Source organism: Pseudomonas sp. DD1, assembly GCF_044510355.1.
Classification (GTDB): Bacteria; Pseudomonadota; Gammaproteobacteria; order Pseudomonadales; family Pseudomonadaceae; genus Aquipseudomonas; species Aquipseudomonas shahriarae.
This window is the reverse complement of record NZ_MSAJ01000022.1, coordinates 565,655-620,631: the sequence shown is the minus strand read 5'-3', so window position 1 is coordinate 620,631 and position 54,977 is coordinate 565,655. Positions and strand designations below refer to the sequence as shown.

58 protein-coding genes (2 of these 58 running past the window's edge) are annotated in these 54,977 nt (G+C 61.9%); 24 read left to right on the top strand and 34 right to left on the bottom strand.

All coding sequences use genetic code 11. The features are described 5' to 3' along the window. Together znuB and PSFL_RS16200 are read left to right on the top strand one after the other, a co-directional pair. Positions 1-680: the 3' portion of a zinc ABC transporter permease subunit ZnuB gene (gene znuB, locus PSFL_RS16205; protein ID WP_029290341.1), read on the top strand. It extends 109 nt beyond the left edge of the window; only the last 680 of its 789 coding nucleotides appear in the window; the start codon falls outside the window, past its left edge; the stop codon is at positions 678-680. Positions 681-717: 37 nt separating this feature from the next. Beyond that, entirely contained in the window at positions 718-1,437 is a 720-nt protein-coding gene (locus tag PSFL_RS16200) for a PA5502 family lipoprotein (protein WP_057439252.1), read from the top strand. A gap of 66 nt (positions 1,438-1,503) precedes the next feature. Here PSFL_RS16200 and katE read toward each other — a convergent pair whose 3' ends face one another. Beyond that, the gene (katE, locus tag PSFL_RS16195) at positions 1,504-3,675 is read right to left on the bottom strand and encodes a catalase HPII (protein ID WP_267910538.1); all 2,172 of its coding nucleotides are present in this window, start codon (positions 3,673-3,675) and stop codon (positions 1,504-1,506) included. Positions 3,676-3,910: 235 nt separating this feature from the next. On the opposite strand from katE, the gene PSFL_RS16190 reads away from it, so the two are divergent. From PSFL_RS16190 to PSFL_RS16180, 3 genes are read left to right on the top strand one after another with little or no spacing between them, the layout of a single operon-like run. Continuing rightward, entirely contained in the window at positions 3,911-4,918 is a 1,008-nt protein-coding gene (locus PSFL_RS16190) for a methionine ABC transporter ATP-binding protein (protein ID WP_057439253.1), read from the top strand. Further along, positions 4,918-5,592 carry a methionine ABC transporter permease gene (locus PSFL_RS16185; RefSeq protein ID WP_029290333.1) on the top strand — a complete coding sequence of 225 codons (675 nt, stop codon included), beginning with the start codon at positions 4,918-4,920 and terminating at the stop codon, positions 5,590-5,592. The genes PSFL_RS16190 and PSFL_RS16185 overlap by 1 nt, the downstream gene beginning before the upstream one ends. 50 nt (positions 5,593-5,642) lie before the next feature. Further along, on the top strand, positions 5,643-6,416 hold the full coding sequence (locus PSFL_RS16180; RefSeq protein ID WP_057444837.1) for a MetQ/NlpA family ABC transporter substrate-binding protein: 774 nt from the start codon (positions 5,643-5,645) through the stop codon (positions 6,414-6,416). Between the two features lie 166 nt (positions 6,417-6,582). On the opposite strand, the gene PSFL_RS16175 is transcribed toward PSFL_RS16180, so the two are convergent. Genes PSFL_RS16175 through PSFL_RS16155 form a run of 5 tightly spaced genes read right to left on the bottom strand, consistent with a single transcriptional unit; the run spans position 6,583 to position 10,491 of the window. Beyond that, positions 6,583-7,218 carry an SCO family protein gene (locus PSFL_RS16175; protein WP_057439255.1) on the bottom strand — a complete coding sequence of 212 codons (636 nt, stop codon included), beginning with the start codon at positions 7,216-7,218 and terminating at the stop codon, positions 6,583-6,585. Beyond that, positions 7,215-8,114: a heme o synthase gene (cyoE, locus tag PSFL_RS16170; protein WP_057444836.1), complete on the bottom strand. Its 900-nt coding sequence runs from the start codon at positions 8,112-8,114 to the stop codon at positions 7,215-7,217. Before cyoE ends, PSFL_RS16175 begins: the two co-directional genes overlap by 4 nt. Beyond that, positions 8,102-9,181: a heme A synthase gene (locus tag PSFL_RS16165; protein ID WP_397470269.1), complete on the bottom strand. Its 1,080-nt coding sequence runs from the start codon at positions 9,179-9,181 to the stop codon at positions 8,102-8,104. Before PSFL_RS16165 ends, cyoE begins: the two co-directional genes overlap by 13 nt. Positions 9,182-9,191: 10 nt before the next feature. Beyond that, a complete protein-coding gene (locus PSFL_RS16160) occupies positions 9,192-9,785 on the bottom strand; it encodes a hypothetical protein (protein ID WP_057444848.1) in 594 nt (197 codons plus the stop codon). Then, positions 9,751-10,491 (bottom strand): SURF1 family protein, encoded by a 741-nt coding sequence (locus PSFL_RS16155; protein ID WP_397470268.1) that lies wholly within the window; start codon positions 10,489-10,491, stop codon positions 9,751-9,753. The genes PSFL_RS16160 and PSFL_RS16155 overlap by 35 nt, the downstream gene beginning before the upstream one ends. Positions 10,492-10,576: 85 nt before the next feature. Between PSFL_RS16155 and PSFL_RS16150 the strand changes: the two genes are divergently transcribed. Then, positions 10,577-10,780, top strand: a complete 204-nt coding sequence (locus PSFL_RS16150; protein ID WP_017528731.1) for a twin transmembrane helix small protein — start codon at positions 10,577-10,579, stop codon at positions 10,778-10,780. A gap of 4 nt (positions 10,781-10,784) precedes the next feature. Here PSFL_RS16150 and PSFL_RS16145 read toward each other — a convergent pair whose 3' ends face one another. From PSFL_RS16145 to coxB, 4 genes are all read right to left on the bottom strand, one after another. Then, positions 10,785-11,672 carry a cytochrome c oxidase subunit 3 gene (locus PSFL_RS16145; RefSeq protein ID WP_252117573.1) on the bottom strand — a complete coding sequence of 296 codons (888 nt, stop codon included), beginning with the start codon at positions 11,670-11,672 and terminating at the stop codon, positions 10,785-10,787. A gap of 34 nt (positions 11,673-11,706) precedes the next feature. Further along, entirely contained in the window at positions 11,707-12,258 is a 552-nt protein-coding gene (locus PSFL_RS16140) for a cytochrome c oxidase assembly protein (RefSeq protein ID WP_057439257.1), read from the bottom strand. A gap of 120 nt (positions 12,259-12,378) precedes the next feature. After that, positions 12,379-13,968, bottom strand: coding sequence for a cytochrome c oxidase subunit I (ctaD, locus tag PSFL_RS16135; RefSeq protein WP_057439258.1), 1,590 nt, complete (start codon positions 13,966-13,968; stop codon positions 12,379-12,381). 58 nt (positions 13,969-14,026) lie between these two features. Beyond that, positions 14,027-15,154 (bottom strand): cytochrome c oxidase subunit II, encoded by a 1,128-nt coding sequence (coxB, locus tag PSFL_RS16130; protein WP_115127091.1) that lies wholly within the window; start codon positions 15,152-15,154, stop codon positions 14,027-14,029. A 367-nt stretch (positions 15,155-15,521) separates the two neighbouring features. On the opposite strand from coxB, the gene PSFL_RS16125 reads away from it, so the two are divergent. Further along, entirely contained in the window at positions 15,522-16,169 is a 648-nt protein-coding gene (locus PSFL_RS16125; protein WP_057957897.1) for a hypothetical protein, read from the top strand. Between the two features lie 85 nt (positions 16,170-16,254). Here the strand turns inward: PSFL_RS16125 and PSFL_RS16120 are convergent, their stop codons facing one another. From PSFL_RS16120 to prlC, 8 genes are all read right to left on the bottom strand, one after another. Beyond that, positions 16,255-17,802, bottom strand: a complete 1,548-nt coding sequence (locus PSFL_RS16120) for a SulP family inorganic anion transporter (protein ID WP_397470267.1) — start codon at positions 17,800-17,802, stop codon at positions 16,255-16,257. An 85-nt stretch (positions 17,803-17,887) separates the two neighbouring features. Next, positions 17,888-18,619 (bottom strand): carbonic anhydrase, encoded by a 732-nt coding sequence (locus PSFL_RS16115; RefSeq protein WP_057439260.1) that lies wholly within the window; start codon positions 18,617-18,619, stop codon positions 17,888-17,890. Between the two features lie 231 nt (positions 18,620-18,850). Then, the gene (locus tag PSFL_RS16110; RefSeq protein WP_397470266.1) at positions 18,851-19,909 is read right to left on the bottom strand and encodes a PA0069 family radical SAM protein; all 1,059 of its coding nucleotides are present in this window, start codon (positions 19,907-19,909) and stop codon (positions 18,851-18,853) included. A gap of 81 nt (positions 19,910-19,990) precedes the next feature. Continuing rightward, positions 19,991-21,286 carry a cytochrome c gene (locus PSFL_RS16105; protein ID WP_200656042.1) on the bottom strand — a complete coding sequence of 432 codons (1,296 nt, stop codon included), beginning with the start codon at positions 21,284-21,286 and terminating at the stop codon, positions 19,991-19,993. A 12-nt stretch (positions 21,287-21,298) separates the two neighbouring features. Next, positions 21,299-23,083: a GMC family oxidoreductase gene (locus PSFL_RS16100; protein ID WP_057957892.1), complete on the bottom strand. Its 1,785-nt coding sequence runs from the start codon at positions 23,081-23,083 to the stop codon at positions 21,299-21,301. Between the two features lie 2 nt (positions 23,084-23,085). After that, positions 23,086-23,838, bottom strand: a complete 753-nt coding sequence (locus PSFL_RS16095; RefSeq protein ID WP_057439262.1) for a gluconate 2-dehydrogenase subunit 3 family protein — start codon at positions 23,836-23,838, stop codon at positions 23,086-23,088. A 291-nt stretch (positions 23,839-24,129) separates the two neighbouring features. Continuing rightward, the gene (locus PSFL_RS16090) at positions 24,130-24,405 is read right to left on the bottom strand and encodes a YheV family putative zinc ribbon protein (RefSeq protein WP_057439263.1); all 276 of its coding nucleotides are present in this window, start codon (positions 24,403-24,405) and stop codon (positions 24,130-24,132) included. Continuing rightward, entirely contained in the window at positions 24,402-26,453 is a 2,052-nt protein-coding gene (prlC, locus tag PSFL_RS16085) for an oligopeptidase A (protein ID WP_057439264.1), read from the bottom strand. Before prlC ends, PSFL_RS16090 begins: the two co-directional genes overlap by 4 nt. 101 nt (positions 26,454-26,554) lie before the next feature. Here prlC and PSFL_RS16080 point away from each other — a divergent pair, with 101 nt between their 5' ends. Together PSFL_RS16080 and PSFL_RS16075 are read left to right on the top strand one after the other, a co-directional pair. After that, positions 26,555-27,097 carry a gamma carbonic anhydrase family protein gene (locus PSFL_RS16080; protein ID WP_057439265.1) on the top strand — a complete coding sequence of 181 codons (543 nt, stop codon included), beginning with the start codon at positions 26,555-26,557 and terminating at the stop codon, positions 27,095-27,097. Beyond that, on the top strand, positions 27,094-27,753 hold the full coding sequence (locus tag PSFL_RS16075) for an HAD family hydrolase (protein WP_397470265.1): 660 nt from the start codon (positions 27,094-27,096) through the stop codon (positions 27,751-27,753). Before PSFL_RS16080 ends, PSFL_RS16075 begins: the two co-directional genes overlap by 4 nt. Before the next feature lie 84 nt (positions 27,754-27,837). Here the strand turns inward: PSFL_RS16075 and PSFL_RS16070 are convergent, their stop codons facing one another. Continuing rightward, complete coding sequence (locus PSFL_RS16070; protein WP_397470264.1) at positions 27,838-28,881, bottom strand: aminopeptidase; 1,044 nt, start codon at positions 28,879-28,881, stop codon at positions 27,838-27,840. 87 nt (positions 28,882-28,968) lie between these two features. Between PSFL_RS16070 and PSFL_RS16065 the strand changes: the two genes are divergently transcribed. Further along, the gene (locus PSFL_RS16065; protein WP_397470263.1) at positions 28,969-29,397 is read left to right on the top strand and encodes a hypothetical protein; all 429 of its coding nucleotides are present in this window, start codon (positions 28,969-28,971) and stop codon (positions 29,395-29,397) included. On the opposite strand, the gene PSFL_RS16060 is transcribed toward PSFL_RS16065, so the two are convergent. Both PSFL_RS16060 and PSFL_RS16055 read right to left on the bottom strand, forming a co-directional pair. Then, the gene (locus PSFL_RS16060) at positions 29,398-29,637 is read right to left on the bottom strand and encodes a DUF1161 domain-containing protein (protein ID WP_057439267.1); all 240 of its coding nucleotides are present in this window, start codon (positions 29,635-29,637) and stop codon (positions 29,398-29,400) included. Between the two features lie 149 nt (positions 29,638-29,786). After that, positions 29,787-30,218, bottom strand: a complete 432-nt coding sequence (locus PSFL_RS16055) for an OsmC family protein (protein WP_010168580.1) — start codon at positions 30,216-30,218, stop codon at positions 29,787-29,789. Between the two features lie 212 nt (positions 30,219-30,430). Between PSFL_RS16055 and PSFL_RS16050 the strand changes: the two genes are divergently transcribed. After that, positions 30,431-31,432, top strand: a complete 1,002-nt coding sequence (locus PSFL_RS16050) for an LLM class flavin-dependent oxidoreductase (protein ID WP_170060077.1) — start codon at positions 30,431-30,433, stop codon at positions 31,430-31,432. Between the two features lie 67 nt (positions 31,433-31,499). Here PSFL_RS16050 and PSFL_RS16045 read toward each other — a convergent pair whose 3' ends face one another. Together PSFL_RS16045 and PSFL_RS16040 are read right to left on the bottom strand one after the other, a co-directional pair. Next, positions 31,500-31,724: a DUF1161 domain-containing protein gene (locus tag PSFL_RS16045; RefSeq protein WP_057439269.1), complete on the bottom strand. Its 225-nt coding sequence runs from the start codon at positions 31,722-31,724 to the stop codon at positions 31,500-31,502. 115 nt (positions 31,725-31,839) lie between these two features. Continuing rightward, positions 31,840-32,055 carry a dodecin gene (locus PSFL_RS16040; RefSeq protein WP_057439270.1) on the bottom strand — a complete coding sequence of 72 codons (216 nt, stop codon included), beginning with the start codon at positions 32,053-32,055 and terminating at the stop codon, positions 31,840-31,842. A gap of 155 nt (positions 32,056-32,210) precedes the next feature. On the opposite strand from PSFL_RS16040, the gene PSFL_RS16035 reads away from it, so the two are divergent. Next, a complete protein-coding gene (locus tag PSFL_RS16035; protein WP_003170746.1) occupies positions 32,211-32,537 on the top strand; it encodes a YqjD family protein in 327 nt (108 codons plus the stop codon). Here the strand turns inward: PSFL_RS16035 and PSFL_RS16030 are convergent. Further along, positions 32,534-33,430 (bottom strand): LysR family transcriptional regulator, encoded by an 897-nt coding sequence (locus PSFL_RS16030; RefSeq protein ID WP_397470262.1) that lies wholly within the window; start codon positions 33,428-33,430, stop codon positions 32,534-32,536. The genes PSFL_RS16035 and PSFL_RS16030 overlap by 4 nt on opposite strands. Positions 33,431-33,539: 109 nt before the next feature. Between PSFL_RS16030 and trpB the strand changes: the two genes are divergently transcribed. Together trpB and trpA are read left to right on the top strand one after the other, a co-directional pair. Then, positions 33,540-34,766, top strand: a complete 1,227-nt coding sequence (gene trpB / locus PSFL_RS16025) for a tryptophan synthase subunit beta (RefSeq protein WP_057439272.1) — start codon at positions 33,540-33,542, stop codon at positions 34,764-34,766. Then, a complete protein-coding gene (gene trpA / locus PSFL_RS16020) occupies positions 34,766-35,575 on the top strand; it encodes a tryptophan synthase subunit alpha (protein ID WP_057439273.1) in 810 nt (269 codons plus the stop codon). Before trpB ends, trpA begins: the two co-directional genes overlap by 1 nt. A gap of 138 nt (positions 35,576-35,713) precedes the next feature. Here the strand turns inward: trpA and PSFL_RS16015 are convergent, their stop codons facing one another. The 6 genes from PSFL_RS16015 to PSFL_RS15990 all read right to left on the bottom strand — a co-directional run bounded on the left by PSFL_RS16015 (position 35,714) and on the right by PSFL_RS15990 (position 41,435). Beyond that, the gene (locus tag PSFL_RS16015; protein WP_057957887.1) at positions 35,714-37,030 is read right to left on the bottom strand and encodes an MFS transporter; all 1,317 of its coding nucleotides are present in this window, start codon (positions 37,028-37,030) and stop codon (positions 35,714-35,716) included. Between the two features lie 150 nt (positions 37,031-37,180). Beyond that, positions 37,181-38,329, bottom strand: a complete 1,149-nt coding sequence (dgoD, locus tag PSFL_RS16010) for a galactonate dehydratase (RefSeq protein ID WP_216312004.1) — start codon at positions 38,327-38,329, stop codon at positions 37,181-37,183. A 46-nt stretch (positions 38,330-38,375) separates the two neighbouring features. Then, positions 38,376-38,996, bottom strand: coding sequence for a 2-dehydro-3-deoxy-6-phosphogalactonate aldolase (locus PSFL_RS16005; protein WP_057957886.1), 621 nt, complete (start codon positions 38,994-38,996; stop codon positions 38,376-38,378). Position 38,997: 1 nt separating this feature from the next. Continuing rightward, positions 38,998-39,963: a 2-dehydro-3-deoxygalactonokinase gene (locus PSFL_RS16000; protein WP_397470261.1), complete on the bottom strand. Its 966-nt coding sequence runs from the start codon at positions 39,961-39,963 to the stop codon at positions 38,998-39,000. A gap of 163 nt (positions 39,964-40,126) precedes the next feature. Further along, entirely contained in the window at positions 40,127-40,453 is a 327-nt protein-coding gene (locus tag PSFL_RS15995) for a DOPA 4,5-dioxygenase family protein (RefSeq protein WP_057444830.1), read from the bottom strand. Between the two features lie 31 nt (positions 40,454-40,484). Next, entirely contained in the window at positions 40,485-41,435 is a 951-nt protein-coding gene (locus tag PSFL_RS15990; protein ID WP_397470260.1) for a choline sulfate utilization transcriptional regulator, read from the bottom strand. Positions 41,436-41,538: 103 nt separating this feature from the next. Between PSFL_RS15990 and betC the strand changes: the two genes are divergently transcribed. The 3 genes from betC to PSFL_RS15975 all read left to right on the top strand — a co-directional run bounded on the left by betC (position 41,539) and on the right by PSFL_RS15975 (position 45,634). Continuing rightward, positions 41,539-43,053 carry a choline-sulfatase gene (betC, locus tag PSFL_RS15985; protein ID WP_397470259.1) on the top strand — a complete coding sequence of 505 codons (1,515 nt, stop codon included), beginning with the start codon at positions 41,539-41,541 and terminating at the stop codon, positions 43,051-43,053. A gap of 19 nt (positions 43,054-43,072) precedes the next feature. Beyond that, a complete protein-coding gene (gene choX / locus PSFL_RS15980; protein WP_397470258.1) occupies positions 43,073-43,990 on the top strand; it encodes a choline ABC transporter substrate-binding protein in 918 nt (305 codons plus the stop codon). Positions 43,991-44,071: 81 nt separating this feature from the next. After that, positions 44,072-45,634, top strand: coding sequence for a SulP family inorganic anion transporter (locus tag PSFL_RS15975; RefSeq protein WP_170045464.1), 1,563 nt, complete (start codon positions 44,072-44,074; stop codon positions 45,632-45,634). 47 nt (positions 45,635-45,681) lie between these two features. Here PSFL_RS15975 and aroE read toward each other — a convergent pair whose 3' ends face one another. Further along, complete coding sequence (gene aroE, locus PSFL_RS15970; protein ID WP_397470257.1) at positions 45,682-46,506, bottom strand: shikimate dehydrogenase; 825 nt, start codon at positions 46,504-46,506, stop codon at positions 45,682-45,684. After that, the gene (gene hemF / locus PSFL_RS15965) at positions 46,506-47,438 is read right to left on the bottom strand and encodes an oxygen-dependent coproporphyrinogen oxidase (protein WP_057957881.1); all 933 of its coding nucleotides are present in this window, start codon (positions 47,436-47,438) and stop codon (positions 46,506-46,508) included. Before hemF ends, aroE begins: the two co-directional genes overlap by 1 nt. Positions 47,439-47,597: 159 nt before the next feature. Here hemF and PSFL_RS15960 point away from each other — a divergent pair, with 159 nt between their 5' ends. Beyond that, on the top strand, positions 47,598-48,575 hold the full coding sequence (locus tag PSFL_RS15960; protein WP_057439281.1) for an NADPH:quinone reductase: 978 nt from the start codon (positions 47,598-47,600) through the stop codon (positions 48,573-48,575). A gap of 122 nt (positions 48,576-48,697) precedes the next feature. Here the strand turns inward: PSFL_RS15960 and PSFL_RS15955 are convergent, their stop codons facing one another. After that, positions 48,698-49,255: an L-threonylcarbamoyladenylate synthase gene (locus PSFL_RS15955; protein ID WP_057957880.1), complete on the bottom strand. Its 558-nt coding sequence runs from the start codon at positions 49,253-49,255 to the stop codon at positions 48,698-48,700. 54 nt (positions 49,256-49,309) lie between these two features. Continuing rightward, positions 49,310-50,404, bottom strand: coding sequence for a DNA-processing protein DprA (gene dprA / locus PSFL_RS15950; RefSeq protein ID WP_170045461.1), 1,095 nt, complete (start codon positions 50,402-50,404; stop codon positions 49,310-49,312). On the opposite strand from dprA, the gene PSFL_RS15945 reads away from it, so the two are divergent. The 6 genes in view from PSFL_RS15945 to PSFL_RS15920 are tightly spaced (at most 57 nt apart) and all read left to right on the top strand, a layout consistent with a single transcriptional unit that may run on beyond the window. Further along, positions 50,405-50,680 (top strand): hypothetical protein, encoded by a 276-nt coding sequence (locus PSFL_RS15945; protein ID WP_128593095.1) that lies wholly within the window; start codon positions 50,405-50,407, stop codon positions 50,678-50,680. Further along, positions 50,668-51,174, top strand: coding sequence for a peptide deformylase (def, locus tag PSFL_RS15940; protein ID WP_005783383.1), 507 nt, complete (start codon positions 50,668-50,670; stop codon positions 51,172-51,174). The genes PSFL_RS15945 and def overlap by 13 nt, the downstream gene beginning before the upstream one ends. Before the next feature lie 57 nt (positions 51,175-51,231). After that, positions 51,232-52,182: a methionyl-tRNA formyltransferase gene (gene fmt, locus PSFL_RS15935; RefSeq protein ID WP_273872002.1), complete on the top strand. Its 951-nt coding sequence runs from the start codon at positions 51,232-51,234 to the stop codon at positions 52,180-52,182. After that, positions 52,182-53,492, top strand: coding sequence for a 16S rRNA (cytosine(967)-C(5))-methyltransferase RsmB (rsmB, locus tag PSFL_RS15930; protein WP_115127074.1), 1,311 nt, complete (start codon positions 52,182-52,184; stop codon positions 53,490-53,492). Before fmt ends, rsmB begins: the two co-directional genes overlap by 1 nt. Before the next feature lie 23 nt (positions 53,493-53,515). Continuing rightward, the gene (trkA, locus tag PSFL_RS15925; RefSeq protein WP_057957876.1) at positions 53,516-54,889 is read left to right on the top strand and encodes a Trk system potassium transporter TrkA; all 1,374 of its coding nucleotides are present in this window, start codon (positions 53,516-53,518) and stop codon (positions 54,887-54,889) included. A gap of 18 nt (positions 54,890-54,907) precedes the next feature. Then, a protein-coding gene (locus PSFL_RS15920) for a tetratricopeptide repeat protein (RefSeq protein ID WP_198799695.1) crosses the window boundary here: on the top strand, positions 54,908-54,977 show its 5' portion. The gene runs 242 nt beyond the window's last position; 70 of the gene's 312 nt are visible here — the first part of the coding sequence; its start codon is at positions 54,908-54,910; its stop codon lies off the right edge, out of view.

Sequence of the window (54,977 nt, the reverse complement as noted above, 5' to 3'; positions counted from 1 at the left end):
CCTTGTCCCACGCTGCCTTGCTCGGCGTGGCCCTGGGCTTTTTGCTGGACGTCAGCCCGACCATTGCCGTGACCGTCGGCTGCCTGCTGCTGGCGGTGCTGCTGGTGACCCTGCAACAGCGCCAGCCACTGGCCTCGGACACGCTGCTGGGGATCCTCGCGCCGAGCACCTTGTCCCTGGGCCTGGTGGTGCTGAGCTTTATGCATGAAGTGCGGATCGACCTGATGGCCTATCTGTTCGGCGACCTGCTGGCCATCAGCCCCACGGACCTCGCCTGGATTCTCGGCGGCAGCGCTGCGGTACTGATTTTGCTGGTAGCCCTGTGGCGGCCGCTGCTGGCAATTACCGTCCACGAACAACTGGCCACTGTCGAAGGCCTACCCGTACCAGCGCTGCGCATGACCCTGATGTTGCTGATCGCGGTGGTGATTGCTGTCGCAATGAAGATAGTCGGCGTATTGTTGATCACGTCGCTATTGATCATCCCCGCCGCCGCCGCCCAGCGTCATGCACGCTCGCCGGAACAGATGGCGGTTGGCGCCAGTTTGCTGGGGATGCTTGCCGTGTGTGGTGGCCTGGCACTGTCCTGGTTCAAGGACACCCCGGCCGGGCCGTCGATTGTGGTCACGGCCGCCGCACTGTTTCTGCTGAGTTTTGTCCTGCCCCGTCGAGGGGTGTAGACTTGCTCGCTTTTTGCGCAATTAGAGAGTCGCAGGAATGAAGCCGTTCACCTCCCGTTATCTGCTCCTTGCCGCATTTTCCCTGCTGCTGGGCGCCTGCCAAAGCACCCCGCCCGTCGCCCCCGAGGTGCCGGATGCGCGCGCTGTGGCCATTGCACAGCTGGAACAAAACCTGGCCAGCAGTGAGCTGGCCACCGCCGAGGACCAACTCGCCGCGTTGCAGGCCCAATCGCCCGACGACCCGGCACTCGAGCCGTATCAGCGCCAACTGGCCGAGGCCTATTTGCAGCGCAGCCAGATCGTCCTGCAAAAAGGCGATGTCAACGCCGCCGCTACGGCCTTGAGCCGCGCCCGGGCGTTGATGCCCAAGGCTCCCGCGCTGACCGGTGGGGTCAACAACGCCATCGCCCACGCGCGCAAAGCCGAGCTGGATAAAGCCGAAGCCGCCCTGAAAGCTGCCGAAGCCAAGCCGCCAGCCAAGGTCATCGACCCCACCGCCGAAAGCACCACGGTGGCGCTGAACCTCACGGATATCCAGGAATTGCGCCATCAACTGGATGCCATCGCCACCGATGTGGTGAATTACCAGTGTGACGTGAGCATCCAGGTGCCGCGCACCGAGGATTACCCGTGGCTGAACACGCTGCTGACTAAACGGGTGAAGCGGATTGATTCAGGGTACGACCTGAAGATTCATCGGCAGATCCTCAGGCATATTCCGGCGCAGGTTGTGTTGATTCCGCGTAAAGCCGACTGAAGCCAATCGCGGGCAGTGCGACGATTCGACTTGCCCGCGATGGCGCCCTATCAAACTACCAATGACTTAAGCCGGAACCGCCTTGGCCCTAGGCTCGCGTTCCCAGACCCGATGCTGGGCAATCGCCGCAATAAACGCCTTCAACGCCTTGGCATCCCCGCCGACAATCAACCCCGCATCCGCCTCCAGCTTGAGCACCTGCAGCAACTGCTTCGCCTCACCCGCCAAGGCAATCGCCTTCAAATGCTTGTACGCCTCCAGCAGGTAATGCAACGCCACGCCGTCGCCGCTCAACGCCTGGATCGACTTCGCCCCACCCGGCACAAACACCGCATCAAACGCGACTGACGGCAGGCCTTCCATCGAGGCATCCACCGCCAGGCTCTTGCCATCGGCGGTGGTCACCGGCGCCGAGGTCGGCCCAAGCAACTTGGCATGGGCGCCTTCTGCGGCCAGCGCCTTTTTCAGCGCGGCAATCGCGGCACCATCCACACCATTGGCCGCCAGGATCGCCACCTTGCGCGTCTTGATATCCCCCGACAGCAGGTTGGCCTGGCTCAAGGCCGGCGAACGCTCCGGCGCAGTCTTGCGCACCGGCACGGTGCCTTTTTTCGGCGCCGGCAGGCCCAGGTTCTCGGCCACGCGCTTGGCCAGGCCCAGGTCGATATTGGCCAGGATCTCATTGACCTGACGCGCGCGGATAAACTCACGCTCGACCTTGCCCAGCTCAAAGCTGTAGGCCGCGATGATGTGCTCCTGCTCGTGCTTGCTCATGCTGTTGAAGAACAGGCGTGCCTGGGAAAAATGGTCGCTGAACGATTCACTGCGCTCACGGATCTTGTGCGCGTCGATGCGCTCCGGGTACGACTCGAAACCGCCGTCCTGTGCTGCCGGCGGGGTTTCTTTCGGCCAGCCGCCATCAATAGAGTTCGGCTCATAGGACGCGCGGCCTTTATCGACGGTGCTGCGGTGCATGGCATCGCGCTGGTTGTTATGCAGGGGCGTCAGCGGCTGGTTGATCGGCAACTGGTGAAAGTTCGGGCCACCTAGACGGCTGATCTGTGTGTCGGTGTAGGAAAACAACCGACCTTGCAGCAGCGGATCATTGGAGAAGTCGATACCCGGCACGATGTGGCCTGGGCAGAACGCGACCTGTTCAACTTCAGCGAAGAAGTTGTCCGGGTTGCGATTGAGCACCATCTTGCCCAGCGGGGTGATGGGCACCAACTCTTCCGGAATCAACTTGGTCGGGTCGAGGATATCGAAATCGAACGCGTGCTCCTTATCTTCCGGAATCACCTGTACGCCCAGTTCCCACTCCGGGTAATCGCCCATCTCGATCGCATCCCACAGATCGCGACGGTGGTAGTCGGTATCTTTACCGGCCAATTTTTGCGCTTCGTCCCACACCAGGGAGCAGGTACCCGCTGTCGGGCGCCAGTGGAATTTGACGAAGTTGGATTGACCCTCGGCATTCACCAGACGGAACGTGTGCACCCCAAAACCCTGCATGCTGCGCAGGCTTTTTGGAATGGCGCGGTCGGACATCGCCCAGATCACCATGTGCGCCGATTCCGGCTGCAGCGAGACAAAATCCCAGAACGTATCGTGAGCCGAGCCGCCGGTAGGAATTTCGTTGTGCGGCTCAGGCTTTACCGCATGCACGAAGTCAGGAAACTTGATCGCGTCCTGAATGAAAAATACCGGCATGTTGTTGCCCACCAGGTCGAAGTTGCCTTCGTCGGTGAAGAACTTCACGGCAAAGCCGCGCACGTCACGCACCGTATCGCCTGAACCACGCGGGCCCTGCACTGTGGAAAAACGCGTGAACACCGGGGTTTTACGGCCTGGGTCACGCAGGAAACCCGCCTTGGTCAGCGCCGAATGGTTTTCATAGGTCTGGAAGTAGCCATGGGCGCCAGTGCCGCGGGCGTGCACGATGCGCTCCGGGATACGTTCATGGTCAAAGTGCGTGATTTTTTCACGCATGATGAAATCTTCCAGCAGCGAAGGCCCCCGGGCGCCAGCTTTCAGGGTGTTCTGGTTATCGGAGATTTTCACCCCCTGATTGGTGCGCAGCGCCTGGCCTGTGGCGTCGGAACGGAATTTTTCCAGGCTTTGCAGCTTGGCATTGGTGTTGCCACGGTCCAGGGTATCGGTGCCTGCAAGCTCGCTCTTGGGCGGCGTAGCGGGTTTTTTGGTACTCATCAGACAAAACTCCTCGTTTGCGTAGGCCAGAGCGGTCCCTGGCTCGTGTGAGCAAAACCCCGGGCACGGCACCCGGGAAATCGAGTTGCTTAAGTAGTGACTGACGGGATTTTTTACCGTTCCTTTTTTATGACCTTTGATCGCGTTATTGCCAAATCGCTGGTTGAATACGAAATAAATGCTAAGAAACGCTATACGGACAGGCTAAAATGCGCGCCCGGCTAACCGCTGATCCCTTTTCAATGCGCCCCACAAGGTTCGCTACGTGATCGAGTTTCATAACGTCCATAAAACCTACCGGGTCGCCGGCAAGGATATTCCCGCACTGCACCCCACCAGCCTGCGCGTCGAGAACGGCCAGGTGTTTGGCCTCATCGGCCATTCCGGCGCGGGAAAAAGTACCCTGCTGCGCCTGATCAATCGTCTGGAAGAGCCTTCGGGCGGCCAGATCAAGGTCGATGACGAAGAAGTCACCGCCCTGGATGCCAACGGCCTGCGCCGTTTCCGGCAGCAGGTCGGGATGATCTTCCAGCACTTCAACCTGCTGGCCTCCAAGACCGTCGCCGACAACGTCGCGCTGCCACTGACCCTGGCGGGCGAACTGTCGCGCCGCGAGATTGATGCGCGCGTGGCCGAGCTGCTGGACCGGGTCGGTCTCGCAGACCATGCCAAGAAGTACCCGGCGCAGTTGTCCGGCGGCCAGAAGCAGCGCGTCGGCATCGCCCGCGCCCTGGCCACCAAACCGAAAATCCTGCTGTGCGACGAAGCCACCAGTGCCCTCGACCCGCAGACCACCGCCTCGGTCCTGCAACTGCTGGCCGAGATCAACCGCGAGTTGAAGCTGACCATCGTGTTGATCACCCATGAAATGGACGTGATCCGCCGTGTCTGCGACCAGGTCGCCGTGATGGACGCCGGGGTGATTGTCGAGCAAGGCCCGGTGGCCGACGTGTTCCTGCACCCCAAGCACCCGACCACCAAGCGTTTTGTGCAGGAAGCCGAGCAGGTCGATGAAGGCGAGCAGCGTGATGTGTTCGCCCATGTGCCAGGCCGCATCGTGCGCCTGACGTTCCAGGGCGAAGCGACCTACGCGCCACTGCTGGGTACCGTCGCCCGCGAAACGGGTGTGGACTACAGCATCCTCGCCGGTCGTATCGACCACATCAAAGATACCCCTTACGGGCAACTGACCCTGGCCATCACCGGCGGTGACATGGAAGCGGCGTTCGCGCGCTTTACCGCAGCCGATGTGCATATGGAGGTCCTGCGTTAATGGACGTGCTACTGCATTACTTCGACAACGTCGACTGGGCTGATATCTGGGTTGCCACCAGCGACACCATGCTGATGCTCAGCACCTCGCTGTTTTTCACCGTCCTGGTCGGCCTGCCACTGGGCATCCTGCTGTTTCTTTTCAGCCCACGGCAGTTGCTGGAGCAGAAAACCACTTATGCCGCCCTGGCATTCGTGGTCAACGCCATCCGCTCTCTGCCGTTTATCATTCTGCTGATCGTGATGATCCCCACCACGGTGTTCCTCACCGGCACTTCGCTGGGCGTGGCCGGTGCGATTCCACCGCTGGTGGTAGGCGCTTCGACGTTCTTCGCACGGCTGGTGGAAACCGCCCTGCGCGAGGTCGATCGCGGCATCATCGAGGCGACCCAGGCCATGGGCGCCACCACACGGCAGATCATCACCAAGGCGCTGCTGCCCGAGGCAAAGCCGGGCATCATTGCTGCAATCACCGTGACCGCCATTGCCCTGGTGGGCTACACCGCCATGGCGGGTGTGGTGGGGGCCGGCGGCCTGGGCGACCTGGCGATCCGTTATGGCTACCAGCGCTTCCAGGATGACGTCATGGTCGTGACCGTGGTGATGTTGATTGTGCTGGTGCAGATTCTGCAAACCATCGGCGATAAGCTGGTGACACACTACTCTCGAAAATAAAGGCGATTGCCGGCCCCCGCCGGCAGATGCCCGAACAAGGAGCTTGTTGGATGAAAAAACTACTGGTTGCTTTCGCCGCGGTTGCCGCGTTTTCCGCCCACGCCGCCGAAACCCTGACGGTCGCCGCCACACCGGTGCCGCACGCGGAAATCCTTGAATTCGTGAAGCCGGCCCTGGCCGCGCAAGGCGTGGACCTGAAGGTCAAGGTGTTCACCGACTACGTGCAGCCGAATGTACAAGTGGCCGAGAAGCGCCTGGACGCCAACTTCTTCCAGCACCAGCCGTACCTGGATGAGTTCAACAAGGCCAAGGGCACCCACTTGGTCAGCGTCGCCGGCGTGCACCTGGAGCCACTGGGCGCGTACTCCAGCAAGTACAAGACCCTGGCCGAGCTGCCGAACGGTGCCAATGTAGTGATCCCTAACGACGCCACCAACGGCGGCCGCGCGCTGTTGCTGCTGGCCAACCAGGGCCTGATCACCTTGAAGAACCCGACCGATATCCTGTCGACCATCAAGGACATCACCGGCAACGAAAAAGGCCTGAAATTCCGCGAACTGGAAGCCGCCACCCTGCCGCGCGTGCTGACCCAGGTCGACCTGGCGCTGATCAACACCAACTACGCCCTGGAAGCCAAGCTGGACCCTTCCAAGGATGCCCTGGCGATCGAAGGCAACGACTCGCCTTACGTCAACATCCTGGTGACCCGCGAGGACAACAAGGATTCGGACGCGGTGCAGAAGCTGGTCAAAGCCCTGAAGACCCCGGAAGTGAAGAAATTCATCAACGAGAAGTACAAAGGCGCGATCCTGCCGGCGTTCTGATCGGTCTCCAACACACCGCAGTTCAGAATGTGGGAGCAGCTTTATGTGGGAGCGGGCTTGCTCGCGATGCAGGCGCCGCGGTGTATCAGTTACACCGCGGTGATGCTATCGCGAGCAAGCCCGCTCCCACATTTGTTTTGTATGGTCAGCAAAATATCCGTTCGGCTCAGTTGCGCTGCAACAACCCCGGCAACTGCGCCACCAGCTTCTGGTTGTTCAACGGCGCACGAATAAACCCGCGCTGGGTGCCGTCCGGGCCGATCAACGCCAAGTTACCGCTATGGTCGACGGTGTAGTTCGGCTTGCTGGTATCCGCCGGAATAAACGGAATGCTCACGGCATTCGAGACCTTCTGCACCTCTTCCACATTCGCCCCGGTCAGGCCTGCAAATTGCGGATCGAAGTAGCTCAGGTATTGCTTGAGCTGCGTCGGGGTATCGCGATGCGGGTCAACGCTGACCAGAATCACCTGCAGCTTATCCACCACGTCCTTGGGCAGCTCGCTCTTGATTTGCCGCAGCTGGGCGAGGGTGGTCGGGCAGATGTCCGGGCAGAAGGTGTAGCCAAAGAACAGCACGCTCCACTTGCCCTTCAACTCATTGACCAGTACCGGCTGGCCGTCCTGGTTGGTCATGGTCACAGGCGGCAGCTGGCGGCTTTGCGGCAGCAGGATAATGCCCGCGTCGATCAATGCCGTGGGGTCGCCCTGGCCCTTGCCAGACAGCACTTTGTTGACGGTCAGGCCCATGATCAACGCCACCAGGGCCACCAGGATAAAGACAGTTTTTTGAGTTCGAGTCATAGGTTCAACAATAAGTAGTGGTCTACGAGCAGGGCGATAAATAGCAAAAACAGGTACCAGATAGAGTACTTGAAGGTATTGATCGCCGCGTGCGGCCGACTGCCACGGTACAGCACCCAGGCCCATTGCAGAAAGCGCGCGCCCAGAACCAGCGCACACCCCAGGTACAACAGCCCGCTCATATGGATCACATAAGGCATCAGGCTCACCGCCAGTAGCGCGAAGGTGTAGAGCAGGATATGCACCTTGGTGTAGTGCTCGCCGTGGGTCACCGGCAGCATCGGGATATCGGCCTTGGCGTATTCCTCCTTGCGATGGATAGCCAGGGCCCAGAAGTGCGGCGGGGTCCAGGCGAAGATAATCAGCACCAGCAACAACGGCTCGGCACTCACATGCCCGGTGACCGCCACCCAACCGAGCAACGGCGGCGCCGCGCCGGCCAGGCCGCCGATCACGATGTTCTGCGGCGTCGCCCGCTTGAGAAAACCGGTGTAGATCACCGCATAGCCCAGCAGCGAGGCCAAGGTCAGCCAGGCCGCCAGTGGGTTGGTAAACGCCAGCAACAAGCCCAGCCCGGCCACCGCCAGCGCCAGGGCAAATGTCAGCGCGGCGGCCGGCGACACCCGGCCTTCCGCCAGCGGCCGCTTATGGGTGCGCGCCATCAGCGCGTCGATGCGCCGGTCCACCACATGATTGACCGCCGCCGCGCCACCGGCACACAGGGCAATCCCCAGGTTGCCGAAGATCAGCACCGTCCACGGCACCCCGGCGCGGGTGGCGAGAAACATACCCACCAGCGAGGTGATCAACATCAGCACCACCACCTTGGGCTTGGTCAGCTCCAGGTAGTCGCGCCAGATCGCCTGGCTGTGACGCTCGCCAATCAAGGTCGCCATGGCATCTCTCCTTTAAGGGTAATCAGACCCGACACGTGCTTGCGCGGGCTGAAGCGCCAACCGAACGGCACTTGATGACGGACCCGCACCAGGCTGGTACGGGCGTGGTAATTGACCAGCACCAGGGTCAGCAGCAACGCTGCACCGCCGGCGTTATGGGCGACCGCCACCGGCAGCGGCAAATGAAAGTACACATTGCTCAGGCCCAGGCCGATCTGCACGGCCAGGGCGACCAGCAGCAGGCCCGCCAGGCGGGTCATGCCCACCGCCTTGAGCTGCCAGGCCAGGCCCAGCAGCGCCACAGTCACCACCAGCGCGCCCAGGCGATGGGTCAGGTGAATCGCCGTACGCGCATCACTGTCCAGTTGCCCGCCCAGGTAGTTGGGGCCGATATGCTGGGTCAGGTGAAAGCCATTGGCAAAATCCGCCGCCGGCCACCACTCGCCATGGCAGGTCGGCAAGTCGATACAGGCCACCGCCGCATAGTTGGAACTGACCCAGCCACCGAGGGCGATCTGCCCGATCACCAGCACCAGGCCGGCGGTGGCCCAATACTGCAAACGCCGGGGCACGATCAGCGCCGGCAACACCCCGGACAGACGCAGGGTCAACAGAAACAACAGGCTTAACGTCGCGAAGCCTCCCAGCAAATGCCCAGTGACCACCTGCGGCCAGAGCTTGAGCGTCACCGTCCACATGCCAAAGGCTGCCTGGGCAAACACCACAACCAGCAGGAACAGCGGCAGCTTCAACGGCTGCCCCGTATGCCGGCGATGGGTCCAGGCGCGGGTGGCCAACAGCGCGATCAACAACCCCAGGGTGCCCGCCGCATAGCGATGGACCATCTCGTTCCAGCCTTTGTCGGCCTCCACCGGCGTGTCCGGGAAGTGCAACTCGGCATGGGCCAACTGGGCCTCGCTTTTCGGCACGCTGATAAAGCCATAGCAACCCGGCCAGTCCGGGCAACCGAGGCCGGCATGGGTCAGGCGCGTGTAGGCGCCCAGCAGCACCACAATCAGCGCCAGCAGGGTGGCAAACAGCGCGAGGCGAAATCCAGGTTTGGCCATGACGATGCCCTTATCCGATATTCGACAGTTTCAGCAGATGGCGCAGGTCGTTGAGCAGATCCTTGCCCTTGACCCGCGCGTCATAGCGCAGCACCAGGTTGCCGTGGGGGTCAACGATCCACAGTTGCGCATCGCCCGGCGCGGCGGCGTTTTGCTTGAAGGTCGGCAGGTCCAGGGGCAAGCGCCGCAATTGCGGGTATTCGGCTTTGAGCTTGGCCTCGTACGCGGCGCTGACCGGCTGCGCACTGGCCAGGGCATGGCTGGCACGGGACGCATCACGCCCCAGGCCGATCTGCAGTTGGCGCGCGAGGTAGACCAACTGCTGGCATTCGGCGGCGCAGGCCGCGGGTGCGGTCACCAGCAATTGCCAGCGCTCCTCGTCAGCCTGTACGCCGATATCGGCGCGGGTCTGGCCGTTGCCGATCATCTCGCCATGATCACTGCGGTTATCCGGCACCCAGAACTGCCACTTGTACATCAGGGTCGCCAGCACCATCGGGCCGATCACCATCAGCAGGATCAGGATCAGTTGCCAGCGCCCCTTGCTGCGATTGGGCGCCGCTGGCGTGTCAGACATGTTGAGTGGATTCATGGCCGCTCCCATGGTGCTTCTCCCTTGCGTTGTGCCAGCCGAGGTAGAGGTAAAGGCCCAGCAGCGCCAGCGCCATGGCGAACCACTGCACGGCATACCCCACGTGTTTTTCCGGCCCCGTGGCCACCACCGGCCATTGGGTTTCATAGGTCGCCGGGCCCGCTTCGGCCCGTAGTTCAAAGGCAAACCCGCTGCGCTCCAACTCGGCCCACAGCGCCTGCGGGTGCAGCGCCGTCAGCAGGCGCGGCCATTGCGCGGCTGCCGGGTCGGCGTGTAGCTGGAACGTCTCGCCGGGGGCGACATACACCCAGGCGTTGATATTCAAAGGCTGGTCGGGGGTGGTGAAAGCTGGCGGCGTGCGCCGATCCGGCCACGGCAGCCAGCCGCGATTGAGCAACAGCCACTGGCCGCTGGCCTGGTCATGAAAGGGTTGCAGCAACTCGACGCCGGCCTTGCCGTCGCGCATGCGGTTATCCAGCAGCACGCTGTGCCCGGCATCGAACTCCCCGCGCAACTGCACCCGGCGAAAGGCCGGATCAGCCACCGCCGCCAGTTGCGCAACGCTGAGAGGCTGCGCCGCCCGGCGCTCGGCGTAACTCTGGAGCAGCGCCTGTTTTTCCTGGCCACGGGACAACTGCCAAAAGCCCAGGAACACCATCAACGGCAGCAACACCAGCACCACCAGGGTCGGTGCAATCCCGGGGCGAAAGCGTTTCATGGCGTTACCGCGAAGGTCGATGCTGCGCTGGCTATACTGAATCTCATTGCCCGCCCCTCAAAATAAAGAGCCCTGGAGCCTGACCATGCTCAAAGCCGCTATTGCCCTGATGCTGATCGCTACCGTTGTGAGCCTGTTCAGTGGCTTGTTCTTTCTGGTCAAGGACGAAGGCCACTCCAATCGCCTCGTCACCGCCTTGACCGTGCGTGTGGTGCTGGCCGTGATCACCCTGGCACTGATCACCTGGGGGTTCTTCAGCGGCCAGCTGGTTTCCCACGCCCCCTGGTAAGTCGCTACAGCACGTAGACGAAGAAAAACAACCCGATCCACACCACGTCGACAAAGTGCCAATACCAACTGGCCGCTTCGAAACCGAACTGGTGCTCGGCATTGAAATGCCCCTTGAGGATGCGCATCAGCATCACGAACAAAATGATCGTGCCGATGGTCACGTGGGCGCCGTGAAAGCCCGTGAGCATGAAGAACGTCGCGCCATACACCCCGGAACCCAGCGTCAGGCCCAGCTCTTTATAGGCGTGGATATATTCCTCGGCCTGGAAGCCGAGGAACGCCACCCCCAACAACACGGTAATCGCCAGCCAGATCTTCAGCGCGCCGCGATGGCCCTTGCGCAGGGCGTGGTGGGCGATGGTGATGGTCACGCTGGAGCTCACCAGCAAGATGGTGTTGAGCAACGGCAAGCCCCACGGGCTGATGGTGCCTTCCGGCGCCGGGAACAGCTTGGGATCCGGGTTGTTGAGCAGCGGCCAGGCGAACTCGAAGTTTGGCCACAGCATATGGGCAATGCCTTTGGAGCCCTCACCGGCGAGCCACGGCGCCGACATATGCCGCACATAGAACAGCGCGCCAAAGAACGCGATGAAAAACATCACCTCGGAGAAGATGAACCAGGTCATGCCCCAGCGGAACGAGCGGTCCATCTGCGCGCTGTACAAGCCGGCGCGGCTTTCTTTGATCACCGCGCCAAACCAGCCAAACATCATGTAGGCCAGCAGCAGGCTGCCAACGAAAAAGATCAGCGGACCGTGGGATTCCGGGCGGGCCGCCTTAAGGTCGTTGAACCACACACCCAGGCCATACACGGTGATCAACAGCCCAAACGTGGCAATTATTGGCCATTTGCTTTGCGCTGGTACGTAGTACGTATCATGAGTCGACATGTATCCGTTCTCCTAATCGAGCCCGCAGGCACGCCTAGCCGCCGGTATGGACAGCCACGGGCGGTTGGCGCGCAGTGATATCGAACAGCGTGTACGCCAGGGTCAAATGCTTCACATCCTTGGGCATGTCGCGATCGACAATGAAGCGCACCGGCATCTCGATGCGCTCTCCCGGCTGCAGCACTTGCTGGGTGAAGCAAAAACACTCGGTCTTGTGGAAGTACATCGCCGCTTCGGCCGGGGAAATACTCGGGATCGCCTGGGCTGTCATCGGCTTGTCGGTGGGGTTGAAGGCCACGAACACCATCTCGTTGACCGCACCAGGATGGACCACGATTTCGTCGGCCCTGGAGTGGAATTCCCAGACCATATCGATGGCATTGGTCGACAGGAACTGCACCCGTATCTGGCGCGAGGGGTCGACCACCTGCGAGCCCTCGTACTGCCCGGCGGTCTTGCCGTTGATGCCAAACGCTTTGCACATCACGTCGTAGATCGGCACCAGAGCAAAGCCGAAGGCGAACATCGCCAGCACCAGGATGAGCAGGCGCGTGACCAGGCGGTTGAGAGGTACGGAGTCAGCCATGACGCCCACCTGGGCGAGCTGGCTTCGCGATGAGGCCCTCAAGCTCTGCAGGGGTCTTGAGGCCGCCATCGCGCGCAAGCCCGCTCCCACAGGGGATCGGGAGTGTTTTCATGACCGGGTTCATTTGACCTCCGGCGGCGTGGTGAAGGTGTGGTAGGGCGCCGGTGAAGGAATGCTCCACTCCAGCCCTTCGGCGCCATCCCACGGCTTGGCCGGTGCCGGCTGGCCGCCACGGATGCACTTGATCACGATAAACAGGAAGAAGATCTGCGTGGCACCGAACATAAAAGCGCCAATCGACGACACCATGTTGAAGTCGGCGAACTGCAGGTTGTAGTCCGGCACCCGCCGCGGCATCCCGGCCAGCCCCACGAAGTGCATGGGGAAGAACGCCATGTTCATCCCCACGAACGACAGCCAGAAGTGCAGCTTGCCCAGGGTTTCGTCGTACATGTGGCCGGTCCATTTCGGCAGCCAGTAGTAGGCCGAGGCGAAGATCCCGAAGATTGCGCCGGGCACCAGTACGTAATGGAAATGCGCCACCACAAAGTAGGTGTCGTGGTACTGGAAGTCCGCCGGGGCGATGGCCAGCATCAGCCCGGAAAAGCCACCGATGGTGAACAGGATCACAAAGGCCACGGCAAACAGCATCGGTGTCTCAAAGGTCAGCGAGCCTTGCCACATGGTGCTGACCCAGTTGAATACCTTGACCCCGGTGGGCACCGCGATCAGCAGGGTGGCGTACATGAAGAACAACTCGCCCACCAACGGAATGCCCACCACGAACATATGGTGCGCCCACACGATAAACGACAGGAACGCGATACTCGCCGTGGCGTAGACCATCGAGGTGTAGCCAAACAGCGGCTTGCGCGAGAAGGTCGGGATGATCGAGCTGACGGCACCGAAGGCCGGCAGGATCATGATGTACACCTCGGGATGGCCGAAGAACCAGAACACATGCTGGAACAGCACCGGGTCACCGCCGCCAGCGGCGCTGAAGAAGCTGGTGCCGAAGTGGATATCCATCAGCATCATGGTCACGCAACCGGCCAGTACCGGCATCACTGCAATCAGCAAGAAGGCGGTGATCAGCCAGGTCCAGACAAACAGCGGCATCTTCATCAGCGTCATGCCGGGTGCGCGCAGGTTGAGGATGGTCGCGACCACGTTGATCGCGCCCATGATCGAGCTGATGCCCATCAGGTGGATGGCAAAGATAAAGAACGTCACGCTTTCCGGGGCGTAAGTGGTAGAGAGCGGGGCGTAGAAGGTCCAGCCAAAGTTCGGCCCACCGCCCGGGCTGAACAACGTCGAGACCAGCAGCAGGAACGCCGCCGGCAGCAGCCAGAAGCTGAAGTTGTTCATGCGCGGCAGGGCCATGTCCGGTGCGCCGATCATCAGCGGGATCATCCAGTTGGCCAGGCCGACAAACGCCGGCATCACCGCGCCAAACACCATGATCAGGCCATGCATGGTGGTCATCTGGTTGAAGAACGCCGGCTCGACGATCTGCAGGCCCGGCTGGAACAGCTCGGCGCGGATCACCATGGCGAACGAACCACCCAGCAGGAACATGGCGAAGCTGAACCACAGGTACATGGTCCCGATATCTTTGTGGTTGGTAGTCAGCACCCAGCGCATCAAGCCCTTGGCGGGACCGTGGGCGTGGTCAGCGGCATGACCGTGGTCATCAATCACAGTGCTCATGACCGTTCTCCTGCAAGCGGATGGGCGGGGCGGTTCAGGGCATACGCAATGAAGAGGTTCATTTGCTTTCCGCCTGTTTGATGGCCAGCACGTCTTTAGGCGTGACCATGTCGCCTTTGTTGTTACCCCAGGCGTTACGCTCGTAAGTCACGACCGCTGCAATATCGACTTCCGACAGTTGCTTGCCGAAGGCCGCCATCGCTGTACCGGGCTTGCCGTGGTAGACGATGCTCAGGTGGTCTGCCGCCGGTCCAGTGGCGATCTTCGAGCCTTTGAGCGCCGGGAACATCGGCGGCAGGCCCTGGCCTTCGGCCTGGTGACAGGCCACGCAGGCGGTGTGGTAGACCTTGTCGCCACGGGCCACCAGCTCTTCGAGCGTCCACTCTTTAGAGGTCAGCTCCTTGAGCTTGGCAGCTTCCTCCTTGCGCTCGCCGAGCCAGGTGGCGTAGTCGGCCTTGGACTTGACCTCGACCACGATGGGCATGAAGCCGTGGTCTTTGCCGCACAGCTCCGCGCACTGGCCACGGTAGATGCCGGGCTTCTCGACCCGGGTCCAGGCCTCGTTGACGAAGCCGGGGATGGCATCGCGCTTGACCGCAAACGCCGGCACCCACCAGGAGTGGATCACGTCGGCGGCAGTCACCAAGAAGCGCACCTTGGCGCCCACCGGCAGCACCAGCGGCTGGTCGACTTCCAGCAGGTAGTGTTCGCCCTTGGTGGCCTGGTTATGGATCTGCTCGGCGGGGGTGGCCAGGTTGCTGAAGAACTCGACGTCCTGGCCCAGGTATTTGTAGTGCCACTTCCACTGATAGCCGGTGACCTGGATATCGATATCCGACTCACTGCTGTCGTAGATGTTGATCAGGGTCTTGGTCGCCGGAATGGCCATGGCGACGAGGATCAGCAAGGGCACCACGGTCCAGAGAATTTCCACCGTCGTACTTTCGTGGAACTTGGCCGCCACCTGGCCCGTGGAACGTCGATGCATAATCATCGACCAGAACATGGCGCCAAACACGATGATGCCGATCACCACACAGATCCAGAAAATGGTCATGTGCAGGTCGAATACGGCGTGACTGACTTCCGTGGCCCCTGGTGCCATATTCACCGTCCAGGCGGCCTGCGCCTGGCTGAATACTGACCACAAGAGTAAGCCCATCCAAACATGTGGATGTCGCGTCATTGCGGGTTCCCCTTATCGTTCTTGTTATCCCGCCGGTTTGCACCTGCGGCCAAGGGGGCGGCTTCCAAACTGCTTACATCCGCCAAGCCTTGCCTGCCTAATGCAGTCGGGCGTCATCAGCTAATTGCGTACATCCCCGAGTATAGACAGCGACTGCGACCCCGCAATGTGAGGGGGCAAATCAGTGAAAAGAGACGAACGGCGCTGGCCAGCCCGCAGATTGAAGGCCTATCCGACGAACGATGGCGATTCGATATAACAGCGATGCATAACCATGAAATAATTATGACAAATGCATCTTAGGGGCTCGTATAAACGAGCTACCTTATGCAATCCCCTTTCCTACGCCCGTATTACTGGAGCTTTCATGAACACCGCCGCATTGCGCGAGCAGATTTCCCGTGCCCATCAACACGAAGCATCCACCGGCCTGTTGGCTAAACAACTGGACGCACAGTTACCGCACCTGCACTCGGCCATTTCCCTGGCCGAGGGTGATCGTAACGCGGTGATGACACGTTTCGTCAGCGCCTACATCGCCCAGGTCCCGGACCTGCTGGATGCCGCCAACGACGTGGCCCGGGAAGCCGGAATTGAAAGCCAGATCAAGCCGGTGCTGAAAATTGCCGAGCACTTCTTTCTGCAGCCACCCGCGATCCTGGCCGCCCATGAAGGCCTGAACGGCCTGCTGGACGAGGCCTACCTGGCCCATCGGCTGGTGGAAGAAGTCAACGATCTGTATATCAAGCATTTCGGCCAGCCCTTGATTCCGGCGGACACCACCGTTGCCAACGTGATTGCCCACCAGTTGATCGGCGAAGATTTCGCCAATCAACTGGACGAAGCCGTGCACCTGGCGGTGGATGAAATGCTCAATGAAGAGAGCTTCGCCCTGGAGTCCGTCGAGGCCTATCGCGAGCAGCTCAAGAGCCCGGCAACGGAAGCCGCTTGGAAACGCTGGCCGTGCCTGTCGCGCCAGTTGGGTGTGGAGTTGGAGCTGGATCAGCCGGCCTGAGTTTTCCTGCCAGGCGTAGAACAAATGTGGGAGCGGGCAAGTCGAATCGTCGCACCGCCGCGCCCACATTTTTTATCCGGTTTCGTCAGCCCACTGACGGGGCCGAACCAATCCGCGTCGTGGTACGTATCCGCCCTTCCAATCGACGCTTCAACCCCCGCGCCTCGATCACCAACTTCGAACCCTTCGCCGCATTGGCCCGCCCCCATTCCTCCAGCAACTCCAGACACGAATGGTCCACGTAGCTCAGGTTATTGAGCGGCACATGCACGGTGGTCCCCGCCGGCACGGTCGCCAGCACCTGGGTCAATGCAGGCACCTTGAGAAAGGTCGCCGCCCCCACCAGTCGCAACTCCATTTCACCGTCCTCGGGCAGGTCGACCAGGCTGAGTTTCAAGCGTGATGCCTTCCACGCCAGTTTCACCAGGGTCAGGCCGAAGCCCACCAGCACGCCCGTCAGCAAGTCGGTAAAGATGATCGCCAGGGCCGTGGCCGCGTAGGTGAACATCGGCATCCGGCCATAGCGCCCCAGGCCACGGAACGCCTTGAGGTCCACCAGCTTGATCCCGGTGTACACCAGCACACCCGCCAGGCTCGCCACCGGAATGCTCTGCAGCACGCTCGACAGCAGCAACACAAAGGCCAGCAGCCAGAGACCGTGGAACATCGCCGACAAACGCGTGGTCGCTCCCGCCTGGACGTTGGCCGAGCTGCGCACAATCACACCGGTCATGGGCAATGCGCCCACCAGGCCGCACAGCATGTTGCCTACACCCTGGGCGGATAATTCCTTGTCGAAGTCCGAGCGTTGGCCGTTATGCATGCGGTCCACTGCTGCCGCCGAGAGCAGAGTTTCGGCACTGGCAATAAAGGCCACCGCGAAGGCCGCGATCAACAGGTTGGGGTCGGCCAGGTTCAACAGGTCGCTGGGGCGCAGCCAATCAATTGCGTCGGCAAGGTTTTCTGGCACCTCAACGCGCTTGACCTGCAAGGCCAGCGCCAGGCTGGTCGCGGTCGCCAGGCCCACGCCGAGCAATGCCCCCGGCACAAAACGCAGTTTTTGCGGGCGAAACCGGTCCCACAACCACATCACCAGCATGGTCGCCAGGCCCAGCAGACCGGCTTGCCAACCGAGCCCGCCACCCAGGCTGGGAATGGCCTGGGCCACTGCGGCGGGAAAGCCGGCGAGGTTATCCAGCCCGGAGGGTTTGGGCGCCCCATCGAGCATCACGTGGACCTGCGACAGGACAATCAACACTCCGATCCCCGCCAGCATGCCGTAGACCACCGCCGGCGCCGTCACCCGGAACCAGCAGCCCAGGCGCAGGCGCCCGGCCACCAGTTGTAGGAAGCCGGCCAACAACAGGATCGGCCCGAGCATCAGCATGCCGTGCTGGCGCACCAGTTCGAACACCAACACCGCCAAGCCGGCCGCCGGCCCGCTGACTTGCAGGGGCGAGCCGGCCAGCCAGCCCACCACCAGGCCACCAATGATCCCGGTAAGCAGGCCCTTGGCCGGGGGCATGCCCGAGGCAATGGCGATCCCCATGCACAAGGGCAAGGCCACCAGAAACACCACCACCGAAGCCAACAGCTCCCGTGGCAGCACTGTTTTTAATTGAGCTGCACGCATGATGACTCTCCCGAGGCATTCGCCGGGCGAGGCAAGGCCTGGCTGCATCCATGGCAGCCATCGCATTACCCGGCAGGGGATTGTTTTAGAAGCGCGCTTTGGGCGTCGCCGAAGGGATCGGTCCGGAACCGCTCAACGGCCGGAATGTGGCCTGATCCGCGTCGTAGGCTTTGATTTCACTGGTCTCGATGTTGTAGATCCAGCCATGGATAAACAAATGACCATTGGCCATGCGCGATGCCACGGAGGGGTGGGTGCGCAAGTGTTGCAACTGGGCGATGACGTTTTCTTCGGTCAGCACCTGCATGCTTTCGCCTTCGTTGGCGCAATCACAGTTGTCCTGGACCATGGTCTTGGCGACCTCGGCGTGGCGCAGCCAGGCTTTGACCGTGGGCATTTTTTCCAGGCTCTGGGGGTTGAGCACTGCCCGCATGGCGCCACAATCGGAGTGGCCGCAGACAATAATGTGCTGCACGCCAAGCGCCAGCACCGCGTACTCGATGGCCGTGGACACACCGCCGTTCATCTGCCCATAAGGCGGCACGACGTTACCTACGTTACGGGTCACGAACAGATCGCCCGGGGAGCTCTGGGTGATCAGTTCCGGAACAATGCGCGAGTCGGCACAGGTGATAAACATCGCCCGTGGGCTCTGGGCCGTGGCGAGCTTCTTGAAGAGCGCTTCCTGCTGGGGGAAGACCTCATTATGGAAATGCAAAAAACCATCAACAATGTGCTGCAGCGCTGCATCGGCGGACTCCGCCTCGTGAGGGGCTGAAGCCGACGCAGCCAACGGCTGTTTATCCTTGTCACTCATGATTCATCCTCGTGGTTGGGGCAGGAGAGTCTTGTAGTTGAGGTCGACGCGCGATCACCGGGAAACAACACATGGAAACCACCCAGCCAGTGCCGCCGACCCACCAGTCACTTGATGAACAAGGTACCTGCCGAAACTTAACTCAAACTGAATCAACCGCTCTATCTCGCGGGTTTCAGTGATGTCAAAACGCGACCACCCTGGCCGGGCAACACGCGCTTTTGTATCAGTCTACAACAAAGCCAGCTGCCTGCCGGGCGGACAGAATGCACTGCAATCAAGATTAAACCCTTCCCGACGATTGAGCCCCAAGCGCTTGATCGCCTTGGCAAATCGTTGCGCCAGCAAATCGGCAAACGGCCCCTCACCGCGCATGCGCATACCGAAGCGGCTGTCATAGACTTCCCCGCCACGTACCTGGCGGACCAGGCTCATCACATGGGCCGCTCGCTGCGGATAATGGGCCGCCAGCCATTCCTCGAACAGCGGCGCTACTTCAAGGGGCAGGCGCAGCATCATATAGGCCGCACTCTGCGCCCCGGCGGCATGGGCTTCGGCCAGCAGGCTTTCCAGTTCACTGTCGTTGATCATCGGAATCATTGGCGAACACAGCACACCCACCGAGATGCCCGCCTCGCGCATTACCCGGATCGCCCGCAGCCGCGCCTTGGGCGCCGCCGCACGGGGCTCGAGGATGCGCTTGAGTTCATCGTCCAGGCTGGTGAGGCTGATCATCACCGCCACCAGCCGCTGGCGGGCCAGCTCCGTGAGCAGGTCAAGGTCACGCAGGATCAACGACCCCTTGGTCACGATAGTCACCGGGTGGCGATAGCGCAGCAGCACTTCCAGGGTTTGCCGGGTGATCTGGTATTCACGTTCGATGGGTTGATACGGGTCCGTATTGGAGCCCAAATTGATCGGCGCGCACACATAGCCGGGCTTGGACAATTGTTGCTCCAGCACCTGGGCGGCGTTGCTCTTGGCGATCAGCTTGGTTTCAAAGTCCAGGCCCGGGGACATGTCCCAATAGGCATGGCTGGGCCGCGCATAACAATAGATACAACCGTGCTCACACCCCCTGTAAGGGTTGATGGAGCGGTCAAACGGCAGGTCCGGCGAGGTGTTGCGGGTGATGATGGTCGTCGCCGTCTCGATGCGCACTTCGGTGCCCTGGGTCGGCGGTACTTCCTGATACCAACCGTCGTCCTCGGCCACACTGACCGTGGGCGCAAAGCGATTGTGCAGGTTGGTGGCGGTGCCTCGCCCGCGCGGCGGCAGAGGAGTGGACATACAAGCGCCTCGATACTGTTTTTATATACAGTATCGAGGCGCAGCGTCTCTGACCAGTGCCGTTGGGCGGCAAAGGCTGAATCAGTGACTCGTCACTTGCCCCAGATCGTCGCCCGAGGTGGTGTGTTTATCGCTTTTGCGCAGGTCGGCCACGTCGCCAGCCTTCACCGGCGCGCCCTGGTTACCCCAGCTGCCACGGATAAAACTCACCACATCCGCTACTTCCTGATCCGACAGGCGCCAGGCAAAGGCCGGCATGGTGAAGGTGGAAGGCGCGGCGTGAGTGGCCGGCAGGGTTCCGCCATTCAAAACAATGTTGATCAACGATGTGGCATCCGCCGTCTGCAACACCGGATTACCCGCCAGCGCCGGGAACACCCGGGTATAGCCATGACCATCGGTACGATGGCAGGCCGCGCAGTTGTCGATGTACACCGCCGCGCCCGGCCGGCTGTCATCGCCCTTCCACAGCGCCTCGGCCACCTGCTTGTCGTATTGGTGCGGCTGATCCTTGGGGTCGACTGCCGGCAGGCTCTTGAGGTAACGGGCGATAGCGGTCAGGTCGTCTTCAGACATGTACTGCATGCTGTGGACTACAACGTCGCTCATGCCCCCAAACACCGCGCTGCGATCACTGCGGCCGGTCTTGAGAAACTGCACCAGCTGCTCTTCGCTCCAACTGCCCAGGCCATCCTTGTGGTCACCGCGCAGGCTTTTGGCGATCCAGCCTTCCAGCGGCGCACTGCCCGACAGGAACGCAGAACCTTCAGACGCGCTCAGGGCCTTTTCCTGCATGGTCAGAGCGCGCGGGGTGTGGCAGGCGCCACAGTGGCCGAGACCTTCCACCAGGTAGGCGCCACGGCTGATTATCGGGTCGGCATCGGCCGGGGCCTGGTAGTCGGCCACCTCGGGTGCGAACATCCAGCGCCATGCGGCCAGGGGCCAGCGCATGCTCAAGGGCCAGGGAATGTCGCTGTCCTGGTTCGGCTGGGCGACCGGCTCCACCCCTTTCATGAAGTACGCATACAGCGCCTGCATATCGGTTTCGCTGACGCGAGCGTAAGACGGGTAGGGCATCGCCGGGTAAAGGGTACTACCGCTTTTGGCGACGCCATGGCGCACGGCCTTGTCGAAGTCTTCAAAGCTGTAGTCCCCCAGGCCGGTTTTGTCCGGGGTGATGTTGGTGGAGTAGATCACGCCGATCGGGGTTTCCATCGGCAGGCCACCGGCAAACGGCTTGCCGCCCTTGGCGGTGTGGCAGGCCACGCAGTCACCGGCGCGGGCCAGGTATTCGCCTTGTTTGATCAGATCAGTTTCAGCCGCGCTCACCGAGCAACTGCTGAACAGGGCCAGGGTCGCGATAACAAATGCTTTCATGGTCGTCGCTCCTTATGCCTGAACCAGCGGGCCGGGGTTTTTCAGGTACTGCTCGCGAATCGCCCGGGCCGACCAATAGGTCAGCGCCGCCACCAGGCCCGTAGGGTTGTAGCCCAGGCCTTGTGGGAAAGCAGATGCACCTGGGACAAACACGTTGTGCACATCCCAGCACTGCAGGTAGCGGTTCAACGCACTGGTCTTCGGGTCGGTCCCCATGATCGCGCCACCGTTGAGGTGGGTGGTCTGGTAGGACGCGGTGTTGAAGTGATCGCCGACCTTCTTGCCGAGCACGGCAATCGCCTTGGGGTTCATCGCTTCGGCGATCTTGCCCATTTTTTCGACCATGAAGCGGTTCATCTTGATGTCGTTTTCCTGCCAGTCGAAGGTCATGCGCAGCAGCGGCAGGCCGTAGGCATCACGGTAAACCGGGTCCAGATCGAGGTAGTTGCCCCGGTAGGATTGATGGGCGCCGTGGGCGTCCATCGACACCTGGTGGGTGTAGTAATCGGCGGTGGCGCGCTTCCACGCACTGCCCCAGGCCGGCGTGCCCGGCGGGTTGGAGGTGCCGGCAATCGGCCGGCTGCCCGCCTGGTTGACCCACATCGGCGAGCCGCCGACGAAGCCATGGGGACCATGGTCGAAGTTATCGGCGTTGAAATCGTCCACCGCCACGCCATTGCCGCCAGCGCCGATGAAGTTGTTGGTATGCACGTCTTTGTCGAAGTAGGCCTTGATGGTGGCCATGTTCTGGTAGGCGAAGTTCTTGCCCACCACCCCTTCGCCCGTGATCGGGTCGTAGGGCTTGCCGATGCCCGAGAGCAGCATCAGGCGCACGTTGTGGAACTGGAAGGCGCCAAGAATCACCAGGTCCGCCGGTTGCTCGATCTCCCGGCCCTGGGCGTCGATATAGGTCACGCCAGTGGCTTTACGCTTGGTGCTGTCGAGATTGACCTTGAGCACGTGGGAATTTGGCCGCAGCTCAAAGTTCGGCACCTGGCGCAGAGCCGGCAGGATGTTCACGTTGGGCGATGCCTTGGAGTACATGTAGCAGACATACCCGCTGCAAAAACCACAGAAGTTGCACGGCCCCATCTGCGCACCATAGGGGTTGGTGTAGGGCCCCGAGGTATTGGCCGAAGGCAGGTTGTAGGGCTTATAGCCCACGGCGTTGGCCGCGTGCTGGAACAACTGCGCCGAGTAGGTGTTTTTCTGCGACTCCAGTGGGAAATGGCTGGAGCGATCCGGCGCATAAGGGTTGCCGCCCTTGCCTTCACCCACCAGTTGGCCTTTGACGGTCCAGGCCTGGCCGGAGGTGCCGAAGACTTTTTCGGCGTAGTCAAAGAACGGCTCCAGCTCTTCGTAGCTGACGCCGAAGTCCTGGATGGTCATGTCCTTGGGAATGAAATTTTTGCCGTAGCGCTCTTCGTAGTGGCTGCGCATGCGCAATTCGATGGGGTCCACCCGGAAATGCACACCCGACCAGTGCAGGCCCGCGCCGCCTACGCCGTTACCCGGCAGGAAGGCGCCCAACTGACGGTTGGGCAGGGCAATGTCATTCACGCTATGGCGAATGGTCACGGTTTCCTTGGAGATGTCCTGGAACAGCTTTTTGCGCACGCTGTAGGTCAGTTCGTCGATCACCTGTGGGTAATTACCGTCCGGGTAGGTGTCCTGCATCGGGCCGCGCTCCAGCGCTACCACGTGCAAGCCGGCTTCGGTCAGTTCCTTGGCCATGATCGCGCCTGTCCAGCCGAAGCCGACGATAACCGCATCCACTTTCTTCATGATGGTCGCCACGTTTATGCCCTCTCGCCGCGGATGGAAACAGCCGGGAAGGGGTATTGCTCGTTGCGTTCAACCCAATCCATGAAATCGGCGCGGGCGCCGGGGAAGCCGATCATGGTCCAGCCGACCATGCCTTTGTTGCCGCCGTGGATCGGGTCGCAGAAGAACCCTTCCTTGGTGTTTTGCAGCAACAAATTGAAGAAAATCTTCGGCGGGACCGCCGCGAAATGCTCGCCGGTTTCGGCACCGCCCGCCTCCAGGCGACGCAGCAAATCATCCTGGGTAGCGCTGTCTTGCCCAGCAAATGTTTTACCGTTGAACGCTTTCGACCAGGAATCCGTGGCGGCAATACCCAGGCGATAGATCTCCTTGGGCACCAGTTTGCTCTGCCAGCCCATCTCGGGCGGGGCGTCGGCATTGAACGGGCCTTGCATAAACCACAGGGCGCCACTGGCGTAGGGGGTGTTCATCTGCCGGTCGATATATTCCGGCGCGCCGGCTTCCAAAGCGCCTGGGCCTTGGGCATCAGCAGGGATCAAACGCGCGACGGCGGCGTTGATAAAGGCCCACTCCTCAGCGGTGAAGTAGCTCGGCTCGTAGGCCTTTTCGCTCGCGGGCGCGCTGGCCGGGCTGGCCTGGGCAGGTTCGGGCGTGGCCATCAGCATCGAGCCGCCAAGGCCAGTGCTGGCAACCGTGACCACCGGGATCAAGGTCAAGGATTTGCGCAAAAAGTCACGCCGGGGGTTGTCTCGATCTTGATCAGACATGGTGGCACCTCATCATGTGGTCACGGGTTTGAGCAGTCGCTTCATGGAGCGGCTTGTCGTTTTGGATGTAATCAATGGTTACAAATGATAGCAGGCTAAGGAATGAGAGAACCGTTTCAGCCAGGAAAATCGAGAAATGCGCGCAAAAAAATGTGGGAGCAGGCTCATGTAGGAGCTGGCTTGCCTGCGATGCAGACGCCTCGGTGTATCAGTGACACCGAGGTGATGCTATCGCAGGCAAGCCTGCTCCTACACAAGCCTGTTCCCACAGGTTGGACGGAGTAAGGCCCGTCAGTCTTTTTTCAGCTTCGGATTAGGGAAGAACTGCACCGCCTGCACCTTGGGGTCCGCCGGCGCTTTCAACGCCGAGGTATTGACCCGCGTGCCCAATTCCTTGGGCACCGACAAACCCTGGTCGTTGAGCGTGTCGGTATAGCCGCAGGCCACGCATTCGCGATGGGGCACATTGTCTTCGGTCCACATCTTCAACTTGTCCGGCTCGCTGCACGCCGGGCACACGGCCCCGGCGATAAATTGCTTTTTGGTGATCACAGGCCCGTCACTCATGCTGCTGCGTCCTCACTCAGGCCGCTGTGGCGCAAGAGTGCGTCAATCGACGGTGCGCGTCCGCGGAAGTCGACGAACAGCACCATCGGCGCCTGGGAACCGCCACGGGCCAGGATCGCCTCGCGGAACGCCCGGCCAGTCTCGGCATTGAGCACGCCGTCTTCTTCGAACTTGGAGAAGGCATCCGCCGACAACACTTCGGCCCACTTGTAGCTGTAGTACCCCGCCGCGTAACCGCCGGCGAAGATATGCGCGAAGCTGTTGGGGAAGCGGTTGTAGGCCGGAGGACGCATCACCGACACTTCGTCGCGCACGCCTTCGAGCACCTGCGCCACGCTGCGGCCATCGCCGTGGGTAGCGTGCAGCTCAAAGTCGAACAGCGAGAATTCCAGTTGGCGCACCATCATCAGGCCGGACTGGAAGTTCTTCGCCGCGAGCATTTTTTGCAGCAGGTCCTGGGGCAATGCTTCGCCACTTTCATAGTGACCGGAAATCAGCGCCAGGCCTTCCGGCTCCCAGCACCAGTTCTCCATAAACTGGCTCGGCAACTCCACCGCATCCCAGGCCACACCGTTGATACCGGACACGCCCGCGTGTTCGACGCGGGTCAGCAGGTGGTGCAGGCCGTGACCGAATTCGTGGAACAGGGTGGTGACTTCATCGTGGGTCAGCAGGGCAGGCTTGCCGCTGTCGGCCGGGGTGAAGTTGCACACCAGGTTGGCCACCGGGCTTTGCAGCACACCCTCGGCGGTACGCCGACGATCACGGGCGCCGTCCATCCAGGCACCGCCACGCTTGTTGGCGCGGGCATACAGGTCGAAGAAGAAGCGGCCGACGTGCTGGCCGTTTTCCTTGATTTCGAACAGGCGGACATCCGGGTGCCAGGTATCGAAGCCTTTCTGCTCGGCGATCTCGATGCCATACAGGCGCTGGACGATGGCAAACAGCCCGCCCAGCACTTTGTCGATCGGGAAGTAGGCGCGCAGGGCTTCCTGGGACACGCTGTAGCGCTGTTCACGCAGTTTTTCACCGTAGAAACCGCTGTCCCAGCTTTGCAGGTCGGCGCAGCCTTGTTCGGCAGCGTAGGCCTTGAGCTGCTGCAGGTCCTGGGTGGCAAATGGCTTGCTGCGCTTGGCCAGGTCACGTAGGAAACTCAGTACCTGGTCGCTGGATTCGGCCATTTTGGTGGCCAGGCTCAGTTCGGAGAAAGAGGCGAAGCCAAGCAGTTGGGCCAATTCCTGACGCAGGTCGAGGATCTGTTCCATCACCGGGCCGTTGTCGTTCTGACCGGCATTCGGGCCCTGGTCCGACGCGCGGGTGCAGTAGGCCGCGTAGATTTCTTCACGCAGGGCGCGGTCGTGGGCGTAGGTCATCACCGCGTAGTAGCTGGGGAATTCCAGGCTGATCAGCCAGCCGTCGAGGCCTTTAGCCTGGGCCGCAGCAGCCATTTGCGCTTTGGCTGAGTCGGTCAGGCCGGCCAGGGTGGCTTCGTCGGTGACGTGCTTGGTCCAGGCCTGGGTGGCGTCGAGCAATTGATTGGAGAACTTGCTGCCCAGTTCGGAGAGTTTGCTCTGCACCTCGGCATAGCGCTTCTGCTGCTCAGGCGGCAGGTCGATACCCGACAGGCGGAAGTCGCGCAGCGCGTGCTCCAGAATGGTTTTTTGCGCCACGTCGAAACCGGCCGCTTCCGGGCTGTTGGCCAGGGCTTCGAAGGCCTGGAACAGCTCGCGGTTCTGGCCCATCTCGGTGGAATAGGCGCTCAATGCCGGCAGGCAGGCCTCATAGGCTTCGCGCAGTTCGGCGCTGTTGCACACGGCATTGAGGTGGCTGACCGGGCTCCAGGCCGCGCCCAGGCGGTCGTTGAGTTCATCCATGGCCAGGACCAGGCCGGCCCAGGTCGGATTTTTTCCCTGGCTTTGCAGGATGCCTTCGATGGCGACGCGGTTGTCGGCCAGGATCTGTTCGATGGCCGGTTGGACGTGCTCGGCACGGATCGCCGAGAACGGCGGCAGGTCGTAGGACTGCAAAAGAGGGTTGTTCGCGCTCACGGTTGGCACCTTGGCTGAAGAAACAGGTAAGACAAAGATGGGGCCATCTTAATTACAATCAACGTCCACCGCAGCTATCAACCAAACAGAGAGAGGCTATCGTGACCCTTCGCACCTATCAGAATCACACGCCAACCCTCGGCGCCGGGGCTTTCGTCGATGCTTCGGCGGTGGTGATCGGCGATGTCGAAATCGGCGCCGACAGCTCGGTCTGGCCGCTGACGGTGATTCGCGGCGACATGCACCGTATCCGCATCGGCGCGCGCACCAGCGTGCAGGATGGCTGCGTGCTGCACATTACCCACGCCGGCCCGTTCAATCCTGACGGTTTCCCGTTGCTGATCGGTGACGACGTGACCATCGCCCACAAGGTCATGCTGCATGGCTGTACCGTCGGCAGTCGCATCCTGATCGGCATGGGCAGCATTGTGATGGACGGCGCGGTGGTTGAAGACGATGTGATCATCGGTGCCGGCAGCCTGGTGCCGCCGGGCAAGAAACTTGAAAGCGGTTTTTTGTATGTGGGCAGCCCGGTTAAACAAGTTCGTGCGCTTTCTGACAAGGAACGCGCCTTTTTCACCTATAGCGCCGCGAACTACGTGAAGCTCAAGGACCTGCACCTGGCAGAGGGATTCGACCAATGACCCTGGATTACCAGACGGTTTTATTTGACCTGGACGGCACCCTGACCGACCCACGGGAAGGCATCACCCGCTCGATCCAATACGCCTTGGCCAAGCTGGGCATTGATGAGCCGGACCTGACCAAGCTCGAACACTTTATCGGCCCGCCGTTGCTGCAGGCCTTTATGCAGTTCTACGATTTCGACGAGACCCGGGCGTGGCAGGCGGTGAATTTCTATCGCGAACGCTTCAAGGTCACCGGGCTCTATGAAAACCGGGTATTCGACGGGGTCATGCCATTGCTGGAAGCGTTGAATGGCCAGGGTCGCCAGCTGTATGTGGCCACCTCCAAACCGTGGGAATTTGCCCGGGAGATCGCCCGGCATTTCGATTTCGCCAAGCACTTCAAGGTGATCTACGGCAGTGAGCTGGACGGCACGCGCACCAACAAGGTCGAACTGATCGCCCACTTGATGCACGAGGAAGGGCTGGACCCGGCCAGTACCTTGATGATCGGCGACCGTAAGCACGACCTGATCGGCGCACGTAGCAATGGCCTGGATGCAGCGGCGGTAGGGTATGGGTTTGGCAGTTTTGCAGAGTTGAGTGCCGAAGCGCCGCGCTGGCATTTTGAGACGCTGGACGAGATGCATCAGGCGTTTTTGCGGCGGGCTTGAGACCGCTATCGCGGGCAAGCCCGCTCCCACATTGGCGGTGTTCACACATCAACATGTGGCAGCTGGCTTGCCTGCGATGGGGCCCTAAAGGTCACGCCCCTCCAACTGCCGCAACGCCAATTTGCGCTGCTCCACCGGCAAGCGCCCCAACTGCTCAACGGCACCGTAGAACCTCAGCCAATCCCCACCCTCGCGGCGGAACAACGCCGCAAACGCCGGCACCCACTGGTCATACAGCCCAAACGGCAACAACCGCGCATTGTTCATCGGCTGATTGATCCAGGCGTCATAACGCTTGTCGCCGCCCCACTGGCTATCGCGCATCTGCCGATAATCACTGCGCAAGCGCTCGAACTCGGCGGCCTTGGCCTGGCGCATGGCATCGGCGGCCAACGGCTGCGCATACAGGCGCTCCAGGCGGCTGCGGGTGTCGAGGATCAACTGGATAAACTGGTCGCGCTGCTTCAAGGTCGATTCGCTCGCAGGCGCCAGGCCACGGGCCGCGCGCCATTGCCGGGTGCCTTCCTGCTCGACGAAGGTGGCAAACGACTCATTGAACTCGGTGTCGTCCTTCACATAAAAGCGCTGGTGCGCCAGCTCGTGAAAAATCACCGTGGCCAGGCGCTCTTCACCCCAGCGCATCATCGAACTCATGATCGGGTCATCGAACCAGCCGAGGGTGGAATAGGCCTCGACCCCGCCAATCGACACATCCATGCCACGCAGTTGCAACAACGCCGCCTCGCCCCGCGCCGTACCCTGAGTGTAATAACCACGGTAGGCCACACATCCGGCAATCGGGAAGCAATGGTTCTGGGGTAACAAAGAAAATTCTGATGTAGCGAAGACATTCCAGACGACATACGGCCGGCCGATATCGGCATACAGGCGATAGCTCTGATTGTCAGGCAGGTGCAACTGTTGGCTGGCGAAGGTGCGCGCCTTCTGGGAGTGCGCCAAATGCTCACGCAACACTTGCGGGCGCGTCGGATCGGCAATCACTTCGGCCACCGGCTGCCGCGCCTGCAGTAACTGCCATTGGCCGCTGGCCAGCTGGCTGTAGTAGCTGACACTGGAGCAACCGCCGAGCCACAGGCACGTCAGCCCCGCCAAGAAACGCCACACCATGTCAAACCGCTCCAGAGTCATTGGCCCGCCAGACTAACTGGCCGGCAGGGGTTATGCTCATACCATTCCTACGGTTGAGTGCCCACTATGCGTCAGCTCCTGCTTCCCTTGGCGGCGATTTTTCTCAGCGCCTGTGCCTCCGCGCCAATCCCTCCCGCCGACCCGCAACAGGCCTGGGTCGATTTCGCCACGCCGACGCCGGGCGCCAAGCTGGTCATGGCGCAACGCCTGGACGGCAAGGCCCTGGACGATGGGCGCTACTTCCAGGTGCCAGCGGGCAGCCATGAGTTGATGGTGCGTTTTGATTTTGAAGTGTATGCCGGGGCGGGCCTGGGTGGCGGGCTGAACGAGCCCCAGGAGCGCACCTGTTTTATCACCCTGCAATACGACCAGTTCCAGGCCGGCCAACGCTACCGCCTGGAAGGGCGTTCGCTGGGCTTTACCCCGAACATCCGGCTGTATGACGCCCAGCGTCAGTTGCTGGCCGAGGAACGCAGCATCAACTGCATTCCCTGATCAGTCATCGTTGCGCTGGTAGATGATGCGCTTGGTGCCGTTTTCGCAGGAGCCGACGATCATGGCTTCGTCATGATTCTTGGCTTCTTCGGCGGTGATGATTTCCAGGGTGTAGGACGGGATTGCCTTGGCCTGTAGGCCGACTTCAATCTCTTTCCTGAGCTCTTCACAGTCTTTCGGCGCGGCCATTGCCGATGTGGCCAAAACACCGCAGATAATCGCCAAGGCAAAACGTTTCATGTGTGAAGCTCCCTAAATGCGCTGCGCACGGGTGTGCGCCAAAGGCTGCATGGGTATGAGACCACATTTGCGAAACGCGAGTTCTGATTTAACGCAGAACAAAATGTGGGGGGCGAGCAAGCCCGCTCCCACATTGGACCTGCGCAGGGTCAGCTGACGAGGGTGCCATCCAGGGTGATGGTGGCATTCAGCACCTTGGACACTGGGCATCCTTCCTTGGCCTTCTTGCTCAGTTCATCGAACTGCGCCTGGCTCGCGCCGGGAATCTTGGCCTTGAGGATCAGGTGAACCGCCGTGATCGCAAAACCACCGTCCACCTGGTCCAGGGTCACTTCGGCCTGGGTGTCGATACTGTCGGCCTTGAGCCCGGCATCACCGAGAATCATGGAAAAGGCCATGGAGAAACAACCGGCATGGGCCGCGCCGATCAGTTCTTCAGGGTTAGTGCCCTTGCCGCCTTCGAAACGTGCCTTGAAGCCGTAGGGGGCTTCGCGCAGTACGCCGGTTTCGGTCGAGATAGAACCCAGACCGGTTTTCAGGTCGCCTTCCCAGTGTGCGGAGGCTTTTTTCACGATACTCATAGCGATCTCCCAAGCAGTGGTTGTGCATCAGTAAGGTTCTGAGGATAGAACCTCTGGCAAAGTTCACCCCGTCGGAAAAACCAAGTGGATTAGTAGGAAATTTCATGCCCACTATTGAATCTCGGGTATATGCCCACATTGCATAGAACATGCACATGAAGCGGCAGGTTTTGGTTCGTCACAAGCCTGCGCCCCTATGGAGAAGCAGGCTTATGAAACCACTGTCCGATGTAAAGTTCTCGACCCTCGACCTGGTACCGGTGCGCGCCAATGGCAGCCCGGCGCAGTCGCTGCGCAATTCCCTGGACCTGGCCCAGCACGTGGAAAAGCTCGGCTACACCCGTTTCTGGGTAGCCGAGCACCACAATATGGATGGCATCGCCAGCTCCGCGACCTCGGTACTGCTGGGCTACCTGGCCGGCGGCACCTCGACCATCCGGGTCGGCGCAGGCGGCGTGATGCTGCCCAACCATGCGCCACTGGTGATCGCTGAACAGTTCGGCACCCTGGAGAGCCTCTACCCCGGCCGGATCGACCTGGGCCTGGGCCGCGCACCCGGCTCCGACCAGATGACCGCCCGCGCCTTGCGCCGCGAGCGCTCCGGCAGCGCCGATGACTTCCCGGAAGATGTGGCCGAGTTGATGGCCTACCTGGGCCCGCGTACCCCCGACCAACGGGTGATCGCCATGCCGGGCACCGGCACCAACGTCCCGATCTGGCTGCTCGGCTCCAGCCTGTTCAGCGCCCAACTGGCCGGCGAGCGCGGTTTGCCCTACGCCTTCGCCTCCCATTTCGCACCGCGCATGATGCATGAGGCGATTCGCGTCTATCGCAATCACTTCAAGCCTTCGGCGGTGCTCGACAAGCCTTATGTAATGCTCGGGGTGCCGCTGGTGGCCGCCGATACCGATGAACAGGCCGATTACCTGGCCACGTCGGTCTACCAACGGATCCTCGCGCTGATGCGTGGGCAAAGCCTGGTCCAGCGCCCGCCAGTCGACAGCATGGACGGCCTGTGGCTGCCCCATGAGAAAGACGCGGTAGGTAGTTTTCTAGGCCTGGCAATGGTGGGGAGCCCGGCGAAGATTCGCGCCAAGCTGGAGGTGTTGATCGAGCAGACCGGTGCCGATGAGCTGATCTTTACCTGCGACCTGTACGAGCATGCTGATCGGATTCATTCCTACGAGCTGCTGTCACAAGTGATGAAGGGCTAAACCCCTGTGGGCGTTGTCGAGCCTTGGCGAGGCTCGACAACGCCCACAGTTGGTTGCTACCACGGGATCACCCGCGGTTGTAGACGATTTCCTTGGTACCACCTTCGCAACTGCCGACCACTTCGCCGTTGGTTGCGCTGCCTTTATCGACAATTTCCAGGGTGTACCCGGAAGCGCCATTGGCCTGGATCTTGGCGTCGATTTCGCTTTTCAGCTCGCCACAAGGTTTGCCAGCCGCCAAGGCTGTACCTGCCAGGCTCAACAAACCTACCGCTAACAGAAACTTTTTCATCCGTTACTTTCCTTGCGCTGATCAAAAAATGTACGCCGACACGCAGGGTATCGGCGCCCAAAGGGTGTAGCGCAGGTTATGGCAATCGGCCAGCGTGCAAGTTCAACCGTGCCGATCAACTATTGGCAATACGGAAGCCCACCTTGAGGGTCACCTGGAAGTGCGCGGCCTTGCCGTCCTTGATGTGGCCACGGGTTTCGGTGACCTCAAACCACTCCAAGTGCTTGATGCTCTTGTTGGCCTCGGCCAGGGCATTGTTGATGGCGTCCTCGATGCTGGTTGGGGACGAGCCCACCAGTTCGACTTTTTTGTAGGTGTGATGATCAGTCATGAGTGCTCTCCTGGGTCGATGAATACAGCCTAGCAGTGATTCTTCGTACTGCTTCTGGCGACTCTTCTCACCTGAAAGTTCAGATTTACTGCACTTTCTGAAACCCCCGCAGTCGGAATCAACACACGTCACTCATTCACTCCAGGAGAGCCCACATGGCCAACACCTCTTTACGCAAAGCGTCATTGGAAAGCATGGAAGCCGAGATTTCGAGCCTGCTCAAATCCCTTGAGAGCCTCAAGGACGATGCATCCGACGAGTCGCGCAAAACCCTCAAGGCCCTGAAAAGCAATGCCGAGAATGCCCTCAAGCACTCCCGCCATCTGATCAGCGATGCCTACGAAGAAAGCAAAGTGAAAATCCGCGAAACCGGGGTTGCCACCCGTGACTATGCCCAGGAGCACCCTTGGACCACCGCCGGCGTTGCCGTTGGCGCACTGGGCCTGCTGGCGGCCTACCTGCTGTGCAAACGCGGTGACTAAACTGGTTGGCGCGCAAGCTCAGCCTTGAGCCATTGCGCCAACTGCCGGGCGCGCCCATCCGCGGCGCGCTTGGGTAGCCACAACGCCAGTTGCGCCGGGGTTTGACTAAAACCCCACGGCGCAACCAGGCGACCGGCACGCACGTCCTCCGCCACCAGCGGTTGCGGTGCGATCGCCACCCCCAGGCCCGCTACGGCCGCCTCCAGCAAATAATACAAATGTTCAAAACCCTGGCCGTACTTAAGCGCGCTGGCGTCGATGCCATGGTGCTGCGCCCAATTGGGCCAGGCTTGTGGACGCGAGGTGGTGTGCAACAGGGCTTCGCCCAGCAAGGCCTGGGCGGGCACCTGGCGCAGGGCCTGGTAATGGGCAAAGTGCGGGCTCATCACCGGGCCGATCCGCTCGCTGGCCAGCTCATACACCTGCATATCGGCCGGCCACGGCGGCTCGGCAAACACCAGCAAGGCATCCAAGCCCGGCCGCCTGGGGTCAAGATCGCCTTCGCCCGCTGATAGATGCAGGCGCAAATCCGGCAAATCCGCATTCAAGCGCCCCAGCCGTGGAATAAACCAGCGCGCCAGCAAACTGCCGGAACAGCCGAGGACAAACGGCGCATCAGCGCTGCTCTGGGTCAGTTCCCCGCACACATCCCGCAGGCGCTCGAACGCCTCGAAGCTGGCATCGCGCAGCCGCACCCCGGCATCTGTGAGTTTAATGCCACGCCCATCCTTGACGAAAAGACTCACCCCAAGGTGTTCTTCCAACACTTTCAGTTGTCGGCTGACGGCACCGTGGGTCACATGCAATTGCTCGGCAGCCTGACTGACGCTGTTGAGGCGGGCAGTGGCTTCGAACGCACGCAGGGCGTTAAGGGGTGGAAGGTCTCGGCTCATCTGTGAGTTTTCCTGACAGGTTGCGGCGATCTTATCGGTTTTCACGGTACAGCGTCAGGGGTAGAGTGGCCGTCATTGCCTCTCCCACCTCTTCACCCTGGAGCGCACCATGACTCAGTCCCAGACCGATTTACGCAACGGCCCTGATGCCAACGGCCTGTTTGGCGCGTTCGGCGGCCGCTACGTGGCAGAAACCCTGATGCCGTTGATCCTCGACCTGGCCCGCGAATACGAAGCGGCCAAAGTCGATCCGTCCTTCAACGAAGAACTGGCCTACTTCCAGCGCGACTACGTCGGACGCCCAAGCCCGCTGTATTTCGCCGAGCGCCTGACCGAGTTCTGCGGCGGCGCCAAGATCTACCTCAAGCGTGAAGAGCTGAACCACACCGGCGCGCACAAGATCAATAACTGCATCGGCCAGATCCTGCTGGCGCGGCGCATGGGCAAAAAACGCATCATCGCCGAGACCGGCGCCGGCATGCACGGCGTGGCCACCGCCACCGTCGCCGCGCGGTTTGGCCTGCAATGCGTGATCTACATGGGCACCACCGATATCGAGCGCCAGCAGGCCAACGTGTTCCGCATGAAGCTGCTGGGTGCCGAAGTGATCCCAGTGGTCGCCGGCACCGGTACCCTCAAGGACGCGATGAACGAAGCCCTGCGCGACTGGGTAACCAACGTCGACAGCACCTTCTACCTGATCGGCACCGTGGCCGGCCCGCACCCATACCCTGCGATGGTGCGCGACTTCCAGGCGGTGATCGGCAAGGAAACCCGCACCCAGTTGCAAGCCCAGGAAGGCCGCCTGCCGGACAGCTTGGTGGCGTGCATCGGCGGTGGCTCGAATGCCATGGGCCTGTTCCACCCGTTCCTCGATGACACCAGCGTGGAGATCATTGGTGTTGAAGCCGCCGGCTACGGCATCGAAACCGGCAAGCACGCGGCCAGCCTCAATGGCGGCGTACCGGGCGTGCTGCACGGCAACCGAACCTTCCTGTTGCAGGACGACGACGGCCAGATCATCGACGCCCACTCGATCTCTGCGGGCCTCGATTACCCCGGCATCGGCCCTGAGCATGCATGGTTGCACGACATTGGCCGCGTCCAGTACACCTCGGTAACCGACGACGAAGCCCTCGACGCCTTCCACAAATGCTGCCGCCTGGAAGGGATTATTCCGGCACTGGAAAGCGCCCACGCCCTGGCCGAAGTGTTCAAGCGCGCCCCGACCCTGCCCAAGGATCACCTGATGGTGGTCAACCTGTCAGGCCGTGGCGACAAGGACATGCAGACCGTTATGCACCATATGGAAACCGCCAAGCAGGAGAAACACTGATGAGCCGCCTGCAAACCCGCTTTGCGCAACTCAAGGAACAAAACCGCGCCGCCCTGGTGACCTTCGTTACCGCTGGCGACCCGGGGTATGACACCTCCCTGGCGATCCTCAAGGGCTTGCCGGCAGCCGGCGCCGATGTGATCGAACTGGGCATGCCTTTCACCGACCCCATGGCCGATGGCCCGGCGATCCAGCTGGCCAATATCCGTGCGTTGGGCGCCAAGCAGAACCTGGCGAAAACCCTGCAGATGGTGCGCGAGTTCCGCAAGGGCAACACTGATACACCGCTGGTGCTGATGGGCTACTTCAACCCGATCCACATGTACGGCGTGCCACGGTTTATCAGTGACGCAAAAGAGGCCGGCGTCGATGGCCTGATCGTGGTCGATATGCCACCGGAACATAACAGCGAACTGTGCGACCCGGCCCAGGCCGCGGGCATCGACTTTATCCGCCTGACCACGCCAACCACTGACGATGTGCGCCTGCCCACCGTGCTCAACGGCAGCTCCGGGTTTGTGTACTACGTGTCGGTGGCCGGTGTGACCGGTGCCGGTGCCGCCACCCTGGAGCACGTGGAAGAAGCCGTCGGCCGCCTGCGCCGGCATACCGACCTGCCGATCAGCATCGGCTTCGGCATCCGCACCCCGGAACAAGCCGCCGCCATCGCCCGCCTGGCGGACGGTGTGGTGGTGGGGTCGGCGCTGATCGACCACATCGCCAACGCCAGCAACGACCAGCAAGCGATTGACGGGGTGTTGAGCCTGTGTGCAGCGCTATCGGAAGGTGTGCGTAACGCTCGCAAGTAAGATTCTTGCGGTGGGCAATCGGGCAGTTGTGGCGAGGGAGCTTGCTCCCGTTGGACTGCGTAGCAGTCCCATTTTAGGGCCGCTTCGCGCCCCAACGGGAGCAAGCTCCCTCGCCACAGGCCCCTAGCGGATAGGTATCTATTCCTTGAGCTCGATGCGCTCGACCTTGCCCACCAGCAATATGTAGGACAGCGCCCCCAGCAGCGCCAGCACCGCAATGTAGGTAATCGCCGGCGCAAACGAATCGCCCGTGGCCAGAAAGCCAATGACGATCGGCGTGGTAATCGCCGCCAGGTTGCCGATGAAATTGAACACCCCCCCAGTCAGCCCCAACAGCCGCGCCGGCGCCAGGGTCGAGACCAGCGACCAGGTGATCGACGCCAGGCCATTGCCGAAAAACGCCACCGCCAGGAACGCAATCACCAGTGGCGTCGAATCGACGAAGTTGGCGCCAATGATTGCTGTGGAAATCAGCAGGCCGCTGATGATCGGCAACTTGCGCGCAAACCCCACCGAGGTGCCACGGCGGATCAGCCAGTCGGAAAACAGCCCGGAACACAACACCCCGACAAACGCCGCGAGGAAGGGTAGCGAGGCGAGCAGGCCGGACTTGATGAAGTCCATGCCGCGATATTTCACCAGGTAGGTCGGGAACCATGTCAGGAAAAACCACAGGGTCGAGTTCAGGCAGAACTGGCCCAGGTAGATGCCCCACAGCTTGCGCTTGCTCAGCACGATCCCCAGGTCGACCCAACTGAAGGGCGCCTTGCGCTTGGCAGTTTGTGCGTCCAGGTCCACCAGGCCGCCGCCTGCGCGGATCAGCTCGATTTCTGCGCTATTGACCCCTTTGAAGTCCCGCGGCTCGCGGTACACCGCGTACCACACCAGCGCCCAGAGAATGCCCACCGCGCCGGTGCTGATAAACACCATGTGCCAGCCATAGTGGTGCTGCAACCAGGCCAGCACCGGGGTGAGGAACGCCAGCCCGACGAACTGCCCGGACGTGTAGAAACCAATGGCCGTGGCACGCTCGCGCTCGGGAAACCAACTGGTGACGACCCGGCTGTTGATCGGATAAGCCGGCGCTTCCAGGGCACCCACCGCCATGCGCAACACGAACAACGCGATAAAGCTCGCAGCAAAGCCCAGCATCACCGTGGCAATCGACCATAACAGCAGGGCGGCGGTATACAGAATGCGCGGCGGCACCCGGTCCACCAGCCAGCCGCCGGGGATTTGCATGGCGGCATAGGTCCAGCCGAACGCCGAAAAAATCAGCCCGACATGCACCGGGTCGATGCCCAGCTCACTGGTCAGGGCTGGCGCGGCAATCGACAGGTTGCTGCGGTCCAGGTAGTTGATCACCACCGTGATAAACAGCAGGACCATGATGAAGTAACGCTTGCGGCTGGGCGTGACTAAAGACGCCTGCCCGGTGAGGGTTTCAGGGTGCATGGGGGAGCCTCTTATTATGTTTATTGAGGTCGGTTAACGGCTACCGGGTTGAAAGTGGGAGCTGGCTTGCCTGCGATGGCGGCGGAACATTCAAGATTGCTATCGCAGGCAAGCCAGCTCCCACACTGACCACGTGCCATCAGGTGAAAATCACCACTCGGCAAAGCTGCCATCGGCATGCCGCCAGATGGGGTTGCGCCAGCGGTGACCAATGGCCGCGCGCTCGATCACGTACTCCTCGTTGATCTCAATCCCCAGGCCCGGCCCGTTGGGGATCTTCACGAAGCCTTGGTCGTAATCGAAAACTCCCGGATCGCGCACGTAGTCGAGCAGGTCATTGCTCTCGTTGTAGTGAATGCCCAGGCTTTGCTCCTGGATAAACGCGTTGTAACAAACCGCGTCCAGTTGCAGGCACGCCGCCAGGGCAATCGGCCCCAGCGGGCAGTGCAGGGCCAGGGCCACGTCGTAGGCTTCGGCCATGTTGGCGATCTTGCGGGTTTCGGTGATGCCGCCGGCATGGGACGCATCCGGCTGGATGATGTCGACGTAGCCTTCGCTGAGCACGCGCTTGAAATCCCACCGTGAGAACAGCCGCTCACCCAAGGCAATCGGAGTGCTGGTCAGGGGCGCCAGCTCCTTGAGCGCTTCGTAGTTTTCGCTGAGCACCGGTTCTTCGATAAACATCAACTTGTACGGGTCCAGCTCTTTCATCAGCACCTTGGCCATGGGCTTGTGCACGCGGCCATGGAAGTCCACGCCGATGCCGACATTCGGGCCGACCGCATCGCGCACGGCGGCGACGTTGGCCAGGGCCTGGTCGACCTTGTCGAAGGTGTCGAGAAATTGCAGCTCCTCGGTGCCATTCATCTTCACCGCCGTAAACCCACGGGCCACGGCGTCCTTGGCCGCACGGGCGGTGTCAGCCGGGCGGTCGCCGCCGATCCACGAATAGACACGGATCTTGTCCCGCACCTGGCCGCCCAGCAGGTCGCTGACCGACACCCCGAGGGCCTTGCCCTTAATGTCCCACAAGGCCTGGTCGATGCCGGCCAGGGCGCTCATATGAATCGCACCGCCCCGGTAGAAGCCGCCGCGATACAGCACGGTCCAGATATCTTCGATATTGCGTGGGTCTTTGCCGATCAAATAGTCGGACAGCTCCTCGACCGCGGCCGCCACGGTGTGGGCGCGGCCTTCAACCACGGGCTCGCCCCAACCGGTCACACCCTGGTCGGTTTCCACTTTGAGGAAGCACCAGCGCGGCGGCACGATAAAGGTGGTCAGTTTGGTGATTTTCATCTGCTTATCTCTCTTGTCGGATGCAGCGCCTGGGCGCCAGGCACACTCAGTTCAAGGCGTTCCAGGCAGCGACATACGCCTGGGCACGGCTCGCCACCTGCTCGACACTCATGCCGGGCTTGAACAGCCCGGAGCCCAGGCCAAAGCCCTTGACCCCGGCGTCGACGAACACTTGCATGTTGTCCGGGGTAATCCCGCCCACCGGCAGCAGGACCGTGCCGGCCGGCAGCACCGCCAGCCAGGCCTTGACCACCGCCGGGCCCATTTGCTCGGCCGGGAACAGCTTCAGCACATCGGCACCTTCGGCCAGGGCGGCGAAAGCTTCAGTGGGCGTCGCGACCCCGGGCGACAGGTACAGGCCCGCGGCTTTTGCGGCGCGCAGCACCTTGGCATCACTGTGGGGCATAACGATCACCTGGCCACCCGCCGCCTTCACCCGCTCCACCTGCTCGGGCGTCAGCACGGTGCCGGCACCGATCAGGCAATCGGCGGGCAACGTCTCACGCAGGGTGCGGATGCTGGTGTAGGGATCGGGCGAGTTGAGCGGCACTTCGATCACCCGGAACCCGGCCTGGTACAGCACCTGGCCGACAGCTGCGGCCTCATCCGGGCGCAGGCCCCGCAGGATCGCGATCAAACCGTTTTGAGTGAGTGCTTGCTTGAGCATGTCAGGCCTCGATTGCAGGTTGAATGAGCCCGGCGGCCAGTGCCAATTGCCACAGGCCGCGCTGAGTTGCTTCTTGCGCGAGGCTGACGTGGCTGAAACCACACAGGGCGAGGGCGCGCTGGTAACGGGCGCAGAGGGCGTTGGCGCCGACCAGGATGATCGGCGGGGTGCGTGCACGGTCGGGCAAGCCGGCCAGTTCATGGCCGATCAGCAGGCCGGACAGGTAGTCGGGTTGCTGCTCAGGGGTCAGTTCAGCGGTCAACCCGAGGGTGCGCGCGCTGAACAGGGTCGACAGCACCCCACGCTGGCCATCCTCTGAAAGCGCCACGTGCACGCCTCGGTCAAACGCTTGGGCCTGGAACTGCCCGGCGCTCTTTTGCGTACGCCCCAGAATGCTGTGCGTGCTCAGCACCGCGAACAGTTCACCGGTCATGAAGGTGTCAAAGTGGGTGATGCGGCCTTCGACCACCTCGACCCATTTGGAATGGCTGCCGGGCAGGCCGATCAATAACTCAGCGCAGGCTGGCAGGCTTTGCAGCACGCCGAGCACCTGGGTTTCTTCGCCGCGCATCACGTTGGGCAAGCCGACCTGCTCGATCACGCCGGGCACGATATGCACATCGACACCGCGCAGGCTGCGTACCTTGTGCAGGGCCTGGCCGAGGCTGGCGACGTCGACCGGCGTCTTGCGATAGGCCGCTTCGCCCCACCCCTGGGCGCTGCCGACCATGCCGCAGGCAATCACCGGCAGATCGGGCTGCGCAGCCAGCCAGTCGCCACAGGCGTCATCAAACGCCAGTTCAAACCCATCGCTGCAGTGAATGCCGGCAATCACCCGTGGTTCGCTGGGCAAATGCATGATCCCCGACGCCAGCGAGCGCTGTTCGAGGACCTGGCCACCGGGGCCGAGCTTATAAGCACGAAGGGAACTGGTACCCCAATCGAGCGCGATCAATTGCGCCGGCATCGCTTCACCTGGAATGTGACAGATGGCCGACTATAAACCTAAGGCTTGAAATATCTCAATATATAAATATCAATCCCATATAGTGGAACAAGATAAAGAAAATCCCCACGCCCCCGTACTTTTCATCGCACAGGAACGTGAGGATTCAGCTGACAGCAACTGGTTAAAAAATCGACAGATCCAACGGGCGCATGGCCCCCATCCAGATCGCGTAGTCGGTGTGGTCCTTCAGGTCATCGCCGGTATCCGGGTGCAGAAACACCACCAACCCATTGCGATTGAGCGCCAGCCACGGCAGCGCCACGCCGATGTACTGCGGGTCGAACGCCAGCTGGCAGCTCCAATCCGGGTGCGGGCCCACCGGGCGCTCATGCATGCGCCCCATGCGCAGCGGGAAGATGGCCGCCGCGTCTTCACACAGCGTGCGCGCCTGGTCGATCGTACTGGCGTCGAAGTAGATATGGGCGTGGTAGCCCTTGATACGTTGCATGACAGGCTCCGGACTCGTTGATCGGCCGATCCTAGACCGCAATCGACGGCAGGGCCAGCCCGGCCAGGGGCTGCGCGCTGCTGGCCTGCTCCGCCGCCAGCCACTCGACAAACCGTTCGATCAGCTGCCCGCGGCGTTTGCGCTGGGGCAACACCACGTAATATCCAAAGCGCGAGATCACCGTGTCGCCTATCGGCCGGCACAACCACTTCTGCTCCAGCAGGTTATCCACCAGATGGCGCCAGCCGATGGCCACGCCCTGGCCGGCAATCGCCGCCTGGATCAGCAGGGTGTAATTGTCGAAACGCAGCGGCCCCGGGGTTGGTGCGGCGGTGATCCCCAGTTCGCGAAACACCCCGTTCCAGTCGAACCACTGGCTGTTGTTTTCCTGGCGCAGGTGCAACAGCGGCAGTTCCTGCAGGCTTTGTAGCGACAGTGGTGCAGTGCGGCCCTTGAGCAGTTGCGGGCTGCACACCGGGAACACTTCCTCGTTGAACAACCACTGGCTGTGGCCCTGGCGAAAACGTCCATCGCCAAACAATACCGCCACATCAATATCACTGCGCAAGGTCGCGTGGTTGCGCTCGCTGGTGACCAGGCTCACATCCACCTGTGGGTTGGCTTCGTGAAAGCGATGCAGACGTGGCATCAGCCAGTAGGCAGCAAAGGCGAAGTCTGTCGCCACTTGCAACACTTCATGCTGGTCCTGCTCTGTGATCGCGCCCAGGCCCGTATCAATGCTCTGCAACCCGGCCTGAACATGTTCGAACAGCAACATGCCCGCGTCCGTCAGTTCGATGCCACGGTAGATGCGATCAAACAGGCGCACCGCCAGTTGTTCTTCCAGGCGCTTGATCTGCTGACTGACAGCCGGCTGGGTGGTGCCCAGCTCCATGGCCGCTGCGGTGAAGCTGCGATGACGGGCGGCCGCTTCAAAGGCCCGCAATAGACCCAGCGACAGGTTACCCAGGGCTTTATACATAAGCGGTGCTTATCCTAGACATTGCTTTTCATGGGCTTTACCACGGTTTCCATGGCCTGCATGCTCAATCGCATAAACACTGACTATGGAATGCCGAGAGACCATGAAGCGCAAGAACATTCTTTTCATCATGGCCGATCAAATGGCCGCGCCGTTGCTTCCGTTCTACGGGCCTTCGCCGATCAAACTGCCCAACCTGAGCCGCCTCGCCGCCCAGGGCGTGGTGTTCGACGCTGCATACTGCAACAGCCCGCTGTGCGCGCCGTCGCGCTTTACCCTGGTCAGCGGCCAGTTGCCGAGCAAGATCGGCGCCTACGACAACGCAGCAGATTTCCCCGCCGACGTCCCGACTTACGCCCACTACCTGCGCCGCCTCGGCTATCGCACGGCGCTGTCGGGCAAGATGCATTTCTGCGGGCCCGACCAGTTGCACGGCTATGAAGAGCGCCTCACCAGCGATATCTACCCCGCCGACTACGGCTGGGCGGTGAACTGGGATGAGCCCGACGTGCGCCCCACCTGGTATCACAATATGTCGTCGGTGCTGCAAGCCGGCCCGTGTGTGCGTACCAACCAGCTGGATTTCGACGAAGAGGTGGTGTTCAAGGCCCAGCAGTACCTGTTCGACCATATTCGCGAGGACGGCGACCAGCCGTTCTGCCTCACGGTGTCCATGACCCACCCCCACGACCCGTACACCATTCCCAAGCCGTTCTGGGATCTGTACGACGACAGTGACATCCCAATGCCTACAACCCCGGCCCAGACCGAGCTGGACCCCCATTCCCAGCGCCTGCTCAAGGTCTACGACCTGTGGGACAAGCCGCTGCCTGTGGATAAGATCCGCCATGCGCGGCGCGCCTACTTCGGTGCCTGCAGCTACATCGACAGCAATGTCGGCAAACTCCTGCAAACCCTGCAGGACACTGGCCTGGCCGAGGACACCATCATTGTGTTCTCCGGCGACCACGGCGACATGCTCGGCGAGCGTGGGCTCTGGTACAAAATGCACTGGTTTGAAATGGCCGCGCGGGTGCCGCTACTGGTCTGTGCGCCGGGGCAATTCCAGGCCGGGCGGGTGAGTGCGGCGGTGTCCACTGCCGACCTGTTGCCGACCCTGGTGGAGCTGGCCGGCGGTGAACTCGACGCCAACCTGCCCCTGGATGGCCGCTCGCTGGTCCCGCACTTGCAAGGGCAGGGCGGGCATGACGAGGTGTTCGGCGAATACATGGCCGAAGGCACCATCGGCCCACTGATGATGATTCGCCGGGGCGCCTACAAATTCATCTACAGCGAGGACGATCCTTGCCTGCTGTTCGATGTACACAACGACCCCCGTGAGCAGGAAGAACTCAGCCAGTCGCCGGCCCACCGTGCGCTGTTCGACGCCTTCCTGGTCGAGGCGCGAGCCAAATGGGACATGCCCGCGATCCACCAGCAAGTGCTCGCCAGCCAGCGCCGCCGGCGCCTGGTATACGAGGCGCTGACGCTGGGCAAACTCAAGAGCTGGGATCACCAGCCGCTGGTAGACGCCAGCCAGCAGTACATGCGCAACCATATCGACCTCGACGATCTGGAGCGCAAGGCACGTTATCCACAACCCTGCCAAAACCAATAAATCCAGTGAGGGGAAGGCCATGCAAAAGTTATCCACAGCCGTGAGTGCCGTACTGTTATTGAGTGCTAGCCAGGTGTACGCCGACGCCCGTTGCGAGACGGTAAAAATGGCCGACCCCGGCTGGAGCGACATTGCCGCCACCAACGCCATCACTGGTTTTTTACTGAGCGGCATGGGTTACAAGGCCAAGGTCGATACCCTGGCGGTGCCGATCACCTTTGGCGGGCTCAAGGACGGCCAGGTGGATGTGTTTATGGGGAACTGGATGCCGGCGCAGCAGGGCTTCTACGACAAGTTCGTGGCCAATGGCGACGTGGTGCAACTGGCGAAAAACCTCGAGGGCACCGAGTTCACCCTCGCGGTGCCGGACTATGTGTGGGAGGCCGGCGTGCGTGACTTTGCCGACCTGAATAAATTCGCCGACAAGTTCGACAAGAAGATCTACGGCATCGGCTCCGGCGCGCCGGCCAACCTGTCGCTGCAAGAGATCATCAAGAAAAACGACTTCGACCTCGGCCAGTGGAAGCTGATCGAATCCAGTGAGCAGGCGATGCTCGCCGAGGTGTCCAGGGCGGTGAAGCGCGAGCGTTTCGTCACCTTCCTCGGCTGGACGCCCCACCCGATGAACGTGCAGTTGAAGATGCGCTACCTCAAGGGCGGCGAAAAATACTTCGGCGACACCGGCAGCGTGTACACCCTGACTCGCAAGGGTTATGCACAAGCCTGCCCGAATGTGGCGAAACTGCTGACCAACCTGACGTTTACCCAGGACATGGAGAACAGCATCATGGCCGAGGTAGCGAACAACAAGGTCAGCAATGCCGACGCGGCGAAGGCATGGATCAAGGCCAATCCGGCGGCGCTGGAGCAGTGGCTGGAGGGAGTCAAAACACTGGATGGCCAGGAGGCATTGGCGGCGGTCAAGGCCAGGCTTTAGCAGCGCCCACACAAGCCAGCGCCCACAGGGCAGTGTTTGTGCTGATACCCTGACTCAAACTTTTTTGACCTGAGCTGCCCAATGCCCCGGCCCCATACACTCTTCCCCTTCCTGCGCTGGCTGCCGCGCCAGACCCGCGCCAGCGTCGGCCGGGATGCGTTGGTCGGCCTCAGCGGCGCGGTGCTGGCCTTGCCGCAATCCATCGCCTACGCCCTGATCGCCGGCCTGCCCCCCGAATACGGCTTGTATGCGGCAATCATCCCGGTGCTGATTGCCTGCCTGTGGGGTTCGTCCTGGCATTTGATCTGCGGTCCGACGGCGGCGATTTCCATCGTGCTCTACGCCAGCATCAGTCCGCTGGCGGTGCCGGGCTCGCAGGACTACATCACCCTGATTCTGTTACTGACCTTGCTTGCCGGCGTATTTCAATGGCTATTGGGCATACTGCGCTTTGGTGCGCTGGTCAATTTCGTCTCCCATTCCGTCGTCCTCGGTTTCACCCTCGGCGCGGCAGTGGTCATCGCCCTGGGCCAGTTGCCGAACCTGCTGGGGCTCGACCTGCCCAGCCAGGCCACGGCCATCAACAGCCTGCTGGCGCTGATCGACCACGGCGGCGAGTGGGATCGCCCGTCACTGGCCCTTGGCCTGGGCACCTTGCTGGTGGGAGCGCTGCTTAAATACTGCGTACCGCGCTGGCCGAACTTGTTGATTGCCCTGGCCCTGGGCAGCCTGGCGACGTGGGCGTGGCCGGCGATGTTCGGGCATGTGGCGCGGGTCAGCTCATTTGTTGGCCAACTGCCGCCGTTCAGCCCGTTGCCGCTGGACCTGGACATGATCCTGCGCCTGCTACCCAGTGCCGTGGCGGTGGGCATGCTGGGGTTGGTGACCAGCCTGTCGATTGCCCGCTCGCTGTCGGCGCGCTCGCAACAACTGCTCGATGCCAATCAGGAAGTACGCGCCCAGGGGTTATCCAATATCGTCGGCGGATTTTTCTCCGGCTACCTGTCGGCTGGTTCCTTCACCCGCTCGGGCCTGAGTTACGAGGCGGGCGCCTGTTCGCCGCTGGCGGGGGTGTTTTCGGCGTTATGGGTGGCACTGTTTGCGCTGTTTGGCGCGGCGTTGATTGCGCATATCCCTATCCCGAGTATGGCCGCCAGCATTCTGCTGATCTGCTGGGGCCTGGTGGACCATCGTGGCATCCGCGCACTGTGGCGGGTCAGCCGTGCCGAGTGTGTGGTGATGGGCCTGACCTGCCTGGCTACCTTGCTGCTGGAGCTGCAAACGGCAATCTATGCCGGCGTGCTGGCATCGTTGTTCTTCTACCTCAAGCGCACCTCACAGCCACGGGTCCAGCAATGGCGCGATGGGGAAGACGATGTGCTGCGGGTCGGTGGCTCGATCTTCTTTGGCGCCAGCCATTACCTGCAAGTGCGCTTGCAGCGCCTGCAAGGCCTGCGGGTGGTGATCGAGGCGCAGCAGATCAACTTTATCGACTATTCCGGGGTGGAGATGCTGCACCAGGAGGCGCGGCGATTGCGGGGCCTGGGGCGCAGCCTGACGTTGCGCCGGGCCCGGCCGCAAGTGGTGGAGGAGTTGAGGAAGCTGGAGGGGGCCGACAAGTGCCCGATCCTTTTCGAAGACTGACACGGTCAAAAACTGTAGGAGCTGGCTGGCCAGCTCCTACATTAGAATCAGTTAGCCGCCAGTTGTTTGCGCAGTTCAGCCAGCACCGGCGCCGAATCCGGCCGCACCCCGCGCCACAGGTAGAAGGCTTCCGCCGCCTGCTCCACCAGCATGCCCAAGCCATCCATTGCCACCGCCGCACCGTGTTCAGTGGCCCATTGGCAGAATGCGGTCGGCTCCTTGGCGTACATCATGTCGTAGCAAAAGGTCTTGCCCGGTTCGACCAGGCTGCCGGCAATCGGCGGTACATCGCCTGACAGGCTGGCCGAAGTGGCGTTGATGATGAGGTCCACCGGTTCACTCAGCCAATCGAAACCGCTGGCAGACACCGGCCCCAGGTCATCGAACAGTTCGGCCAGCCGCTCGGCTTTTTCCACAGTGCGGTTGGCGATAACCAGCGAGGCCGGCTGTTGCGCCAGCAGTGGTTCCAGGGCGCCGCGTACCGCGCCGCCGGCACCGAGCAGCAGGATGCGCTTGCCCGCCAGGCTCAGGCCGGCGTTGACGGTCAAGTCGCGCACCAGGCCGGCGCCATCGGTGTTGTCGCCCAACAGACTGCCATCGGCCAGCTTGCTCAGGGTGTTCACCGCGCCTGCGCGCTGCGCACGCTCGGTCAGGGCGTTGGCCAGGCGGTAGGCCTCTTCCTTGAATGGCACGGTGACGTTGGCACCGCGCCCTTGCAGGAAAAATTCACGGGCACAGCCGGTGAAATCCTCGAGCGGCGCCAGCAGCGTGTTGTAGTCCAGCGCCTCGCCGGTCTGCTCGGCAAACAGGCGATGAATCAGCGGCGACTTGCTGTGGCCGATGGGGTTGCCGAACACCACATAACGATCCATCAGCTGGCCGCCTTGGGCGCAGCAAGGCCGAGCCAGTCACGGTCTTGCAGGAAGTAGTCGGTCAGGCGCGCTTCTTCGCTGCCGGCAATGGCCTTCCAGTCATAGCTCCAGCGCACTTGCGGTGGCAGCGACATCAGGATCGACTCGGTACGCCCGCCCGATTGCAGGCCGAACAGCGTGCCACGGTCGTAGACCAGGTTGAATTCCACGTAGCGCCCACGGCGGAATTCCTGGAACTGGCGCTGCTGCTCGGTGTAGGCCATCGCCTGGCGACGCTGGACGATCGGCAGGTAAGCGTCGATGTAGGCGTCGCCAATGGCGCGGATAAAGGCGAAGCAGGTGTCGAAGTCCCACTCGTTCAAGTCATCGAAGAACAGGCCGCCAATGCCCCGGGGCTCGTTGCGGTGCTTGATGTGGAAGTAGCTGTCGCACCAGGCCTTGTAGCGCGGGTAAACGTCCGCGCCAAATGGCGCACAGGCCTGCTCGGCCACGCGGTGCCAGTGGATGCAGTCTTCTTCGTTAGCGTAGTAGGGCGTCAGGTCGAAGCCGCCACCGAACCACCACACCGGCTCTTCGCCTTCTTTCTCGGCGATGAAAAATCGCACGTTGGCGTGGGACGTCGGCACATGGGGGTTATGCGGGTGGATCACCAGGGACACGCCGAGGGCCTCAAAACCACGACCGGCGAGCTCCGGGCGGTGGGCACTGGCGGACGGTGGCAGGCCGCTGCCGAACACGTGGGAAAAGTTGACGCCGCCTTTTTCGATCACGCTCCCGTTCTCGATTACCCGCGTGCGGCCACCGCCGCCGGCTGGGCGCGTCCAGGCGTCTTCGATAAAGCGCGTATCGGCCTCGAAGGTTTCCAGGGCGCTGCAAATGCGGTCTTGCAGGTCGAGCAGGTAGGCTTTTACAGCCTCGGTGCGGGTAGTCATGGCATCACCTTGAATCGGGCAAAGCTACGCGAGGCCATTGGGCGTCGGCGGCAAAGGGCGCACAGGATACCACCGCGCCGGGCGCTGCCACAGTTGACGAAGATCAAGCATAAGAGTCCGATAGGAGCCTTTGGCGAAACAGACTTGAGGAGAGAGCAGATGGCCAAACGTATCCAGTTCAGCGCCCATGGCGGCCCCGAAGTACTTGAGTATGTGGACTACACGCCAGCGGAACCAGGCCCACAGCAGGTCCGGGTGCGGAACAAGGCCATTGGCCTGAACTTCATCGACACCTATTACCGCAGCGGCTTGTACGCACCGCCGGCCCTGCCCTCGGGCCTGGGCGCAGAAGGCGCGGGCGTGGTGGATGCGGTGGGCAGCGAAGTCAGCCAGTTCAAGGTCGGCGACCGCGTGGCCTACGGCAGCGGCCCGCTGGGTGCGTACAGCGAGCTGCATGTGTTGCCGGCGGCCAACCTGGTGCACCTGCCGGACGCCATCAGCTTCGAGCAAGCCGCCGGCGCCATGCTCAAGGGCCTGACCGTGCAGTACCTGCTGCGCCAGACCTATGAGTTGAAAGGCGGCGAAACTATCCTGTTCCACGCCGCTGCCGGTGGCGTCGGCTCCCTGGCTTGCCAATGGGCCAAGGCCCTGGGCGTGAAGCTGATCGGGACGGTCAGTTCGCCGGAAAAAGCCGCCCTGGCCAAATCCCTCGGCGCCTGGGAAACCATCGACTACAGCCAGGAAAATGTCCCACAGCGGGTGCTGGAACTGACCGACGGCAAGAAGTGCCCGGTGGTGTACGACGGCGTCGGCAAGGACACCTGGCTCGCCTCGCTGGACAGCGTCGCGCCCCGTGGCCTGCTGGTGAGTTTCGGCAATGCGTCGGGCGCGGTGGAGGGGGTGAACCTGGGGATTCTGGCCGCCAAAGGCTCACTGTATGTCACCCGGCCAACACTCGCGACCTACGCCAATACGCCACAGAACCTGCAGGCCATGGCTGACGATCTATTTGGCATGATCGAAAGCGGCAAGGTGCGCATTGATATCAACCAGCGGTATTCCCTGGCGGACGCGGCGAAGGCGCAGGTGGAGTTGTCGGGGCGGCGGACGACGGGGTCGACCATTTTGTTGCCATAGGATCTCGATGGTTTGGCAGACCGCTATCGCGGGCAAGTCCGCTCCCACATTCGAGCGCATTCCCATGCTGGAAATCGGTCGAATGTGGGAGCGAGCTTGCTCGCGATAGCCACGCCTGGGTCTCAGGACGGGCGCCGAACCTCGCCCGTCGCCAGATCCCGAATCAAACTAGGGTTCTTGCGCCCACCCAGGCGCCCACCCAGCACCAGGTCTACCTGCCCCCGGAAATACTGCTCTACCCGGATCCGCGTGCGCGCCGCCGGCCGGCCCTGGGGGTTGGCCGAGGTGGAGATCAGTGGCCCCACCAGCGAACACAAATCCCGCACCAGCGGGTGATCAGTGACCCGCAACGCTACCGTGTCGTGCTTACCGGTAATCCATTCCGGCAGCAGATCCTGGTGGGGGACCAACCAGGTGTTGGGCCCCGGCCAGGTACTGGCCATGCGGTCGATCCAGGTGTCCGGGAAGTCTTCGAATAGAAAATCGAATTGCCGGATATTGTCGGCGACCAGGATCAAGCCCTTATCCACCGAGCGGCCCTTGATCGCCAGCAGGCGATCTACCGCTTCTTCGTTCCACGGGTCGCAGCCCAGGCCCCACACGGCCTCGGTCGGATAGGCAATCACCGCGCCAGCGCGAACTTCTCGTGCGGCTTGTTGCACACGCCACCTGTTGACCATTACTCACTCTCCGGACTAAAGCTCTGCGCAGTTTACCGATCTTCGTAACAAAACCTAACTGCGCGCGAGCCAGCGGCCGCTTTCACAGATCACCCGGCCCTCCAGCTCCAGTTCGGTAAGGCTCACCAACACCTGGGACAGGCTTTGCCCGCTGGCAATGGCCAAACTTTCACTGGTCTGGGGCGCCGCGTGCAGCAGCGCCACCAGCGGGTGGGTCACCGCCACCGGCGCGGGCCGCGACAACGCCTGCCAGCCGCGCAACCCTTCAAGAATGTGTTCGATGGTTTCCACCAACACCGCACCGTCACGGATCAACTGATGGCAGCCCCGGGCCCCCGGATGATGAATCGAACCCGGTATCGCATACACCTCGCGCCCCTGCTCGGCGGCCAGCCTCGCAGTAATCAGCGAGCCACTGGCAACGCTGGCTTCCACCACCAGCACGCCCAGGGACAGACCACTGATAATGCGGTTGCGTCGTGGGAAGTTTCCAGCCTGAGGCCCGGCGTCCAGCGGAAACTCGGAAACCACCGCGCTGCCCTGGGCAATCATTGCCTCGGCGAGCCGGCGGTGGCGCTGTGGATAAAAATTTTCCAGGCCGGTGCCCAGCACCCCGATAGTCTGCCCCCCGACATCTAATGCCGCCTGGTGGGCCGCCCCATCAATTCCCAGGGCCAACCCACTGGTGATGACAAAACCGGCGCTCGCCAGGCTGCGGGAAAAGGCTGCCGCCGTGTCCATTCCGGGGCGCGAAGCGCGTCGGCTGCCGACCATGGCCAACTGCGGTTTTTCCAGGATCGTGGGCGTGCCGGCCACGAATAATAACGGCGGCGCATCGTCCAGTTCGGCCAGCAAGGCTGGGTAGTCGGGCTGGTCCCACATCAACAAATGCTGGGCCGGGCGCTCTAGCCAGGCCAATGCGGCGCTGGCGCCATCGCGCACTTGCGCACTGCGCCGGGCTTCGGCGCAGGCCGCCGGCAACCCCAGGGAGCGCCAGGCACTGGCTGGCGCGCCGATGGCTTTTGAGGCGCAGCCAAAGGCCTCGATCAATGTTTTAAAACGCCTTGGCCCCAGCTCCGGCATACGGTGCAAACGCAGGCGGGCTTCGAGCTCGGCAGGGGAAATATTCGGAGTATGAATGACTGACATATGATCATCCTTGATCAGGAACAAGCTGTGGATAACTCTGTTGGTAACTTCTTTAGCAGGCTAATTATTGCAACTGGTTATTGCCGCCCAACCGGGCCGCCTGTTTTGAAGACGAGTAGCGATTTCCTCATGGGGGCAATCTCCTTTATTATGTGGGTTCGCGTGAAATGCCTGGCCTTCGCGGCCTGCGAGCGTTTCACACCGGCCGTGCGGGTGTCCCGACGCCGATTTGCCTTTACCTCACATGTGCAGCAATTACGCTTATGGCTATTTTGAACATCCTCGAATTCCCGGACTCGCGCCTGCGCACTATCGCCAAACCGGTGGCCGTAGTGGACGACAAGGTTCGTCAGTTGGTCGATGACATGTTTGAAACAATGTATGAAGCACCGGGCATCGGCCTCGCCGCCACCCAGGTCAACGTGCACTTGCGCGTGGTGGTCATGGACCTGTCCGAAGACCGCAGCGAACCGAGGGTGTACATCAACCCGGAGTTCGAGCCGTTGACCGACGAGATGGGCGAATACCAGGAAGGCTGCCTGTCGGTGCCGGAGTTCTACGAGAACGTCGAGCGCCCGCTGCGCGTCAAGATCAAGGCCCTGGACCGCGATGGCAAACCCTTCGAGCTGATTGCCGAAGGCCTGTTGGCGGTGTGCATCCAGCATGAGTGCGACCACCTCAACGGCAAGCTGTTTGTCGATTACCTGTCCACGCTCAAACGCGACCGGATCAAGAAGAAACTGGAAAAGAAGCATCGCCAGCAAGCTTGATTCCCTTCTTTCAAAGGCTTGCTCCGGCAAGCCTTTTTCTTTTGTGAGACGTTTCCCATGACCGAGCCACTGCGCATCGTTTTTGCCGGCACCCCTGAATTTGCCGCCGAACACCTCAAGGCCCTGCTTGCCAGCCCTTATGAAATCGTCGCGGTGTACACCCAGCCGGATCGCCCGGCCGGCCGTGGGCAAAAACTGATGCCCAGCCCGGTCAAGCAGCTTGCCCTGGAACACGGCATTGTCGTGCTGCAACCGCCAACCCTGCGCAATGCCGAGGCCCAGGCTGAACTGGCCGCGCTGCAGCCGGACCTGCTGGTGGTGGTGGCCTACGGCCTGATCCTCCCCCAGGCGGTGCTGGATATCCCGCGCCTGGGCTGCATCAACAGCCATGCCTCGCTGCTGCCGCGCTGGCGCGGTGCGGCGCCGATCCAGCGCGCGGTGCAAGCCGGTGACGCCGAAAGCGGCGTGACCGTGATGCGCATGGAAGCCGGCCTGGACACCGGGCCGATGCTGCTCAAGGTCACCACGCCCATCACCGCACAAGACACCGGCGGCAGCCTGCACGACCGCCTGGCCGAGATGGGCCCGCCTGCGGTGGTAGAGGCGATTGCCGGCCTCGCTGCTGGCACCTTGCAGGGTGAAGTGCAGGACGACAGCCTCGCCACCTACGCCCACAAGCTGAACAAGGACGAAGCACGCATCGACTGGAGCCGCCCGGCCGTGGAGCTGGAGCGCCTGGTACGCGCCTTCAACCCGTGGCCGATCTGCCACAGCACCCTCAATGGCGAAGCCTTGAAAGTCCTCGCCGCCACCCTGGCCGAAGGCAGCGGCGCCCCCGGTGAAATCATCGGCGCCAGCAAGGAAGGCCTGCTGGTGGCCTGCGGCGAACAGGCACTGTGTCTGACCCGTCTGCAATTGCCCGGTGGCAAGGCGCTGAACTTCAGTGATTTGTTCAACAGCCGTCGTGAGAAATTTGCCCCCGGCATCATCCTCGGAGTGGACGCTTGATGAACCCGCGTTTGGCCGCCGCCAAGGCCCTGGCCGCCGTGCTCAACGGCAAGGCTTCCCTGAACAGCTCGTTGCCGGTGCAACTGGATAAAGTCGAAGACCGTGATCGCGGCTTCACCCAGGACCTGGCCTTTGGCACCGCCCGCTGGCAGCCGCGTCTGTCGGCGCTGGCGGCCAAGCTGCTGCAAAAGCCGTTCAAGGCCGCCGATGCCGACGTCGAGGCGTTGCTGCTGGTGGGGCTGTACCAATTGCTCTATAGCCGGGTGCCGGCCCACGCCGCCATCGGCGAAACCGTAGGCTGCGCCGACAAACTGAAAAAGCCATGGGCCAAGGCCTTGCTCAATGCCGTGCTGCGCCGCGCCCAGCGCGAAAGCGAGGGGTTGCTGGCCGAGCTCGAACACGACCCGGTAGTGCGCACTGCGCACCCGCGCTGGCTGCAAAAATCCCTCAAGGCGTTCTGGCCAGAGCAGTGGGAAGCCATCTGCGCTGCCAACAATGCCCACCCGCCAATGATTCTGCGGGTCAATCGTCGCCATCACAGCCGCGATGCCTATCTCCAATTACTGGCAGAGGCCGGCATCAATGCCAGCGCCTGTGTGTACAGCCAGGACGGCATCGTGCTGGAGACCGCAGGCGATGTGCGCAGCCTGCCAGGCTTTGCCGAAGGCTGGATCAGCGTGCAGGACGAAGCCGCGCAACTGGCCGCCGACCTGCTTGACCTGGCGCCGGGCCAACGGGTGCTGGACGCCTGCTGCGCGCCGGGCGGCAAGACCTGTCACATCATGGAAGTCGAGCCCGGCCTGGCCGGCGTCGTCGCCGTCGACTTGGAAGCCAAGCGCCTGGTACGCGTGCGCGAAAACCTTGCTCGCCTGGGCCTGGACGCCGAGCTGATTGCCGCCGATGGGCGCGACACCGCCACCTGGTGGGATGGCAAGCCGTTCCAGCGCATCCTGCTGGATGCGCCATGTTCCGCCACCGGTGTTATCCGCCGCCATCCGGATATCAAGCTGACCCGCCAACCCGACGACATCGCCGCCCTGGCTGTGCTGCAAGGCGAGTTGCTGGACGCGTTGTGGCCGACGCTGGAGGTCGGTGGCATCCTGCTCTACGCCACCTGCTCGACGTTGCCGACCGAAAACACCGAAGTGATCGAAGCCTTCCTCGCCCGCACCAGCGGCGCGCGGGAGTTGGACATTGCCACCACCGCCGGCATCAAGCAGCCCCACGGTCGCCAGTTGCTCGCGCAGGAAGGCGGGCACGATGGCTTCTATTACGCCAAGCTGATCAAGATTGCCGCTGCACGCGGTTGAATGATTTTTAAGGGAGTGACCGGATGAAGATCATCATCCTCGGCGCAGGGCAGGTCGGCGGTACGCTGGCCGAGCATCTGGCCAGTGAAGCCAACGACATTACTGTGGTCGACACCGACGCCGAACGCCTGCGTGGCCTGGGTGACCGCCTGGATATCCGCACGGTCCAGGGCCGCGCCTCGTTCCCCACCGTGTTGCGTCAGGCCGGTGCCGACGATGCCGACATGCTGGTGGCGGTGACCAACAGTGACGAGACCAACATGGTCGCCTGCCAGGTCGCTCACACCCTGTTCCACACCCCGACCAAGATCGCCCGGGTGCGTGAAGCGGCCTACCTGACCCGCGCCGGGCTGTTCGACAACGACGCGATTCCGGTGGACGTGCTGATCAGCCCGGAGCAGGTGGTCACCCACTACATCAAGCGCCTGATCGAAATCCCCGGTGCGCTGCAGGTGATCGACTTTGCCGAAGGCAAGGCGCAACTGGTGGCGGTCAAGGCCTACTACGGCGGGCCGCTGGTGGGCCAGCAACTGCGCCAGCTGCGCGAACATATGCCGAATGTGGAAACCCGCGTAGCCGCGATTTTCCGCCGCGACCGGCCGATCCTGCCCCAGGGCGACACGGTGATCGAAGCCGACGACGAAGTCTTCTTCATCGCCGCCAAGGCCAATATCCGTGCCGTGATGAGCGAAATGCGCCGGCTCGACGAGAGCTACAAGCGCATTGTCATCGCCGGCGGCGGGCAGATTGGCGAACGCCTGGCCGAGGCCATCGAAAGCCGCTACCAGGTGAAGATCATCGAGATGAACGCGGCGCGCTGCCGCTACTTGTCCGATACCCTCGACAGCACCGTGGTGCTGCAAGGCAGTGCGTCGGATCGTGACCTGCTGATGGAAGAAAATATCGCCGACGCGGATATCTTCCTGGCCCTGACCAACGATGACGAGGCCAACATCATGTCATCGCTACTGGCCAAGCGGCTGGGGGCGAAGAAGGTGATGACCATCATCAACAACCCGGCCTATGTGGACCTGATCCAGGGCGGCGACATCGACATTGCCATCAGCCCGCAACTGGCCACCATCGGCACCTTGCTGGCCCACGTGCGGCGCGGCGATATCGTCAGCGTGCACTCATTGCGCCGCGGCGCGGCGGAAGCCATCGAGGCAATTGCCCATGGTGACTCCAAGTCGAGCAAGGTGATCGGCCGGGCGATTCGCGATATCGGCTTGCCACCGGGCACCACCATTGGCGCGATCATCCGCGATGAAGAAGTGATCATCGCCCATGACGACACGGTGATCGCCACGGGTGACCATGTGATTCTGTTCCTGGTGGATAAAAAACATATCCGCGATGTGGAGAAGCTGTTCCACGTGGGGTTGAGCTTTTTCTGATCTGACGGAGAGACCGACATGCTCGAATCCCTGGAAAAAATGCTCGCCAAGGGTGTGGATAACTCGCTGCTGCGCTTTGGCTTGGGCA

Coding starts and splice junctions, on each gene's coding strand:
- PSFL_RS16200 (WP_057439252.1), top strand. CDS start 718: ATGAAGCCGTTCACCTCCCGTTATCTGCTCCTTGCCGCATTTTCCCTG.
- PSFL_RS16185 (WP_029290333.1), top strand. CDS start 4,918: ATGGACGTGCTACTGCATTACTTCGACAACGTCGACTGGGCTGATATC.
- PSFL_RS16180 (WP_057444837.1), top strand. CDS start 5,643: ATGAAAAAACTACTGGTTGCTTTCGCCGCGGTTGCCGCGTTTTCCGCC.
- PSFL_RS16175 (WP_057439255.1), bottom strand. CDS start 7,218: ATGACTCGAACTCAAAAAACTGTCTTTATCCTGGTGGCCCTGGTGGCG.
- cyoE (WP_057444836.1), bottom strand. CDS start 8,114: ATGGCGACCTTGATTGGCGAGCGTCACAGCCAGGCGATCTGGCGCGAC.
- PSFL_RS16165 (WP_397470269.1), bottom strand. CDS start 9,181: ATGGCCAAACCTGGATTTCGCCTCGCGCTGTTTGCCACCCTGCTGGCG.
- PSFL_RS16160 (WP_057444848.1), bottom strand. CDS start 9,785: ATGGGAGCGGCCATGAATCCACTCAACATGTCTGACACGCCAGCGGCG.
- PSFL_RS16155 (WP_397470268.1), bottom strand. CDS start 10,491: ATGAAACGCTTTCGCCCCGGGATTGCACCGACCCTGGTGGTGCTGGTG.
- PSFL_RS16150 (WP_017528731.1), top strand. CDS start 10,577: ATGCTCAAAGCCGCTATTGCCCTGATGCTGATCGCTACCGTTGTGAGC.
- PSFL_RS16145 (WP_252117573.1), bottom strand. CDS start 11,672: ATGTCGACTCATGATACGTACTACGTACCAGCGCAAAGCAAATGGCCA.
- PSFL_RS16140 (WP_057439257.1), bottom strand. CDS start 12,258: ATGGCTGACTCCGTACCTCTCAACCGCCTGGTCACGCGCCTGCTCATC.
- ctaD (WP_057439258.1), bottom strand. CDS start 13,968: ATGAGCACTGTGATTGATGACCACGGTCATGCCGCTGACCACGCCCAC.
- coxB (WP_115127091.1), bottom strand. CDS start 15,154: ATGACGCGACATCCACATGTTTGGATGGGCTTACTCTTGTGGTCAGTA.
- PSFL_RS16125 (WP_057957897.1), top strand. CDS start 15,522: ATGAACACCGCCGCATTGCGCGAGCAGATTTCCCGTGCCCATCAACAC.
- PSFL_RS16120 (WP_397470267.1), bottom strand. CDS start 17,802: ATGCGTGCAGCTCAATTAAAAACAGTGCTGCCACGGGAGCTGTTGGCT.
- PSFL_RS16115 (WP_057439260.1), bottom strand. CDS start 18,619: ATGAGTGACAAGGATAAACAGCCGTTGGCTGCGTCGGCTTCAGCCCCT.
- PSFL_RS16110 (WP_397470266.1), bottom strand. CDS start 19,909: ATGTCCACTCCTCTGCCGCCGCGCGGGCGAGGCACCGCCACCAACCTG.
- PSFL_RS16105 (WP_200656042.1), bottom strand. CDS start 21,286: ATGAAAGCATTTGTTATCGCGACCCTGGCCCTGTTCAGCAGTTGCTCG.
- PSFL_RS16095 (WP_057439262.1), bottom strand. CDS start 23,838: ATGTCTGATCAAGATCGAGACAACCCCCGGCGTGACTTTTTGCGCAAA.
- PSFL_RS16090 (WP_057439263.1), bottom strand. CDS start 24,405: ATGAGTGACGGGCCTGTGATCACCAAAAAGCAATTTATCGCCGGGGCC.
- PSFL_RS16075 (WP_397470265.1), top strand. CDS start 27,094: ATGACCCTGGATTACCAGACGGTTTTATTTGACCTGGACGGCACCCTG.
- PSFL_RS16070 (WP_397470264.1), bottom strand. CDS start 28,881: ATGGTGTGGCGTTTCTTGGCGGGGCTGACGTGCCTGTGGCTCGGCGGT.
- PSFL_RS16065 (WP_397470263.1), top strand. CDS start 28,969: ATGCGTCAGCTCCTGCTTCCCTTGGCGGCGATTTTTCTCAGCGCCTGT.
- PSFL_RS16060 (WP_057439267.1), bottom strand. CDS start 29,637: ATGAAACGTTTTGCCTTGGCGATTATCTGCGGTGTTTTGGCCACATCG.
- PSFL_RS16055 (WP_010168580.1), bottom strand. CDS start 30,218: ATGAGTATCGTGAAAAAAGCCTCCGCACACTGGGAAGGCGACCTGAAA.
- PSFL_RS16050 (WP_170060077.1), top strand. CDS start 30,431: ATGAAACCACTGTCCGATGTAAAGTTCTCGACCCTCGACCTGGTACCG.
- PSFL_RS16045 (WP_057439269.1), bottom strand. CDS start 31,724: ATGAAAAAGTTTCTGTTAGCGGTAGGTTTGTTGAGCCTGGCAGGTACA.
- PSFL_RS16040 (WP_057439270.1), bottom strand. CDS start 32,055: ATGACTGATCATCACACCTACAAAAAAGTCGAACTGGTGGGCTCGTCC.
- PSFL_RS16035 (WP_003170746.1), top strand. CDS start 32,211: ATGGCCAACACCTCTTTACGCAAAGCGTCATTGGAAAGCATGGAAGCC.
- PSFL_RS16030 (WP_397470262.1), bottom strand. CDS start 33,430: ATGAGCCGAGACCTTCCACCCCTTAACGCCCTGCGTGCGTTCGAAGCC.
- trpB (WP_057439272.1), top strand. CDS start 33,540: ATGACTCAGTCCCAGACCGATTTACGCAACGGCCCTGATGCCAACGGC.
- trpA (WP_057439273.1), top strand. CDS start 34,766: ATGAGCCGCCTGCAAACCCGCTTTGCGCAACTCAAGGAACAAAACCGC.
- PSFL_RS16015 (WP_057957887.1), bottom strand. CDS start 37,030: ATGCACCCTGAAACCCTCACCGGGCAGGCGTCTTTAGTCACGCCCAGC.
- dgoD (WP_216312004.1), bottom strand. CDS start 38,329: ATGAAAATCACCAAACTGACCACCTTTATCGTGCCGCCGCGCTGGTGC.
- PSFL_RS16005 (WP_057957886.1), bottom strand. CDS start 38,996: ATGCTCAAGCAAGCACTCACTCAAAACGGTTTGATCGCGATCCTGCGG.
- PSFL_RS16000 (WP_397470261.1), bottom strand. CDS start 39,963: ATGCCGGCGCAATTGATCGCGCTCGATTGGGGTACCAGTTCCCTTCGT.
- PSFL_RS15995 (WP_057444830.1), bottom strand. CDS start 40,453: ATGCAACGTATCAAGGGCTACCACGCCCATATCTACTTCGACGCCAGT.
- PSFL_RS15990 (WP_397470260.1), bottom strand. CDS start 41,435: ATGTATAAAGCCCTGGGTAACCTGTCGCTGGGTCTATTGCGGGCCTTT.
- betC (WP_397470259.1), top strand. CDS start 41,539: ATGAAGCGCAAGAACATTCTTTTCATCATGGCCGATCAAATGGCCGCG.
- choX (WP_397470258.1), top strand. CDS start 43,073: ATGCAAAAGTTATCCACAGCCGTGAGTGCCGTACTGTTATTGAGTGCT.
- PSFL_RS15975 (WP_170045464.1), top strand. CDS start 44,072: ATGCCCCGGCCCCATACACTCTTCCCCTTCCTGCGCTGGCTGCCGCGC.
- aroE (WP_397470257.1), bottom strand. CDS start 46,506: ATGGATCGTTATGTGGTGTTCGGCAACCCCATCGGCCACAGCAAGTCG.
- hemF (WP_057957881.1), bottom strand. CDS start 47,438: ATGACTACCCGCACCGAGGCTGTAAAAGCCTACCTGCTCGACCTGCAA.
- PSFL_RS15960 (WP_057439281.1), top strand. CDS start 47,598: ATGGCCAAACGTATCCAGTTCAGCGCCCATGGCGGCCCCGAAGTACTT.
- PSFL_RS15955 (WP_057957880.1), bottom strand. CDS start 49,255: ATGGTCAACAGGTGGCGTGTGCAACAAGCCGCACGAGAAGTTCGCGCT.
- dprA (WP_170045461.1), bottom strand. CDS start 50,404: ATGTCAGTCATTCATACTCCGAATATTTCCCCTGCCGAGCTCGAAGCC.
- PSFL_RS15945 (WP_128593095.1), top strand. CDS start 50,405: ATGATCATCCTTGATCAGGAACAAGCTGTGGATAACTCTGTTGGTAAC.
- def (WP_005783383.1), top strand. CDS start 50,668: ATGGCTATTTTGAACATCCTCGAATTCCCGGACTCGCGCCTGCGCACT.
- fmt (WP_273872002.1), top strand. CDS start 51,232: ATGACCGAGCCACTGCGCATCGTTTTTGCCGGCACCCCTGAATTTGCC.
- rsmB (WP_115127074.1), top strand. CDS start 52,182: ATGAACCCGCGTTTGGCCGCCGCCAAGGCCCTGGCCGCCGTGCTCAAC.
- trkA (WP_057957876.1), top strand. CDS start 53,516: ATGAAGATCATCATCCTCGGCGCAGGGCAGGTCGGCGGTACGCTGGCC.